Source organism: Streptomyces sp. NPDC015032, from assembly GCF_043080425.1.
GTDB lineage: Bacteria > Actinomycetota > Actinomycetes > Streptomycetales > Streptomycetaceae > Streptomyces.
In genome coordinates, this window is the sequence record NZ_JBIBVN010000013.1 from 1 (window position 1) to 57,671 (window position 57,671).

Annotated in this window: 35 protein-coding genes, 3 pseudogenes and 1 riboswitch (1 of these 39 running past the window's edge); of the genes and pseudogenes, 28 read left to right on the top strand and 10 right to left on the bottom strand. The window is 69.8% G+C overall.

Features of this window, described 5'->3' with window-relative positions; translation table 11 throughout:
- The 5 genes from ACF08M_RS19850 to ACF08M_RS19870 form a co-directional block, all read left to right on the top strand.
- Positions 1–251 (top strand): ATP-binding cassette domain-containing protein (locus ACF08M_RS19850; RefSeq protein ID WP_392186563.1); only part of this gene is annotated, 251 nt, incomplete at its 5' end.
- A 508-nt stretch (positions 252–759) separates the two neighbouring features.
- Positions 760–1,419 carry a histidine phosphatase family protein gene (locus ACF08M_RS19855; protein WP_392186564.1) on the top strand — a complete coding sequence of 220 codons (660 nt, stop codon included), beginning with the start codon at positions 760–762 and terminating at the stop codon, positions 1,417–1,419.
- A 12-nt stretch (positions 1,420–1,431) separates the two neighbouring features.
- Positions 1,432–2,334 carry an ADP-ribosylglycohydrolase family protein gene (locus ACF08M_RS19860; protein ID WP_392186565.1) on the top strand — a complete coding sequence of 301 codons (903 nt, stop codon included), beginning with the start codon at positions 1,432–1,434 and terminating at the stop codon, positions 2,332–2,334.
- A 1,057-nt stretch (positions 2,335–3,391) separates the two neighbouring features.
- Positions 3,392–4,102 (top strand): ribonuclease HII, encoded by a 711-nt coding sequence (locus tag ACF08M_RS19865; protein ID WP_392186566.1) that lies wholly within the window; start codon positions 3,392–3,394, stop codon positions 4,100–4,102.
- Positions 4,103–4,162: 60 nt separating this feature from the next.
- The gene (locus ACF08M_RS19870) at positions 4,163–4,783 is read left to right on the top strand and encodes a hypothetical protein (protein WP_392186567.1); all 621 of its coding nucleotides are present in this window, start codon (positions 4,163–4,165) and stop codon (positions 4,781–4,783) included.
- Positions 4,784–4,855: 72 nt separating this feature from the next.
- On the opposite strand, the gene ACF08M_RS19875 is transcribed toward ACF08M_RS19870, so the two are convergent.
- On the bottom strand, positions 4,856–5,494 hold the full coding sequence (locus tag ACF08M_RS19875; RefSeq protein ID WP_392186568.1) for a hypothetical protein: 639 nt from the start codon (positions 5,492–5,494) through the stop codon (positions 4,856–4,858).
- 217 nt (positions 5,495–5,711) lie between these two features.
- Positions 5,712–7,883 carry a RecQ family ATP-dependent DNA helicase gene (locus ACF08M_RS19880; RefSeq protein WP_392186569.1) on the bottom strand — a complete coding sequence of 724 codons (2,172 nt, stop codon included), beginning with the start codon at positions 7,881–7,883 and terminating at the stop codon, positions 5,712–5,714.
- A 110-nt stretch (positions 7,884–7,993) separates the two neighbouring features.
- Between ACF08M_RS19880 and ACF08M_RS19885 the strand changes: the two genes are divergently transcribed.
- The 6 genes from ACF08M_RS19885 (at position 7,994) to ACF08M_RS19910 (ending at position 16,321) form a co-directional block, all read left to right on the top strand.
- Positions 7,994–9,292: a DUF4192 domain-containing protein gene (locus ACF08M_RS19885; protein ID WP_392186570.1), complete on the top strand. Its 1,299-nt coding sequence runs from the start codon at positions 7,994–7,996 to the stop codon at positions 9,290–9,292.
- Positions 9,293–9,806: 514 nt separating this feature from the next.
- Complete coding sequence (locus tag ACF08M_RS19890) at positions 9,807–10,571, top strand: NUDIX domain-containing protein (RefSeq protein WP_392186571.1); 765 nt, start codon at positions 9,807–9,809, stop codon at positions 10,569–10,571.
- A gap of 112 nt (positions 10,572–10,683) precedes the next feature.
- On the top strand, positions 10,684–12,438 hold the full coding sequence (locus tag ACF08M_RS19895) for an ATP-binding cassette domain-containing protein (protein WP_392186698.1): 1,755 nt from the start codon (positions 10,684–10,686) through the stop codon (positions 12,436–12,438).
- A 160-nt stretch (positions 12,439–12,598) separates the two neighbouring features.
- On the top strand, positions 12,599–13,486 hold the full coding sequence (locus tag ACF08M_RS19900) for a FadR/GntR family transcriptional regulator (protein WP_392186572.1): 888 nt from the start codon (positions 12,599–12,601) through the stop codon (positions 13,484–13,486).
- Between the two features lie 324 nt (positions 13,487–13,810).
- Positions 13,811–15,358 carry an RNA polymerase sigma factor gene (locus ACF08M_RS19905; protein ID WP_392186573.1) on the top strand — a complete coding sequence of 516 codons (1,548 nt, stop codon included), beginning with the start codon at positions 13,811–13,813 and terminating at the stop codon, positions 15,356–15,358.
- A 132-nt stretch (positions 15,359–15,490) separates the two neighbouring features.
- Complete coding sequence (locus tag ACF08M_RS19910) at positions 15,491–16,321, top strand: S1 family peptidase (RefSeq protein ID WP_392186574.1); 831 nt, start codon at positions 15,491–15,493, stop codon at positions 16,319–16,321.
- Positions 16,322–16,430: 109 nt separating this feature from the next.
- Here ACF08M_RS19910 and ACF08M_RS19915 read toward each other — a convergent pair whose 3' ends face one another.
- Positions 16,431–16,664 carry a hypothetical protein gene (locus ACF08M_RS19915; RefSeq protein WP_024489001.1) on the bottom strand — a complete coding sequence of 78 codons (234 nt, stop codon included), beginning with the start codon at positions 16,662–16,664 and terminating at the stop codon, positions 16,431–16,433.
- A gap of 435 nt (positions 16,665–17,099) precedes the next feature.
- Between ACF08M_RS19915 and ACF08M_RS19920 the strand changes: the two genes are divergently transcribed.
- From ACF08M_RS19920 to ACF08M_RS19945, 6 genes are all read left to right on the top strand, one after another.
- A complete protein-coding gene (locus tag ACF08M_RS19920; RefSeq protein WP_392186575.1) occupies positions 17,100–19,220 on the top strand; it encodes a type IIA DNA topoisomerase subunit B in 2,121 nt (706 codons plus the stop codon).
- A 131-nt stretch (positions 19,221–19,351) separates the two neighbouring features.
- Positions 19,352–19,870: a DUF1453 domain-containing protein gene (locus tag ACF08M_RS19925; protein WP_392186576.1), complete on the top strand. Its 519-nt coding sequence runs from the start codon at positions 19,352–19,354 to the stop codon at positions 19,868–19,870.
- Positions 19,867–21,030 carry a sensor histidine kinase gene (locus ACF08M_RS19930; protein WP_392186577.1) on the top strand — a complete coding sequence of 388 codons (1,164 nt, stop codon included), beginning with the start codon at positions 19,867–19,869 and terminating at the stop codon, positions 21,028–21,030. Before ACF08M_RS19925 ends, ACF08M_RS19930 begins: the two co-directional genes overlap by 4 nt.
- Positions 21,027–21,701 carry a response regulator gene (locus ACF08M_RS19935; RefSeq protein WP_392186578.1) on the top strand — a complete coding sequence of 225 codons (675 nt, stop codon included), beginning with the start codon at positions 21,027–21,029 and terminating at the stop codon, positions 21,699–21,701. Before ACF08M_RS19930 ends, ACF08M_RS19935 begins: the two co-directional genes overlap by 4 nt.
- Positions 21,702–21,832: 131 nt before the next feature.
- Positions 21,833–22,276 carry a DUF485 domain-containing protein gene (locus ACF08M_RS19940; protein ID WP_392186699.1) on the top strand — a complete coding sequence of 148 codons (444 nt, stop codon included), beginning with the start codon at positions 21,833–21,835 and terminating at the stop codon, positions 22,274–22,276.
- Complete coding sequence (locus tag ACF08M_RS19945; protein WP_392186579.1) at positions 22,273–23,865, top strand: cation acetate symporter; 1,593 nt, start codon at positions 22,273–22,275, stop codon at positions 23,863–23,865. Before ACF08M_RS19940 ends, ACF08M_RS19945 begins: the two co-directional genes overlap by 4 nt.
- A 150-nt stretch (positions 23,866–24,015) precedes the next feature.
- Here ACF08M_RS19945 and ACF08M_RS19950 read toward each other — a convergent pair.
- Together ACF08M_RS19950 and ACF08M_RS19955 are read right to left on the bottom strand one after the other, a co-directional pair.
- Positions 24,016–24,180 (bottom strand): annotated as a pseudogene (locus tag ACF08M_RS19950) (response regulator); the annotation flags it as partial.
- Positions 24,174–24,415 (bottom strand): annotated as a pseudogene (locus tag ACF08M_RS19955) (histidine kinase); the annotation flags it as partial. The pseudogenes ACF08M_RS19950 and ACF08M_RS19955, both read right to left, overlap by 7 nt.
- A 204-nt stretch (positions 24,416–24,619) precedes the next feature.
- Between ACF08M_RS19955 and ACF08M_RS19960 the strand changes: the two are divergent.
- Entirely contained in the window at positions 24,620–25,639 is a 1,020-nt protein-coding gene (locus ACF08M_RS19960; RefSeq protein ID WP_392186580.1) for a LacI family DNA-binding transcriptional regulator, read from the top strand.
- 29 nt (positions 25,640–25,668) lie between these two features.
- Here ACF08M_RS19960 and ACF08M_RS19965 read toward each other — a convergent pair whose 3' ends face one another.
- On the bottom strand, positions 25,669–26,985 hold the full coding sequence (locus ACF08M_RS19965) for a citrate/2-methylcitrate synthase (RefSeq protein ID WP_392186581.1): 1,317 nt from the start codon (positions 26,983–26,985) through the stop codon (positions 25,669–25,671).
- Between the two features lie 110 nt (positions 26,986–27,095).
- Here ACF08M_RS19965 and ACF08M_RS19970 point away from each other — a divergent pair, with 110 nt between their 5' ends.
- Both ACF08M_RS19970 and ACF08M_RS19975 read left to right on the top strand, forming a co-directional pair.
- Positions 27,096–28,262: a citrate synthase/methylcitrate synthase gene (locus tag ACF08M_RS19970; RefSeq protein ID WP_392186582.1), complete on the top strand. Its 1,167-nt coding sequence runs from the start codon at positions 27,096–27,098 to the stop codon at positions 28,260–28,262.
- Positions 28,263–28,284: 22 nt separating this feature from the next.
- The gene (locus ACF08M_RS19975; RefSeq protein ID WP_392186583.1) at positions 28,285–29,412 is read left to right on the top strand and encodes a CobW family GTP-binding protein; all 1,128 of its coding nucleotides are present in this window, start codon (positions 28,285–28,287) and stop codon (positions 29,410–29,412) included.
- A gap of 72 nt (positions 29,413–29,484) precedes the next feature.
- Here ACF08M_RS19975 and ACF08M_RS19980 read toward each other — a convergent pair whose 3' ends face one another.
- The gene (locus ACF08M_RS19980) at positions 29,485–31,938 is read right to left on the bottom strand and encodes a DNA topoisomerase (ATP-hydrolyzing) subunit A (protein ID WP_392186584.1); all 2,454 of its coding nucleotides are present in this window, start codon (positions 31,936–31,938) and stop codon (positions 29,485–29,487) included.
- 280 nt (positions 31,939–32,218) lie between these two features.
- On the opposite strand from ACF08M_RS19980, the gene ACF08M_RS19985 reads away from it, so the two are divergent.
- The 4 genes and pseudogenes from ACF08M_RS19985 to ACF08M_RS20000 all read left to right on the top strand — a co-directional run.
- On the top strand, positions 32,219–33,592 hold the full coding sequence (locus ACF08M_RS19985) for a M16 family metallopeptidase (RefSeq protein ID WP_392186585.1): 1,374 nt from the start codon (positions 32,219–32,221) through the stop codon (positions 33,590–33,592).
- Positions 33,593–33,618: 26 nt separating this feature from the next.
- Complete coding sequence (locus ACF08M_RS19990; protein ID WP_392186700.1) at positions 33,619–35,001, top strand: M16 family metallopeptidase; 1,383 nt, start codon at positions 33,619–33,621, stop codon at positions 34,999–35,001.
- Positions 35,002–35,348: 347 nt separating this feature from the next.
- Positions 35,349–35,516, top strand: a riboswitch (cyclic di-AMP (ydaO/yuaA leader).
- A 12-nt stretch (positions 35,517–35,528) separates the two neighbouring features.
- Entirely contained in the window at positions 35,529–36,323 is a 795-nt protein-coding gene (locus ACF08M_RS19995) for a M23 family metallopeptidase (protein ID WP_392186586.1), read from the top strand.
- Positions 36,324–36,358: 35 nt separating this feature from the next.
- Positions 36,359–36,729 (top strand): annotated as a pseudogene (locus ACF08M_RS20000) (GntR family transcriptional regulator); the annotation flags it as partial.
- A 168-nt stretch (positions 36,730–36,897) separates the two neighbouring features.
- On the opposite strand, the gene ACF08M_RS20005 reads toward ACF08M_RS20000, so the two are convergent.
- Complete coding sequence (locus ACF08M_RS20005) at positions 36,898–37,179, bottom strand: HPr family phosphocarrier protein (protein ID WP_266749172.1); 282 nt, start codon at positions 37,177–37,179, stop codon at positions 36,898–36,900.
- 165 nt (positions 37,180–37,344) lie between these two features.
- On the opposite strand from ACF08M_RS20005, the gene ACF08M_RS20010 reads away from it, so the two are divergent.
- The 4 genes from ACF08M_RS20010 (at position 37,345) to ACF08M_RS20025 (ending at position 42,943) form a co-directional block, all read left to right on the top strand.
- Positions 37,345–40,302, top strand: coding sequence for a GNAT family N-acetyltransferase (locus ACF08M_RS20010; RefSeq protein WP_392186587.1), 2,958 nt, complete (start codon positions 37,345–37,347; stop codon positions 40,300–40,302).
- Between the two features lie 141 nt (positions 40,303–40,443).
- Positions 40,444–41,040 carry a DUF5998 family protein gene (locus ACF08M_RS20015; RefSeq protein WP_362203601.1) on the top strand — a complete coding sequence of 199 codons (597 nt, stop codon included), beginning with the start codon at positions 40,444–40,446 and terminating at the stop codon, positions 41,038–41,040.
- The gene (locus ACF08M_RS20020; RefSeq protein ID WP_392186588.1) at positions 41,040–42,227 is read left to right on the top strand and encodes an alkaline phosphatase family protein; all 1,188 of its coding nucleotides are present in this window, start codon (positions 41,040–41,042) and stop codon (positions 42,225–42,227) included. Before ACF08M_RS20015 ends, ACF08M_RS20020 begins: the two co-directional genes overlap by 1 nt.
- A 65-nt stretch (positions 42,228–42,292) precedes the next feature.
- Positions 42,293–42,943, top strand: a complete 651-nt coding sequence (locus ACF08M_RS20025) for a thymidine kinase (protein ID WP_392186589.1) — start codon at positions 42,293–42,295, stop codon at positions 42,941–42,943.
- A gap of 260 nt (positions 42,944–43,203) precedes the next feature.
- Here the strand turns inward: ACF08M_RS20025 and ACF08M_RS20030 are convergent, their stop codons facing one another.
- Together ACF08M_RS20030 and ACF08M_RS20035 are read right to left on the bottom strand one after the other, a co-directional pair.
- Positions 43,204–44,931, bottom strand: coding sequence for a hypothetical protein (locus ACF08M_RS20030; RefSeq protein ID WP_392186590.1), 1,728 nt, complete (start codon positions 44,929–44,931; stop codon positions 43,204–43,206).
- A 261-nt stretch (positions 44,932–45,192) separates the two neighbouring features.
- Positions 45,193–57,671 carry the 3' portion of a glycosyltransferase gene (locus tag ACF08M_RS20035; RefSeq protein WP_392186591.1) on the bottom strand. The gene runs 8,002 nt beyond the window's last position, so only the last 12,479 of its 20,481 coding nucleotides appear in the window; its start codon lies beyond the right edge, outside the window — the gene reads right to left on this strand; its stop codon occupies positions 45,193–45,195.

A 57,671-nucleotide genomic window follows, 5' to 3' on the forward strand; every position in this document is an offset into this window, starting at 1 on the left:
AGGGCCGACAGATCCCGTTGAGGACCCTGAGTCAGTCAGGCGGTGGGTCAGACCTCGCCGGGGAACGCTCACGTACATCCTCACTGTCAGGCGGCCTCGGTCTGGCGCGCATAGGGCCGGCCAGGCAGCTCGGCAGTCTCTCCGGCGGTGAGCAGGCGCGGCTCGGCATCGCCTGTCTGATCGCGGCGTCCCCCGAGGTGGTACTGCTCGACGAGCCCACCAATCAGCTGGACGGAGCTGCTCTCGACTGACTGGAGGGCGCCCTGCTGTCCCGTCCCGGCACGGTGATCGCCGTCTCCCATGACCGGATCTTCCTGGAGCGCGTGACCACAGCGGTGCTGGAGGTCGACTCCGGCCGCCGGACGGTCGGGCGCTACGGCGGCGGGTACGAAGGATTCCGGACCGAGCAGGCCGCCGCACGGCGACGCTGGGAGCACTCCTATGCGCAATGGTGCGAGGAGACGGCTCACCTGGAGGAGTACGCAGCGACCACCGCTCACGACGTCGCGGTCGGCCGCGCGATCAAGGACAACAACAAGATGGCGTACGGCCGGGCCGCAGGCCGGGTCCAGGCCTCGGTGTCCGGACGGATCCGCAATGTCCGCAAGCGCCTGAAGCGGCTGGCAGGGCGCGCTGGTGGTGGTCTCCCACGACCGGTCGCTGCGCCGCCGCTTCACGGGCGACATCCGGCGGATGGAGTCCGGGCAACTGCTCGAATGAGTCGCATTCGATCTACGGGACAGCCCTTAGGGTCGGTACATGGCACGACCGCAACGCATTGTCCTCGTCCGGCACGGGGAGTCCGAGGGCAACGCCGACGACACGGTGTACGAGCGTGAGCCCGACCACGCGCTGAGACTCACCGCGACAGGGCTGCGGCAGGCCAGGGAGACGGGCGTGCGGTTGCGCGAGCTGTTCGACGGTGAGCGGGTCAGTGTCTACGTCTCGCCCTACCGTCGCACGCACGAGACGTTCCGGTCCTTCGGGCTGGACCTTGAGCGCGTGCGAGTGAGGGAGGAGCCGCGGCTGCGGGAGCAGGACTGGGGGAACTGGCAGGACCGGGACGACGTGAGGCTGCAGAAGGCGTACCGGGACGCTTACGGACACTTCTTCTACCGCTTCGCACAGGGAGAGTCCGGGGCCGATGTGTACGACAGAGTCGGGGCCTTCCTGGAAAGTCTGTACCGGAGCTTCGAATCCCCCGACCACCCACCGAATGTTCTGCTGGTCACGCACGGACTGACCATGCGTTTGTTCTGCATGCGCTGGTTCCACTGGTCGGTGGCCGAGTTCGAATCGCTGTCCAATCCGGGCAATGGGGAGACCAGGACACTGATGCTCGGAGAGGACGGGCGCTACACCCTTGACCGGCCGTTCGAACGCTGGCGCACCCCTGAGTCGTACGGCATCACCGGATAGAGTGGAAGGGCGATGACAACCGCTGACTCTGCTTCCGACCAACGCTTCGAACGCGCCCGGGCCAGCCTCCGTGGACTGGCCGTGGGGGACGCACTGGGTTCCCAGTTCTTTGTGCCGGCCAACTATCCGTTGCTGAAGCGCCGCGGACTCCCGCCCGGCCCCTGGCAGTGGACGGACGACACCGAGATGGCCTCCTCGGTGCTGGCCGTGCTGGTGAGGCATGAGCGCATCGATCAGGACGCGCTCGCTCGTTCCTTCGCCGACCACCATGACTTCGACCGCGGATACGGCCCTGCCGTGAACCGGCTGCTCAGGCTCGTGCGGGAAGGTGGCGACTGGCGGGAGCTGGCATCCGCGCTCTTCAACGGGCAGGGCTCCTGGGGCAACGGCTCGGCGATGCGCATCGCGCCGCTCGGCGCCTGGTACGCGGACGACCCGGAGCAGGCCACGCACCAGGCCGAGATCTCCTCATATCCCACGCATCAGCACCGCGAGGCGGTCGTGGGCGCGATGGCCGTGGCGGCCGCTGCCTCACTGGCGGCGTCGCCCGCCGGGCCGCCCACCCCGGCAGAGCTTCTCGACGGTGTGATCGCGCTCGTACCGCGCAGCGCCGTCGGCGCGGGGCTGCGACGGGCACGAGACATGCTCGACTACGGCGATGCCGGGACGGTTGCCGCGGTCCTCGGCAACGGCCGGCGCACCAGTGCACATGACACCGTTCCGTTCGCCCTCTGGTCGGCGGCGCGAAGCCTGGGCGATTTCGAGCGGGCCTTCTGGGTCACGGCTCAGGCAGGCGGCGATGTCGACACGACCTGCGCGATCGTCGGTGGGATCGTAGCGGCGGGCAGGTCAGGCGCGCCGCCGGCGGACTGGTCGGCGCAGACGGAGGAACTGCCGGACTGGCTCCCGCGTTAGGGCGAAGACGCCGCCGCTGACGACGAGGCGACGCGTCGGCCGGATCGCGCGACTGTCACGGTACTGCCGCAGCCTTTCCTCGCCCGGCCGACCGGCGCAAGGGGAAGCTACTCTTTCGGCCACGCCGCCCTCGGTGATCATCCTGACTGGCGCGCACCGAAATGAGACGCCGGGCTGCCCTCGTGCCCCGTGCTGCCGGCGGCGGTGCGTGCGGACCTCGGTGGGGGAGGGGTCCCAAGTCCGATCACACGTCAGCAACACCCCGGCCGGAAGATGTCCCCGAGCGGGCCGCAGGGACCGAGAGGGCCGAGCCGTCGGGACGGGCCGGAGTGTCCGGGCAGACGGTGCTGTCGAAGGCGTCGGGGCCCGCCGCAACCGCCGACCCGTCGAAGGCTCCGTCCTCCGCGCAACAGGGCGGACAACACCACCCGCCCAACCCCTCAAGGACATCGAACGGTCGCTGCGGTCCTCGGACACCCCCTGGTACGCCACCAGCTGGGGCCAGGTGCGGGCCAGGGACATTCTGAGCCGGCGAAGCTCGAACGACCCGGCACAGAGCTGCGACGCTGCGCGTACGAGCGGCGGAGGCGGCGACCGCGACGGTGGCCAGGACGATCAGTACGGTCCCTACGACCCGTACTGATGTCGGCCGGGCCGGACGGGGCCGGGCAGGAACGGGCGGTGCCACCGTGCGGTAGTCGGTGCCACCTGGGTGCACGGAAGCTTTGAGCCGGCGCGACGACACCCGTACCACCGGAGGCAGACCCTTCACCGCTGCTGTTCCGCGTCGCCCCGCGTGCTTCACGAATGTGATGCGGACATCGCTGAGCACCTCCCGGCGCTGATCCTTAGCGGCGGTTTCCCGGCGTCGGAGCTTCCGCTCGTGAGTACCGCTTTCGTGCACAAGGGCGCGCCGTACACATGTACCGCAGCAAACTGAACACCGCGAGCCGCGACTGTGCTGCAACCCGTTCTGCGGTTCGGTGTACGGCCGAGGCGGCCGTCGGGCGCCCCGGGGTGTTGTCGGCGTACCCATCGGCGTACGCTGACAGGCGCCATGCCGTACGAACCACCCACGCACACTGTCGAGCGCTCACTGCGCGCGACCACTGGTGCCAAGACCGTCGCCGGTGTCGACGAAGTCGGACGCGGAGCGTGGGCGGGACCGGTCACTGTGTGCGCGGCCGTCACCGGCCTTCGCCGACCTCCCGCCGGACTCACCGATTCCAAGCTGATCAGTCCCAAGCGCCGAGCGGAGCTGGCCCCGTTGCTGGAGCACTGGGTCACCGCATTCGCTCTCGGAGATGCCTCTGCGCAGGAGATCGACGATCTGGGCATGACGGCCGCACTGCGCCTCGCCGCCGTGCGCGCCCTCGAAGCCCTGCCGGTGCGACCCGACGCGGTGATACTGGACGGCAAGCACAATTACCTGGGGGAGCCCTGGCAGGTCCGCACTGTGATCAAGGGCGACCAGTCCTGCATCGCGGTCGCGGCCGCCTCGGTGATCGCGAAGGTTCGACGGGACACGATGATGGCCGAACTGGGCGCGGATACCGGTGAGTACGCCGCCTTCGCCTTCGACGCCAACGCCGGCTACCCGTCGCCCGTGCACAGGGCCGCGCTGGAGGAGTGGGGGCCCACGCCCCATCACCGCCTCTCGTGGTCCTACCTCGATGCGTTGCCCAGGTGGCAGCACCTCAAGAAGATCCGCATCTCCGCCGAGGCGGCTGCACTGGAAAGCGGGGGCCAACTCGGCTTCGACTTCTGATCGCGCACATGTACCCACCCGCTGACGCCTTGCGCATCGGCGTTTGATAGACAACCACTCATGCCTCTCATCCCCGAGGAGCCTCAGATTCACGAGAGCGCCCAGGGTCCCCGCGCTACTCCGGCCACAGGCCGTACCGCGCCGACCCCCCGTCCTGTACCCGGTCCGCGTTCAGCGGCCATGCCGCGCCCGGGTCGCCCGGGACCCGGTCCTGCGAGGCCCGCGCCCCCGGCGCAGCGCCCGCACACCACCTCCGGCCAGCCGCAGACGGCCCGGTCGGAGAATCGTTCCGCACCGCAGATCCAGCTGATCCCCGCCTCGGCCACCGGCGCACTCGACGCCGCCGACGAAGCACTGGATCTGCTGCTCGACTCCGGACGCGCACCGGGCGACATCCTGGTGCTCACCACCGGCGAACAGCACCCGTGGGCCGCGCACGAACTCACCTTCGGCGAGGCCGCCTACTGGGCGCAGTACGAAGCGGGCGACGACGTCTTCTTCGCCGGTGCAGCTGCCACGGACCGGCTCAAGCCCCGTCCCGTGGTGATCGTCGCTGTCAACGGCGACGGCGGTGACGCCATCGCCGACGCGCTGTCCGGCGCACGTGGCCGAGCCGGTTCCCTGCTGATCGTGTGCGGGGATCCGGAGCGTATCAACGCAGTGCTCGGCGCCGGTGTCTGATCCGCAGCCGTACAGGTAAAGGATCGTGGTGACCCGGCTGCCCCGCAGGGCGGCCGGGTTCGCGACCACGGGTCAGCGCGCCGCGGTGTGCTGCAGTGCCTGAGCCGCACCGCCGCCGGTGCGCAGTGGGACAGGGTCGGGGGCCGGTGGCCTTTCGGCGAGAGCGGACGGCTGCGATGTGGAACTGGGCCGACGTCCACCCCGGTCCTCGCCCAGCACTTGCCAGCCGCCCCGGGTCAGCGTGATGTACGCACCGCACCGCAGGCCGTGCAGTGTGCATGCGTCCCGCAGGCCCCACATCCACGCCCCGTCCTCCTCCGTCCAACGCTCGTCGCCCTCACGGCAGTAGAGCAGGACCGCCGTACGCACAGGCGTGCGGCGCCGGAGGTCGTGCGGAATGACCCGGCGCAGATGCGCCAGCAGCGCATTGCGGAACTCCCAGCCGTCCGCGGCCGTCGGGCGACGGGCGAACGAGGCGCTGGCCGCGAGGCGTTCCTCGTGGTCGAGTACGGCGACGACAGCGGTTGCCGGTGCCGGCCGGTGCCGGGCGTGCAAGCCACTGACCACCCCGCGGGGGTTGCGCAGCAGTGGTATGCCCGCTTCTGCCCACTCGGCCGGTTCGAGCATCCTGGCAAGGCGGTTGGCGGAGTCGGCGGATGCCGAGGACGTCGGCATCGAGGTGGCTGTGGACGGAGCGAATCCGAAGGTCACGGTCCTCCCTTCGCATACGCGCCCACGGTGCGGGCAGGGTCGAGTGAGGGCGCACCGCGGCACAGTTCTTCCGGGCCGCGAAAGGACCGTGCGGGGAGCGAGTTCAATTCTTCCTGGCGTATCCGCGGGCGGCAACGAGCAATTGGCGCAGCTGATGGGTATCAGCCGGAATGACTCTGATATCCCTGCCCACGCGGAGCCCGGACGACGCCTCCTGTCACGCCTGAACGGCGAGGACCAGCGGAAACACCCCTTGTGCCCCTGCCCGGCGCAGCAGCCGCGCCGCCACGGCCAGTGTCCAGCCCGTGTCCGAGAGATCGTCCACCAGCAGCACGGGACCGCCCGCCGTTGCCAAGGCGTCGGCCAGCTCGGGCTCCACGACGAGCGCTTCGTGCAGGGCCCGGACCCGCTGTGCGCTGTTGGTCTGCGAGATGCGTACGCCGTCGGCCTGCGGTGCGTAGGCGACGCTGCCCAGCAGGGGCATCCGGCCGATCTCGGCGATGCGGCTGCCGAGCGACCGGACGAGCTGCGGCTTGCCACGGGAGGCGATGGTGACTACTCCGACGGGCCGGGGCGCGGCGTCCTCGGCCCCGGACGCCCAGCCACCGGGCGCCTTGGCCCAGTCGGCCAGCACACTCACGACCGCCTTCGTCACATCGTCCGGCACGGGTGCATCCGGTGTCTGCGCCGCCAGCATCGGACGCAGCCGGTTGCCCCAGCCGATGTCGGAGAGCCGACCCAGTGCACGGCCGGTGAACGACAACTCTCCTGCGGGAATACGGCCCTTGAGGTCGACACCCACAGCAGCGAGACCGGTCGGCCACATCTTGCGGGGCTCCACCTCCACGCCGGGCCTGGCGAGTTCGCCCCGGGCACCGTCCAGGGCTGCAGCGGACACGTGGTCGTCGAAGCGGGCTCCCGCGCAGTTGTCACAGCGTCCGCACGCGGTTGCCGCCTCGTCGTCCAACTGGCGGCGCAGGAACTCCATCCGGCAGCCGGTCGCCGTCGCGTAGTCGCGCATCGCCTGCTGCTCGGAGGCCCGCTGACGGGCCACCCAGGCATAGCGCTCGGAGTCGTATGCCCAGCGCTCACCCGTGGCGATCCAGCCGCCCTTCACCCGCTTGACCGCGCCGTCGACGTCCAGCACCTTGAGCATGGTTTCCAGCCGCGTGCGTCTCAGGTCGACCAACGGCTCCAGGGCAGGCAGCGAAAGCGGACGGCCCGCCTGGGCGAGAGCATCGATCGTCCGGCGTACCTGCTCCTCGGGAGGGAAGGCGACCGAGGCGAAGTACTGCCAGATCGCCTCGTCCTCCTTGCCCGGAAGCAGCAGCACCTCCGCGTGCTCGACACCGCGGCCCGCACGCCCCACCTGCTGGTAGTAGGCGATGGGGGAGGAGGGCGAGCCGAGATGAACGACGAACCCCAGGTCGGGCTTGTCGAATCCCATGCCCAGAGCGGACGTTGCCACCAGGGCCTTGACGCGATTGGCAAGGAGGTCTTCCTCCGCTTGTTGGCGGTCGGCATTTTCCGTGCGGCCGGTGTAGGACGCCACCGTGTGCCCGCACTGACGCAGATACGTGGTGACCTCCTCGGCTGCCGCAACCGTCAGCGTGTAGATGATTCCCGAGCCGGGGAGGTCCTTGAGGTGATCGCCCAGCCAGGCCAGCCGGTGTGCGGCATTGGGCAGTTGAAGGACGCCGAGGCTGAGGCTCTCCCTGTCCAGCGGGCCACGCAGGACGAGCGCATCCGTACCTGCACCGGTGCCCAGCTGATCCGCCACATCCGTGGTCACCCGTGCGTTCGCGGTGGCGGTGGTCGCCAGCACGGGTACGCCGGCGGGCAGATCGGCCAGCATGGTCCGCAGACGCCGGTAGTCGGGACGGAAGTCATGACCCCAGTCGGAAATGCAGTGCGCCTCGTCGACCACGAGGAGCCCGGTCGCGGCGGCAAGCCGGGGCAGGACCTGGTCCCGGAAATCCGGATTGTTGAGCCGCTCGGGGCTGACCAGCAGCACATCCACCTCCCCGGCCGCGACCTCGGCCTGGACGGTGTCCCACTCCTCGGTGTTGGACGAATTGATCGTGCGGGCGCTGATTCCGGCCCGGGCGGCCGCCGCGACCTGGTTGCGCATCAATGCCAGCAGCGGCGAGACGATCACGGTCGGTCCGCTGCCCCGCGCGCGGAGCAGCGATGTCGCGACGAAGTACACGGCGGACTTGCCCCAGCCGGTTCGCTGGACGACCAGGGCTCTGCGCTTGTCGGCGACGAGCGCCTCGATGGCCCGCCACTGGTCCTCCCGCAGCCGCGCAGCACCTGAGGTGTCCCCGACGAGTCGGGCCAGTACGGAATCGGCCGAAGCCCTGAGCTCTGCGCGGTCTGCGTTGGTCATGCCCCCATGCAACCTGATGGGTACGACAAACGGCGAACGGCACCGCAACCCTGTGGACAAAGTTATCCACAGGGGTCGCGGAACAGGGCCGCTCGCGGGACGGTCGTGCCATGAACCAGCACCACGAATCCACCGGTCCGGTCGACGAGCAGCAGATCACCCTGCGGGGGCCTGCCGAGCTCGCCGACGCCCTTCCGTATCTCATGGGGTTCCATCCGAACGACAGCGTGGTCATGGTCGCCCTGCACGGCGGCCGGGGACGCTTCGGCGGGCGGCTCAGGCTCGGCATCCCACAGGCGCCCCAAGAGTGGGCCTCCGTCGCCGAGCAGCTTGCCGAGTGTCTGATCAAGGGCAGCGAGCGACGCGGGGAGCGCCCCGACGCGATCGTCATCTTCCTCTGCCAGGATCCGGCCGAGGGGGAGAACGGCGGCCAGGTCATGGAGCGGCTGCGTCCCCTTGCCCAGCGTCTGCGTACGGCCTGTGGCGCCCTCGATGTACCCGTACTCGAAGCGCTCTGCATCTCTGACGGCCGGTACTGGTCGTACTGCTGCCCGGACAAGCGCTGCTGTCCGTCCGAAGGGAACCAGATGGCTCTGCCCGGCACCTCGGTGATGGCGGCTGCTGCCGCGTACGCGGGAATTCAAGTGCGTGGAACACTGCGGGAGATGGAGGCCAGGCTCGAACCGCTGAACACCGGGGCGGCGGCGGACCAGCTACGGGCACTTGACTCGGCAGGGGCCGAACTGGTGCCGAAAATCCTCGACGAGGCGGGACGCAAGGACGTGGCCCGGGAGACCTTGGTGCTCGCCCGAAGGCTCATGAAACGCCTCAGGGAGGCGTCGGTGGCGGGGCCCTCCGCGTCGGACATCAATGACGACCGGCTGATCAGCCATGACGAGGCGGCTGCGTTGATTCTCGGACTGCAGGACCGGGAAACCCGTGACAGGGCCGCGGAATGGATGGAAGGGGCCGAAGCCGATTCCGCGTTGCGGCTCTGGCGGGCGCTGGCCCGTCGCTGTGTCGCGCCGTACGAGGAACACGCCGCCGCGCCGCTGACCCTGGCCGGGTGGGTCTCCTGGTCGACGGGGGATGAACCGGGTGCACGGGTCGCGCTGGGTCTCGCCCTGCGGGTGGACCCCGGGTACACCTTTGCTCAGCTTCTCCATGAGGCGTGCAATCAAGGTCTCGATCCGGAGACACTGCGTCGTTGTCTTCGAGGCGAGCGCAGTGCCCGGACGGGCCGGCGCCTCCACCGTACGGACCAGAACACGCGGCCCCGCACCGTACGCCCGACTGCCACTCGGCGAAGGAGGGCCCCTTCCGGCTCCACCCGCCCCGAAACGGCTGCTGCCCGACGCCGGCCCGGGCAAGTCTCCCCCGGCCGTCGCGGGTCCAGGAGCGGTCGCTGACCCGGGCCCCTCGCTGTTCCGCGGCATCTCTTGCCACGGTCCGGCAGTGAGTGCCCCGATCGGCAACGCGCGGGGAGTGGAGGCCTGAGTTCTCCGGTGTGCGCAGCCTTCCGGCACGCTGCCGCCCCCGCCGACGCGGCAGACGGGGCGGTGGGCGGTACTTGGAAGCACGGGGGTGTACGGGGTCGTTGATCTCCGGAGCGTCGGTGGTCGGCGCCCCGGAGGCTCCCGGGCGATGAGCAGCCCGCGGAGGACGGCGAGCCGCTGCCATCGGCGTCGCGGTCGAGCTCGGCCCGGTGTCCTGCCGTCCGGGACGGACACGGGAGCGACAGCCGGAGCGAGCGAGGACTCCGGTGCCATAACGGACGAAGAGCGCAGAGAAGTGCATGTCGGAGTGACCAGGCCGAAGCGGCCATGCCGCAGGGGCCGTGCCGAAGCGTACGGCGAACGTAGTCATGCCCAGGAGCGCGACGAAAGGAGTGTTTATCGTCAGGCAGACGACTATGATCACCGCATGCCGCCCTACGACCCGTCGACCTTCCCGCCCTTCGCTGTCACCGTCGACCTGGTAGTGCTCACGGTGCGCCGTCACGCGCTCTGTGCGCTGGTGGTGCGCCGCGGTGAGCCACCATTCCAGGGGCGATGGGCGCTGCCGGGCGGGTTCGTCAAAGCCGATGAGGACCTCGGGGCCGCAGCAGCGCGCGAACTCGTCGAGGAGACCGGGCTGTGCGCCCAGGATCCTGCAGCCCCGGCGGTCGGCAACGGTGCCCATCTCGAACAGCTGGCCACTTACGGCGACCCCGCGCGCGACCCCCGGATGAGGGTTGTCAGCGTGGCTCACCTCGCTCTGGCCCCCGATCTGCCGGCGCCGCGGGCGGGCGGAGATGCGAACAGTGCGCGTTGGGCACCGGTCGAGGACCTGCTCGGGCCGGGGAGCGGGCTCGGCCATGAGGGCGAAAACCAGACCCCGCTGGCCTTCGATCATGCGCAGATCCTTGCCGACGGCGTCGAACGGGCGCGTTCCAAGATCGAGTATTCCTCGCTGGCCACCGCTTTCTGCCCGCCCGCGTTCACGGTCGGTGAGCTTCGGCGGGTGTACGAGGCGGTGTGGGGAGTGGTTCTCGACCCGCGGAATTTCCATCGCAAGGTGACGGGTACGCCAGGCTTCCTGGTGCCCGCCGGTGGAACGACCACTCGGCAGGGCGGTCGCCCCGCCCAGCTGTTCCGGGCCGGTGCGGCCACGGTGCTCAACCCGCCGATGCTGAGGCCGGAGGTCTGACCTCACGGAACGCCCGCAAGGTCGATGCTGCACCAAATGTCGGATATGTCGCGTTATCTTGCTGCGGTACCCACTCTGCCGCCGAGCGGTCTTACCTTCCGTGAGAGAAGCGATGCTCCAGGCCATCGGACTTACCAGCGCCCCCCGCCGCGGCCTTCCGGCCGACGTGCACGACCTCACCTTCGAAGCTCGGCCCGGCCGCGTCACTGCCCTTCTCGGGGCCCCCGGCTCCGGCAAGACCGCCGCCCTCCGTCTGATGCTCGAACTCGACCCGGGGCGGGGAGTCACCTACTTCCGGGGCAGGCCGCTGCACCGTATCCCGTACCCGGCGCGGGAGGTGGGTGTGCTTCTCGGGGACGTACGGGGCCACCCCGCCCGCACCGCCCGCGGTCAACTCCGCATGCTCTGCGCCGCCGCAGGCGTACCGGCGTGCCGGGCCGACGAACTGCTCGAGGCTGTCGGCCTCGCCGCGCTCCGGGATCAGCCCGTGGGCACACTCTCGGTCGGCATGGAACGCCTGCTCGCCGTCGCTTCGGCGCTGCTCGGCGATCCGCACACGCTCCTCCTCGACGATCCCGCAGAAGGCCTCTCCTCACGCGAGGAGGGCTGGTTGCACGGCCTGCTCCGGGCTCACGCCGCCCAGGGCGGGACTGTTCTCTACACCACGGCCGACCCCGGGAAGGCGGCGTGGGCTGCCGACCATGTGGTCACCATCGACGGCGGACGCCTCGTCGCGGACCAGAGCGCCGACGACTTCTCCCGGACCCGGCTCCGCCCCCGCGTCGCGGTCCGGACCCCGCATGCGGCCCGCCTTGCCGCCGTCGTCGCCCGCGAGGCCCGGGCGGCCAGGCGCTCGGTCGAGGTGGTGACCGAAGCGAGCAGCCGTCTCTCCGTCTACGGCTCCACCTGCGCGGAAATCGGCGACGCAGCATTCCGGCACGGGCTCCCGGTGCACCAACTCGCCGACGAAGTGGCCGACGCCGGGCCCGCTCGGGCTGCGGTTTCCGCAGACCCCGGCGAAGGGGAAGCCGAGCCGCGACCGGCCGCACAGGCATCCGTCCCGGAAATCCTCCCGCCGATTCGCCGCCGGCCGGCCCGCGGCCCGATCCACCCGCTGCGATACGAACTGCGCCGCCTCTTCGGTGTCCGAACGACGGCCTTGGTCATGGCCGCCGTTCTTGCCGCCTCGGTCGGGCTCTCCGTCCTCCTCGCCCGCTCCGGCCATGCTCAGCTGCCGAACGCGCTGGCGGGCTGGCCGTCCCTGCTGCCGCTGCCACCTGCGGCGGTAGGGGCCGGGCTGATCGGTGCCCTCTCCTTCGGCGACGAATTCCGTTACCCCGCGCTCGCGGCAGGCCGGGGTGCCGTTCCTCGACGCCTGGGCCTGCTTCTCGCCAAGCTGGTCGTGTCAGCAGGTGTCGCGCTGGTGCTCGCCGTGGTGGTCGTGCTGGCCTCCGCCGAAGCTGTTCGCCTGGCGTATGGCGCTGATTTGATCAAAGTGCCGTCCAATTCGGCATTCCTGGCTGTGAGTTGGGCGGGACTGGTTGTCGGCTGCGCCTGGGCGGGCCTCCTGGCCGCCGGGGTCTTCAGGGCGGCGACGGCGGGTGTCGCCGCGGTGCTTGCCGTTCCCGCACTCATTGTGCCGCTCGTCCAGCATGTGCTGACGGGGCCGGGCTCCCATCCGGTGGCCGGACTTCCGGGCGGGCTTCGCGAGCTGATGTGGCCGCGCTGGCCGTACGTGGCGGATCGATGGGTGGTCGCTGCCCTGCGTGTGGTGGCACATCCCGTGGGCACCGCGCTGTCAATGTCGCTGTCGGCCCTGATCTGCGCGCATCTGTTCATCATCCTTCGCAGTAGGGTTCGTTGGTGATCGCGGGGAGCTGTCGGACCGCTCCACGGCCCACAACTTCCTTGCAGATGACCGATTTCCACCAATAAGGCGTCAATTGGGGGGTGGGTGCCGATCACCCTTTCGTGTGCTTTTCACCAAAGACCTCAAGGGTCGGGTGGGCCGCGCCGACAAAGGATGCGTGAGTACCCTTGCGCACACCATGATGACCGCCGCCCGCTCCGCCGATTCCGGCCTCGCCGGCCCGGGTGAACTCGACCGCTACCCGTATGCGGAGGCGCCGGCCGGCGAGCGTGCCGCTCTTCGCTCCTGGGAAGGTCCCGATGCCGACCTCGGCCGGGCGGGCCGACGGGGCTCGGCCAGTCGGGGCCGCGGCCTCCACGGCCAACTCGTTCAGCAGCTGGGCCAGATGATCGTTTCCGGCGACCTGGGGGCCGACCGCCCCCTCGTGCCGGAAGAGATCGGTCAGCGTTTCGAGGTCTCCCGCACCGTCGTGCGCGAATCGCTGCGTGTCCTTGAGGCCAAGGGCCTGGTCAGCGCCCGGCCCAACGTGGGCACCCGGGTTCGCCCCGTCAGCGACTGGAATCTGCTGGACCCCGACATCATCGAATGGCGCGCTTTCGGGCCTCAGCGCGAGGACCAGCGCCGAGAGCTGGGCGAGCTCCGGTGGACGATCGAGCCGCTCGCTGCCCGTCTCGCCGCGGGCCATGGCCGCGAGGACATTCAGCAGCGCCTCGGCGACATGGTCGAGATCATGGGGCATGCGCTCGGCCAGGGTGACGGGATCACCTGCTCCCGGGCCGACGCGGAGTTCCACTCCCTGCTGATCCAGGCGGCGGGCAATCGCATGCTCGAGCACCTCTCCGGCATCGTCTCCGCGGCACTGCAGGTCTCGGGTGGCCCCGTCACGGGCTGCGACCGCCCCACCGAGGCGTCCCTCGGTCACCACACCCGCATCGTCGACGCCCTCGCGTCCGGCGACTCGGCAGGCGCCGAGGCGGCCATGCGCCAACTGCTTGTCGTCCACCCCGAGGTGGAGCGGGTGGTGCCCGCCCCCCGCGAGCACTGAGCGCAGCACGGCCGGGGTGTACGAACCACGTGTCGCCGGGCCCCCATGGTCCGGCGGCACAATTGTGGGGAGATGTCACCCATGGTCACGTTCGTCGCAAATGAGGTGTGACTCGGGCCACGCGGATTGGGCGTAACACTCCTCGAAACAGTGCGATGACTTAAGAGGTGACCGCCGCGGAAGGAATACAGCAGCCATTCAGTGCGCTGTGCAGTTCTGAGGCCAAACCCGCGCCGTCGGTACATTCCCAGCCCGGCGGTCGTCGGTTCCAGCCCTCTCCAGGGCCGGACCGGAAGCCGTTTCCATCGTTCCGAGAGGTTGTTCGTGTCGGCCAGCACATCCCGTACGCTCCCGCCGGAGATCGCCGAGTCCGAGTCTGTGATGGCGCTCATCGAGCGGGGAAAGGCTGATGGGCAGATCGCCGGCGATGACGTGCGTCGGGCCTTCGAGGCTGACCAGATTCCGCCAACCCAGTGGAAGAATGTTCTGCGCAGCCTCAACCAGATCCTCGAGGAAGAGGGTGTGACGCTGATGGTCAGTGCCGCGGAGCCGTCCAAACGTGCCCGCAAGAGCGTCGCAGCAAAGAGCCCGGTCAAGCGCACCGCCACCAAGACTGTCGCGGCCAAGACGACCGTGACCAGGACGGTCGCGGCCACTGCCGCCGCGTCGGCAGAGACCGTGGACGTGGTGGCCGACGACGCTGCCGCGGCCGGCCCTGCGAAGAAGGCAGCAGCCAAGAAGACGGCTGCCAAGAAGACCGCCGTGAAGAAGACGACGGCCAAGAAGGCAACAGCGAAGAAGTCCGGAAAGCAGGACGACGAGCTCCTCGACGGCGATGAGGCGGCCGAGGAAGTAAAGGTCGGCAAGGGCGAGGAAGAGGAGGGCGAGGGCGAGAACAAGGGCTTCGTCCTCTCCGACGACGACGAGGACGACGCACCTGCGCAGCAGGTCGCCGTCGCCGGCGCCACCGCCGACCCGGTCAAGGACTATCTGAAGCAGATCGGCAAGGTTCCCCTCCTCAACGCCGAACAGGAGGTCGAGCTCGCCAAGCGCATCGAGGCCGGTCTGTTCGCCGAGGACAAGCTGGCGAACTCCGACAAGCTCGCGCCGAAGCTGAAGCGCGAACTGGAGATCATCGCCGAGGACGGCCGCCGCGCCAAGAACCACCTGCTGGAGGCCAACCTCCGTCTCGTGGTTTCGCTGGCCAAGCGCTACACGGGTCGCGGCATGCTCTTCCTGGACCTGATCCAGGAGGGCAACCTCGGTCTGATCCGCGCCGTCGAGAAGTTCGACTACACCAAGGGCTACAAGTTCTCCACGTACGCCACCTGGTGGATCCGTCAGGCGATCACCCGCGCCATGGCCGACCAGGCCCGCACCATCCGCATCCCGGTGCACATGGTCGAGGTCATCAACAAGCTCGCCCGTGTGCAGCGTCAGATGCTTCAGGACCTGGGCCGCGAGCCCACGCCGGAGGAACTGGCCAAGGAACTCGACATGACCCCTGAGAAGGTCATCGAGGTCCAGAAGTACGGTCGCGAGCCGATCTCCCTCCATACCCCGCTGGGTGAGGACGGGGACAGTGAGTTCGGTGACCTGATCGAGGACTCCGAAGCAGTCGTCCCGGCCGACGCGGTCAGTTTCACGCTCCTCCAGGAGCAGCTGCACTCGGTGCTCGACACGCTCTCCGAGCGTGAGGCCGGTGTGGTCTCCATGCGCTTCGGTCTCACCGACGGTCAGCCGAAGACGCTGGACGAGATCGGCAAGGTCTACGGCGTGACGCGCGAGCGCATCCGGCAGATCGAGTCGAAGACCATGTCGAAGCTGCGCCACCCGTCACGTTCGCAGGTGCTGCGCGACTACCTCGACTAGGTCGTACGAGTACACAGGCCGAGGGCCCGGATCCCGCAGGGGAGCCGGGCCCTCGGCCTATCTGAGAATGCGGTCCCCGGCAGGCCGGATGACTCTGGGTGGGAATGGTTCACCACAGAGTCAGGAGTGCGCATGTCCCGTACCGTCTTCCGCGCCATGTCCGGGGTGCTCGCCCTGGCGGCCGCCGTGGCCGCGACACCGCTCGGATCCTCCGCACCGGCTGTTGCGGACAGCATTGTCATCGGTGGGCAGCCCGCGCATGTCAAGGACAGCCCCTGGGTGGTTGCCCTGTCCAGCCGGGACCGGTTCGGAGAGACGCGCGCCGGCCAGTTCTGCGGCGGCGTCCTGGTCGCGCCCAAGAAGGTGCTGACCGCGGCGCACTGTCTGAGCCGGGAGGCGCTCGGGACCGATGTCGGCCAGGTGCGCGATCTGCGGGTCATCTCGGGCCGGGATGCCCTGCTCGGGACCGGGGGGAGGGAAGTGCCGGTGCGTGCGACATGGAGCAATCCGGGCTTCGACCCTCTCACGAACGCGGGAGACGTGGCGGTGCTCACCCTGGCCGATGCGCTGCCTGCGAAGAGTGTGATCCCGATGGCCGAATCCGGTGACGCGGCGTACGAGCCGGGTACGGGTGCGGTCGTCTACGGGTGGGGTGATACGACCGGTGCCGGCGACTACGCGTCGTCACTCCGTTCCGCCCAGGTGAGCGTCCTGCCGGACCGTTTGTGCGAGCAGGCGTACCCGGGCGGCAGGGATGGCACGTACGACGCCTCGGCGATGGTCTGTGCGGGCGAACTCCAGGGTGGGCACGACGCATGCCAGGGCGACAGCGGAGGGCCGCTGGTGGCCCGTGGGCGGCTCATCGGGCTGGTGTCCTGGGGGAACGGCTGCGGGGGGCCGGGAAGCCCTGGCGTGTACACGCGGATTTCCGCTGCCATTGGCTGGATGCGCGGCGGTAGCTGAACGGCGTCACCGCGTAGGCGTGCAGGTACGAGAACGGGCGGCTTCCTCCTGGGAAGCCGCCCGTCGGCCGGTCCGGAACCTGGCCCTGGCTCGTCGTGGATGCGAGGTGTCAGTGTTGTTCCTCTTCGGCAGCTTGGGCCTGCACGGCCGTCAGCCGGTCCGTCTCATCCTGTATTTCCGCGGCGATCTTCTTGAGTTCCGGCTCGAACTTGCGACCGTGGTGGGCACAGAAGAGCAGTTCACCGCCGCTGATCAGGACGACGCGCAGATATGCCTGGGCGCCGCAACGGTCACAGCGGTCTGCTGCGGTCAGCGGGCTCGCGGGGGTCAGAACAGTAGTCACGTCGCCTCTTCTCTAGCTCGACGAGCTGTCGTACCAGGGTCAACATCCAACCAGGCCCAAAACGTTCCCGCTCGTGGCTTTTCTTCGAAACTTCTTCTCGAGATGGCTGTCTGTTGCCGGTTGGCGGCGAATGTGCCGTATTGCGTAGCGCTACGGTTTCGCGTTGCTTGTCTTGTGTGGATCCTCCCGGCTGGCTTGCCGGTTTGTTCATGAGGACGTGCCCGGAGCCTAAATGGTTCATGCCTGGAAGGGAACGTGATGTGTACGTCACTCCCACGAGGGATCGAACGTGTATGCGAGGCTGGACTAGTGTGAGGGTTCTCGGAGGGTGGCGTTACAGCCGCTCTACCAGGCCTCGGTACCCTCTCAGCGGTGACCGAAGCCGAGCCCTTACCCACTTGGGCCTCAAATGAAATTCAGCGAGGAGCGAACCGCGTGACCGCCGATACGTCCGTGCCGTCCACTGCGCTGCTGACCGGAGCAGACCGAGACGGTTCCAACTACACCGCGCGGCACCTGCTCGTACTCGAGGGGCTCGAAGCGGTTCGCAAGCGTCCCGGGATGTACATCGGGTCCACCGACAGCCGCGGTCTCATGCACTGCCTCTGGGAGATCATCGACAACTCCGTCGACGAGGCCCTCGGCGGCTACTGCGATCACATCGAGGTCGTCCTCCACGACGACAATTCCGTGGAGGTCCGGGACAACGGGCGCGGCATCCCGGTCGACGTCGAGCCCAAGACGGGCCTGTCCGGGGTCGAGGTCGTGATGACCAAGCTGCATGCCGGCGGAAAGTTCGGCGGCGGCTCGTACGCCGCGTCCGGCGGTCTGCACGGCGTGGGTGCCTCCGTGGTGAACGCGCTCTCCGCACGGCTCGATGTCGAGGTCGACCGCAGCAGCGCGACCCATTCGATCAGCTTCCGCCGCGGAGTCCCGGGAATCTTCACCGAACAGGGGCCGGACAGCCCCTTCGACCCGGCCAACGGCCTGCTCAAGGGCAAGCGGGTACCGAAGGCGCGTACCGGAACCAGGGTGCGGTACTGGGCGGACCGGCAGATCTTCCTCAAGGACGCCAAGCTCAACCTGGAGACGCTCCACCAGCGGGCGCGGCAGACAGCCTTCCTCGTCCCCGGCCTCACGATCGTCGTCCGCGACGAACGCGGTCTCGACGGCGGGGGCAAGGTCGAGGAGACCTTCTGCTTCGATGGCGGAATCAGCGAGTTCTGCGAGTACCTCGCCCAGGACAAGGCGGTCTGTGACGTCCTGCGTCTGACCGGTCAGGGCACATTCAAGGAAACCGTGCCGGTTCTGGACGAACGTGGTCACATGACGGCGACAGAGGTCACCCGTGAGCTCGGCGTCGACATCGCCCTGCGCTGGGGCACCGGGTACGACACCAACCTCAAGTCCTTCGTCAACATCATCGCCACCCCCAAGGGCGGCACCCATGTGACCGGATTTGAACGCTCCGTGACCAAGACGGTGAACGAGGTGCTGCGTTCCGCCAAGCTGCTCCGTGTCGCCGAGGACGACATCGTCAAGGACGACGCGCTGGAGGGTCTCACCGCGGTCGTCACCGTACGGCTGGCGGAGCCGCAGTTCGAGGGGCAGACCAAGGAGGTGCTCGGCACCTCGGCGGCCAACCGGATCGTCGCCAACGTCGTGTCCAAGGAGCTCAAGGCGTTTCTGACCTCGACGAAGCGGGATCAAAAGGCCCAGGCCAGGGCGGTCCTGGACAAGGCTGTGGCAGCCGCGCGCACCCGCATCGCGGCCCGCCAGCACAAGGACGCACAGCGTCGCAAGACGGCGTTGGAGACCTCTTCGCTGCCTGCGAAGCTCGCCGACTGCCGGAGCGACGACGTGGAGCGCAGCGAGCTCTTCATCGTCGAGGGGGACTCCGCGCTCGGTACGGCCAAGCTCGCCCGGAACAGTGAGTTCCAGGCACTGCTGCCGATCCGGGGCAAGATCCTCAACGTCCAGAAGTCGTCCGTCTCGGACATGCTGAAGAACGCCGAGTGCGGTGCGATCATCCAGGTCATAGGAGCCGGCTCGGGGCGGACCTTCGACATCGACGCCGCCCGCTACGGGAAGATCGTCCTGCTGGTGGACGCAGATGTCGACGGTGCGCACATCCGCTGTCTGCTGCTGACCCTGTTCCAGCGCTACATGCGACCCATGGTCGAGGCGGGCCGGGTCTTCGCGGCCGTACCCCCGTTGCACCGGATCGAGCTCGTCCAGCCCAAGAAGGGCCAGGACAAGTACGTCTACACCTACTCCGACAACGAGCTGCGCCAGCGGCTGCTGGCGCTGCAGCGCAAGAACGTCCGGTACAAGGACTCGATCCAGCGCTACAAGGGTCTGGGCGAGATGGACGCCGACCAGCTGGCGGAGACCACGATGGACCCCCGGCACCGCACCCTGCGCCGGATCAACATCGGGGATCTGGAATCGTCCGAGCGCGTCTTCGATCTGCTGATGGGCAACGAGGTGGCACCGCGCAAGGAGTTCATCGCCAGCGCGGCCGCCACGCTGGACCGCTCGCGCATCGACGCCTGAGCGACGCCACCTCCACCCACGGGTGGAGGTGGCGTCTCCACCCACGATCAACCCCTGAGCCGATCCCCTGACCAGGTCGTTTCCGTAGCGTCGAAGGCGTCAACGAACCTTCCCGCATCTCGGAGGCACCCATGTCCGGGCTCGTCGATGTCCTGGTGATCGTCGCTGTCGTCGCTGTTGTGGTGGTCCGCCAGTGCTCGGCGCGGCGAATCTCCGACGACAGGCGCTGGTGGATCCTGCCGGGCATTCTTCTCGTCGTGTCGCTCCGCGACGGCGGCCTGGTGGACCCGCATCACGAAGCGCTGTCCGTGGCCGTCCTGGGCGCGGAGCTGGCTGTGGGGCTGGTGACCGGCGCCGGCTGGGGCTGGACCTCACGGCTGTGGCGTGAGGCGGACGGTTCGATGTGGAGCAAGGGGACGAAGGCCACCGTCTTCGTCTGGACAGGGGGCCTGGCACTGCGTGCGGCTCTCTACGGGGCCGCCTCGCTGATGGGGATACACCAGGGCAGTGCCGCACTGATGTCCGCCCTCGCGGTGACATTGGCGGTGCGCAGTGGTGTGCTCATGTGGCGGGCCGGGCAGATGCGTCCGGCGTACGGTGGCTCTGCCGACGGGATGTCGTCGCAGTCGGCGTGGAAGGACCGTGTGTGACTCGCGAGATCTGGACGAGCTGGCCGTCCCGGGAAGCCCTCTCCCCGGGGAATCGCACCCGCCCGCGGGCGTTGATCGCCTGGTTCGTCCGGGTGGGTCTGCTCACGGCCATGCTCTGGGGCACCTTCACCGGGGGACGGTTCGGGCCCTGGGAGGTGGTGCTCGGTCTGGCGGGTGTTGTGGCCTGTGCGATTGCCGCGCGGGCGTTCTTCCGGACCAGCCTGGAACACCGGCTGTGGCCGTCACTGGCACTTCTCGTGCTGCTGATGGTGGCGGCACTCGGGGCACAGCAGGCCGGTGCCGGAGTTCCGGCGGTGATCCTTTGGTGCGGCTGTGCTGTCGCTGCCCTGGAGCGGATGCCGTTTGTGGCGGGCCTCCCCGCCACGGCCGTCGCGCTCGGTGCTTACGCAGCCGTCAACACCGACGGCTGGCTGAATACAGCCATGACCACAGGGGGCCTCTGTCTGGCGGGCTACGTTCTGCGACTGGACGCGGAGGCCCGGGGCAATGCCCGGAGACTCCTCGCGCAGGAGCGGGCGGCCCGTGCGGCGGAGGCCGAGACGGCTGCCCTGGACGAGCGGGCCAGGATCGCCCGCGAAATCCACGATGTACTCGCCCACAGCCTCTCGGCGCAGCTGGTGCATCTGGAGGCGGCGCGGCTCCTGATCGAGCGGGAACCTCCGGGGGAGTTCAGGGACCGGGTACTGGAGCGGGTGGTGGCGGCACGTTCCATGGCACGCGAGGGCCTTGCGGAGACCCGCCAGGCGCTCTCGGCGCTGCGTGGAGAGGTTTCGCCGGTGGAGGATTTCCTGCGGCAGCTGGTGGCTGCCGAGCCCGCCGAGGTCAGTGTGGAGGGGGAGCAGCGGACGCTGACCGCGGAGGCGTCGCAGACGGTCCGCAGAGTGGCGCAGGAAGCCCTGACCAATGTGCGCAAGCACGCGCCCGGGGCCCGGGTCCTTGTCCGGCTGGAGTACCTGCCGGATGAAGTCGCTCTGGAGGTCAAGGACTCGGGTGGACGCAGACCCGAGAACGAACTCGCTGTCAGCGGCTCCGGATACGGTCTGCTGGGGATGAGGGAGCGGGCCGAGCTGATGGGCGGGACGCTGGAGGCAGGTCCCGGCGAGGAGGGTTTCGTGGTGAGTCTGCGGGTGCCCGCGTGAACGCGCGGGTCGTGGTCGCCGACGATCAGTCGGTGGTCCGCGAAGGAATCGTGATGCTGTTGGGGCTGCTGCCCGGAATCGAGGTGGTCGGATCGGCGAAGGACGGCGAGGAGGCCATCGCGCTCGTGGCCGAACTGGCCCCCGACGTGGTCCTGATGGATCTGCGGATGCCCCGTTGCGACGGGGCGGAGGCGACACGGCGGATCCGCAAGGATTATCCGGGGACCCAGGTGGTGGTGCTCACGACCTTCGCGGACGACGACTCGCTCTTCCCCGCGCTGCAGGCGGGGGCCAGGGGCTATCTCACCAAGGACGCCGGGGGCGACGAGATCGTGCGGGCCATTCAGGCCGTGCTGTCGGGCGAGGCCGGACTCTCGCCTTCCGTACAACGCCGCCTGCTGGAGCGCGTCACCACACAACCCCCGTTGGGTCCGGCCCCGGAGCCGCAGTTGCCCGACGGTCTGACACCACGTGAGCTGGAAGTGCTGGTCCTGATCGCGGAGGGGCTGTCCAACCTGGAGATCGCCCGCCGACTGCACATCTCGCAGGCCACCGTGAAAAGCCACATCAACAACCTCTTCGCCAAGGCCGGCGTACGCGACCGGGCACAGGCCGTTCGGTATGCGTACGTTCGGGGCCTTGCGCAGCCGCCCGGGCCGACCTTCACCTGAAGAGGTGAAGACCGGCGAATGAAGTGCCCGAGATCTTCCCGATCTGCCCATTCTTGGGTACGCGGCCGAAGTGGTCCGTGGACAAGGGGAGTTGTTCGGTGGAGAAGGAAGCAGGGCGTGAGGCCGCAGCGTTGCGGCTCGACGACCCGTGGTGCGACACGCTGGCCTCCGGACGGGGCGAGCCGGACGGTGCGGGGAGCTTCGCTCCCGCCGGGCGACCGGGGCCCGGAGAGCAGCAGTGCGGTCCCGGTGCGGCCGAGATCTATCTGGAGGTGCAGCGCAGCGGGGCCTTCCAGGAAGTGCGCCGTCGGTACCGGCGGTTCGTCATTCCGGCCACCCTTGCCTTCCTCGTCTGGTATCTCGCGTACGTCGTCGTCGCGATCACCGCACCCGGGCTGATGGCCCGTCCGGTGGCCGGCGCGGTCAATGTCGCGATGGTCGCGGGGCTCGGGCAGTTCCTCACGACGTTCCTTCTCACCGGGGCGTACGCGCGGCACGCACGGCTCCGCAGGGACCGGGCCGCGCTCGATCTGCGGTGGGAAACACAGGAGATGACGCGGGGGATCGGGCGTTGAACGGGAACCACCAGACGCTGGCGCTCCTGCTGTTCAGCGTCTTCATCGCAGTGACGCTCGCCATCACCACCTGGGTGAGCCGTAACCGGCACGGCTCGGCCGAGGAGTTCTATGCGGGCGGCCGGCTGTTCTCTCCCATGGAGAACGGTTTCGCCATCGCCGGCGACTACATGTCGGCCGCGTCCTTCCTCGGCATCTCGGGGCTGATCGCCCTCTTCGGCTACGACGGCATGCTCTACTCGGTCGGATTCCTCGTCGCGTGGCTCATCGTCCTGCTGCTGGTCGCCGAACTGGTCCGCAACTGCGGCCGGTTCACACTCGCCGACGTGGTGGCGGCGCGGATGGCGGAGCGCCCGGTCCGGATCGCCGCAGGCACCTCGTCCGTCACCGTTTCCGTGCTCTATCTGGTGGCGCAGATGGTCGGCGCGGGCAGCCTGGTCGCGCTGCTCCTCGGCGGTACGAGCGATGCCGCCCGTTCGTGGACCGTCATCGGTGTCGGGGCACTCATGGTGATCTATGTGTCGCTCGGCGGGATGCGTGCCACGACCTGGATCCAGATCGTCAAGGCCGTTCTGCTGATGGCGGGAACGGTTGTGCTCACCGTGCTCGTCCTGGTCCACTTCCGCGGCGACTTCAACGCCCTGCTCACCTCCGCGGCAGAACGGAGCGGGCACGGAAGCCGTTTCCTCTCGCCCGGTCTCAGGTACGGCGGAACCTGGGCGGCGCGCATCGACTTCATCAGCCTGGGCCTCGCCCTGGTACTCGGTACGGCGGGGCTGCCGCACATTCTGTCGCGGTTCTACACCGTGCCCACCGCCCGTGCGGCCCGCCGTTCGGTCGTCTGGTCCGTCGGGCTCATCGGCAGCTTCTACCTGATGACGATCGCGCTCGGATTCGGGGCGGCGGCCCTGGTCGGCTCGGCCGAGGTGCGGGCGTCGAATCCCGCGGGGAACACCGCGGTTCCGCTGCTGGCTCTGGTGCTCGGCGGCGGCGAAGGATCCACCGGGGGGACGATTCTGTTCGCCGTGGTCGCCGCCGTCGCCTTCGCGACCATCCTCGCCGTCGTCGCGGGGATCACCCTCGCCTCGTCCGCCTCCGTGGCCCATGATCTGTACGCCTCGCTCAGGCGTCCGGGCTCCAAGCAGTACAGCGAGGTCGCCGTGGCCCGGGTCGCCGCAGCCGGGATCGGGCTGACCGCCATCGGGCTCGGCCTGGTCGCCCAGGACCTGAATGTGGCATTCCTGGTGGGGCTCGCCTTCGCAGTCGCCGCTTCGGCCAACCTTCCGGTGCTGCTGTACTCCCTGTTCTGGCGGAACTTCACCACCCGCGGAGCAGTCTGGTCCGTCTACGGCGGGCTGATTCCCGCCGTGCTGTTCGTGCTGCTCTCGCCGGTTGTCTCCGGCAGCCCGACCTCGTTCTTCCCCACCGTCGACTTCCAGCTCTTCCCGCTGGAGAACCCTGGCCTGGTCTCGATTCCACTGGGCTTTCTGGCCGGCTGGATCGGCACGGTCACCTCCACCGAGCCGCCCGACGCCGCCAAGCATGCGGAGACCGAGGTCCGTGCGCTGACCGGGGCAGGGGCGGTGTGACCGGTACCGCACGCGCGGGCCGGGTCTCACCGTACGGATCCGATCCGAACCGCGAAAAGACCGGGGTTCGGGTCAGTGCGCCGGTGGACCAGGTGTACCGGTGTTCCGGGCGGCACCTCTCGCCGTACCGCAGCGTCAGTCCCACCTGGCCCGTCTTCGCAGCCCGGCGTAGGTGAAGGGCTTCACCGGGTACTGCAGCGCGCCGTGTCGCACGGCCTCCTGGACGGTGGCGACGTCGCGCGCCGCCGTCACCATGATCACGTCGGTGTGGTGGCCGAGCCAGTGCAGTTCCCGCACCATCGTCAGACCATGACGACGACGTACTCGGCACCGGTGGCGCGTCTGATCCGTTCCGCCGCGGACTGCGCACGGCCGGCGGGCTCCGGGGCCGTGGCGAGCAGCGCCTCGGTGATCTGCGGCTGGGCCGCCGCCATGCTCTGCGCGATGGCGGTGCGCGACGCATCGCCCGGTCGTCGAGTTGCGGTCCGAGGGGTGCCAGGAAGAAACCGGTGGCGAGCACGGTGACGCCGGTCGCCGTGGCCGGCTGCATCAGCAGGACCTGGGAGAAGGCCCGCTGCGGTCAGCCGAGCAGGCGCGCTCTTCCGGCGGCGGGCGGTGGGGCGCTCACGTATGAACGGTGAAGGGCATTTCGCTGCTCTCCGGAATTCCCTCTGCAATGCTCCCTCGCCTTCGAGGGCTCCTCGTCCAAAGATGTACGCAATCTCCTTGCGCTGCCTGCAACGTTCTTGCGCCCATGACGCGACGACTTGCTCAGGTGGCGCAGAAGGTGGGGGTCAGCGAGGCCACGGTCAGCCGGGTGCTCAACGGAAAGCCCGGTGTCTCCGACGCGACCCGGAAGGCCGTCCTCTCCGCGCTCGACGTCCTCGGATACGAGCGCCCCACCCAACTGCGCGGCGAGCGGGCCCGGTTGGTCGGCCTGGTCCTGCCCGAGCTGCCGAACCCGATCTTCCCCGCCTTCGCCGAGGTCGTCGGCGGCGCGCTGGCCCAGCAGGGCCTGACCCCTGTGCTGTGCACCCAGACCAAGGGCGGCGTCTCCGAGCCCGACTACGTCGAACTGCTCCTGCAGCAGCAGGTGTCGGGCGTGGTCTTCGCCGGTGGGCTCTACCACCAGGACGACGCCCCGCACGATCACTACGCATTGCTCGCGGACCGCAGGATCCCCGTCGTCCTCATCAACGCGGCCACAGCCCACCTCGGGTTCCCCGGGGTCTCCTGCGATGACTTCGTCGCCATGGAACATGCCTGGCGCCATCTCGCGTCGCTCGGCCATGAACGCATCGGCCTGGTGCTCGGCCCCTCCGGTCATGTCCCCTCGCAGCGCAAACTGGCCGCCGCCCATGCGATCGCCGAGATGACGGGCGCCACCGTGCCGGACGAGTGGGTGGCCAGGACCATGCTCTCGCTGGAGGGCGGGCAGGCCCCCGCCACACGCCTGCTCGACCGGGGAGTCACGGGTATCGTCTGCGCCGGCGACCCGCTCGCGCTCGGAGCGGTGCGCGCCGTACGCCGTCGCGGCCTCTCGGTCCCTGCCGATGTCTCGGTCGTCGGTTACGACGACTCGGCCTTCATGAACTGCACCGATCCTCCGCTGACCACGGTCCGGCAGCCGATCGAAGCCATGGGACGCGCCGCCGTCGAGCTGCTCTGCGCACAGATCGGGGGCCGCGCGGTGCCCTCCGACGAACTGCTCTTCGAACCGGAACTGGTGGTGCGGGGCTCCACCGCCCGGCCGCCGCGCACGGCCTCCCGATGAATGCCGCGATTTTGCGCTGTGCGGACTGTCTATTGCAGTGCCTCACCCGTGGCACTCGGTAGCGGCTGAGGGGGGCGGGGGCCTCCGTACTGGCCGGTGGGACGCATGCGCAGCGGTCTTTCCCCGTACTCCTCCAGAGCGTGCGCGATCCAGCCGGCCGTGCGCGACACCGCGAACACCGTCTCACCCGCCTCCGCGGCCATGCCGGAGGAGACCGAGAGCACGGCGAGCGCCAGATCGACATTGGCGTGCAGGGGCGCGTGGCGGGCGGTCGTGGTGACCACGTCGCGTGCCGCGGCGAGCGCCGGAGCCGCCTGCGGGACGTCCGCGAGAAGGGCGAACAGGGTCCGCGCCCGCGGGTCCTCCGAAGCGTAGAGGCGATGGCCGAGCCCCGGCACCCTGCGTCCGGTACGGAGATGGTCCGCGACCACCGGGACCGCGCTGCCCCGCTCCAGGACCTCGGTCAGCATCCGGTGCGCCAGACCGCTCGCCGCCCCGTGCAAGGGGCCCTCAAGGACTCCCAGGCCCGCGGAGACCACCGCGTACGGATGGGCATGGGCGGACGCGGCGACCCTGGCGGCCAGCGTCGACGCCGCGAGATCGTGGTCGATCAGCAGGGCGAGGGCGGTGTCCAGCGTGGCGATCGAAGGCTCGTCGGCCGGTCGGGCGGTGAGTTTCGGCCACAGCCGCCGGGCCAGGCCGGCCCGGCGCCCATTCGCCGTCCCTGCGGTCGCGTCGCCCGTCGGCGATGCGCCCGCTGCCGGCGGAAGCGCTTCGACCAGGGTCGGGATCAGGTTCCGCGCACTGGCGAGCACCGCCTCGCGCGAGAGGTCGAAGCGGAGCGGATCGACGGTCGCCGCAGCGATCACGGCCACCCGCAGCCGGTCCGTCGAACCGCTGTGGGCGGGCAGCGCGTCGACCGCCCGGCGCGCCGCGGCCAGCGCCTCGTCAGGCGCGGTGAAGCGGATGCCGGGCCGCAGATCACCGGTCCAGAGCCACTCGGCGACCTCCTCGTAGGCGTACCGCCCGGCCAGCTCGGTCGCGTCGACGCCACGGAAGTAGTAGCGGTCGCTCTCGATGAGCGTGATGCCGGTACGGAAGCCCGGATCGCCGGTGGCGGGGGAGGGGTCCCGGCGGCCCGTGCGCCGGGCCAGCGCATCGACCTCCGCCGCGTCGAACGTGCTGCCGCGCCCGCCGGGAGCGCGCCTGCTGCTCAGCTGGCCCCGGCTGACGTACGCGTACACCGTCTCCGGTTTCACGCCGAGACGCGCGGCCGTCTCCCGGGTGCTGAGCCGGGGCGAGGCGCTGGCGCCGCGGTCGTCGCCGGATGCTGCCTGATCCTTCATGTCGCCAACCGTATCCATATTGATTCAATCAACATTGACAGCTCGAAGTCAATCATGGATGGTCCAATCAATATCAGCGGGACCCGTCGAGAGGGTCACGGAGGAAAGAGATGCCGACCATGACCAGCGGAACCCGAACCCCGTTCGACGTACCCCGAGGACTCGCGGGTGTCGTCGTCACCGACACGGCCCTCGGCGATGTCCGTGGGCGCGAGGGCTTCTACCACTACCGGCAGTACTCGGCGATCGACCTCGCGCAGACCCGCAGCTTCGAGGACGTCTGGCACCTGATGACCGAGGGCACGCTGCCCGATGCCCCGGCCCGTGCCGAATTCACCGCCCGCACCGCCGCGCTGCGCCATCTGCCCGCCGAGGTCCGTGCGGCCCTGCCCGCCATAGCCCGCGCGGGAGCCGTCTCAGGGCCCCTGGCCGGTCTGCGCACCGCCCTCTCGCTCCTCGGAGCCTCGGCCGGATTCCGGCCGGTGTACGACATCGACGCCGGCCGGCGCCGGAGCGACGCCCTGGCCGCCTGCGCCGCCGTCCCCACCGTGCTCACCGCCCTGCACCGGCTCGGCCAGGGCCTCGAACCGGTCGAGCCGCGCGACGATCTGCCCCACGCGGCCAACTACCTGTACATGCTGACCGGGTCCGTACCGGAGGCCGCACGGGTCAGGGCCGTGGAGCAGTACCTGATCTCCACCATCGACCACGGCTTCAACGCCTCGACCTTCACCGGCCGGGTCGTCGCCTCCACCGGAGCCGATGTGGCGGCCTGTCTGGTGGCGGCCGTCGGTGCGCTCTCCGGACCGCTGCACGGGGGAGCGCCCAGCCGCGCCCTCGACACCCTGGACGCCATCGGCACCCCCGACCGCATCGATGGCTGGATCCGCGAGCAGGTGCTCGCGGGCGGGCGCATCATGGGCTTCGGCCACCCCGTCTACCGCACCGAGGACCCCCGCTCGCGCATGCTGCGGGGCATCGCCCAGGGCTTCGGCGGCCCGCTCGTCGACTTCGCCGTCGAGGTCGAGCGGCAGGTCGAGGCGATCCTCGCCGAGCTCAAGCCCGGCCGCGAGCTGCACACCAACGTGGAGTTCTATGCCGGAGTCGTCATGGAGCTGTGCGGGCTGCCGCGCGAGATGTTCACGCCGACGTTCTGCGCGGCGCGGGTGGTCGGATGGAGCGCCAATATCCTGGAGCAGGCGGCGGACTCGAAGATCATCCGTCCGGCGGCCCGCTATGTCGGTACGCCCCCGCCGCAGCCGGTCCCGGCACCCTGACGTCCCCTGAGGAAGGTCCCTGTTGAACCCGTCGTCCCCGCCCCGCAAGCAGCAGATCCCGGTCATCGTCCTTGCGGGGTTCCTGGGATCCGGCAAGACGACGCTGCTCAACCACCTCCTCCGCAACCGGGCGGGAAACCGGATCGGCGTGATCGTCAACGATTTCGGTTCCATCGAGATCGATGCCATGACGGTCTCGGGGCAGGTCGGCTCGACGGTCTCGCTGGGCAACGGATGTCTGTGCTGCGCGGTCGACGCGAGCGAGCTCGACGCCTTCCTGGAGACGCTGACCCGGCCCGCCGCCCGCCTCGATGTGATCGTCGTCGAGGCCAGCGGGCTGGCGGAGCCGCAGGAGCTGGTGCGCATGCTCCTGGCCAGCGACAACCCGCACATCGTGTACGGGGGGCTGGTGGAGGTCGTGGACGCCGCCGAGTTCGATGCCACCCGGGAGCGTCATCCGGAGATCGAACGCCATCTCGCCGTCGCCGATCTCGTCGTGCTGAACAAGACCGACCGGGTCGGGAGCGAGGAACAGGCCCGCATCAGGGACGTCGTCGCCGCGACGGGCGCACCGGCCGGGGGCGGGGCGAAGGGCGGCGGGGCCGCCGTCATCTGCGCCACGTACGGACGCATCGACCCCGAGCTGCTCTTCGACCCGGCGCTGCGGCCGGACGGCGAGGAGAAGGCCCGCCAGCTCACCTTCGAGGATCTGCTCCTGGCGGAGCGGGCCGGGGAAGAGGCCGCCGGGCACGAGCACCATCTGCACGCCGCGTACGAGAGTGTCTCCTTCACCTCGGACGTACCGATGAACCCCCGCCGTCTGATGGAATTCCTCGACTCCAGACCGGACGGCCTCTACCGGATCAAGGGGTTCGTCGACTTCGGCGGGGGCGACCGGGGCAACAAGTACGTCCTGCACGCGGTCGGCAGGTTCCTGAGGTTCGCCCCGCAGCCGTGGGCGCGCGACGAACCGCGCCTCACCCAGCTGGTGCTGATCGGTTCGGGGATCGACCCGGACCGGTTGCACAAGGAGCTGGCCGGCTGCCGGGAGAGCGCTGCCCCGGCACCGGACACGGCGCAGGACGCCGCACATGAGCGAAGCATGTGGGGCGTCCTGCGGTACGTACAACGGCCGGGCGACGACGCGTAGCGGCGGATCGCTGCCGCTACGCGTCGTCTGCCCGCGCCGCTCCCTGATCCGGCCTGATCCAAACGAAAGGCCCTAGACGGGGCCGGCCACTACCGCGACCGGTTTGACCAGCGGTGTCCCCGAACCGTCACGCCGCGGATCCGGCTCGGGCAGCTGGGCCGGCGTGCCGTTCTTCTGCGCGGCCCGGGCCGGCGTCGCACCTGCCCAGCCGAACACCAGCACGTCCTCGCCCTTGAGGAACCGCTGACAACGCACCCCACCGGTGGCCCGGCCCTTGCGCGGATACTGATCGAACGGCGTGAGCTTGGACGTCAGCTCCGAGTCGTCCAGCGTGCCGTGCGAGCCCGCCACCGTGAACACCACGGCGTCCACCGCCGGATCCACCGCTGTGAACGAGATCACCTCGGCGCCCGCCGCGAGCTTGACCCCCGCCATGCCTCCCGCAGGCCTTCCCTGCGGCCGCACCTGCGCCGCCGGGTAGCGCAGCAACTGCGCGTCGGACGTGATGAAGACCACGTCCTCCTCGCCCGTGCGCAGTTCGGCCGCGCCGACGATCCGGTCACCGTCCTTGAGGGCGATGACCTCCAGCTCGTCCTTGTTGGCCGGATAGTCCGGCACCACCCGCTTGACGACCCCCTGCAGGGTGCCGATCGCCAGGCCGGGAGAGGCCTCGTCCAGCGTGGTGAGGCAGACGACCTCCTCGTCGCCCTCCAGCGTGAGGAACTCCGAAACCGTCGCCCCACCGGACAGACTGGGCGCCGCGTGGGTGTCCGGCAGCTGCGGCAGATCGATCACCGCGAGCCGCAGCAACCGCCCTGTCGACGTCACCACACCCACATCGCCACGGGCCGTCGCCGGCACGGCCGACACGATCACATCGTGCTTGGCACGCTTGGCGTCCTCGGCGAAGACGATCGGATCGTCATGGGCGGTACGGGCCAGCAGGCCGGTCGACGACAGCAGCACCCGGCACGGGTCGTCCGCGACCTCCAGCGGCACCGAGGCGACCTGCGCGCCGGCCGACTCCAGCAGCACGGTTCGCCGGTCGGTGCCGAACTTCTTCGCCACCGCGGCCAGTTCGGAGGAGACGAGCTTGCGCAGCTCGGTGTCCGATTCGAGGATGGCGGTCAGCTCGTCGATCTCGGCGTTGAGCCGGTCCCGCTCGCTCTCCAGCTCGATCCGGTCGAACCGGGTCAGCCGACGCAGCGGGGTGTCCAGGATGTACTGCGTCTGGGTCTCGCTCAGCGAGAAGTGCTCGATGAGCCGCTCCTTCGCCTGCGCCGAATTGTCGCTGGACCGGATGAGCCGGATGACCTCGTCGATGTCGACCAGCGCGACGAGGAGCCCCTCGACCAGGTGCAGCCGGTCGCGGCGCTTGGTCCGGCGGAACTCACTGCGCCGGCGCACCACCTCGAAGCGGTGGTCGAGATAGACCTCCAGGAGCTCCTTGAGGCCCAGGGTGAGCGGCTGGCCGTCGACCAGCGCCACGTTGTTGATGCCGAAGGATTCCTCCATCGGCGTCAGCTTGTAGAGCTGCTCCAGCACGGCCTCCGGTACGAAGCCGTTCTTGACCTCGATGACCAGACGCAGCCCGTGCGCGCGGTCGGTGAGGTCCTTGACGTCCGCGATGCCCTGGAGCTTCTTAGCCGAGACCAGGTCCTTGATCTTGGCGATCACCTTCTCCGGGCCGACGCTGAAGGGCAGTTCGGTGACGACCAGGCCCTTGCGGCGCGCCGTGACGTTCTCCACGGCGACGGTGGCGCGGATCCTGAACGTCCCGCGGCCGGCCGCGTAGGCGTCCTTGATGCCGCCGAGGCCCACGATCCGGCCACCGGTCGGCAGGTCGGGACCGGGGACGAACCGCATCAGGGTCTCCAGGTCCGCACCCGGATGCTTGATGAGATGGCGGGCGGCGGCGATGACCTCGCCCAGGTTGTGCGGCGGCATATTGGTCGCCATGCCGACCGCGATCCCGGTCGTGCCGTTGACCAGGAGGTTCGGATAGGCGGCCGGGAGGACGACCGGCTCCTGTTCCTGGCCGTCGTAGTTCGACTGGAAGGCGACGGTGTCCTCGTCGATCGACTCCGTCATCAGTGACGTCGCGTCGGCCATCCGGCACTCGGTGTACCGCATGGCGGCCGGCGGGTCGTCGTTGCCGAGCGAGCCGAAGTTCCCGTGTCCGTCGACGAGGGGGAGCCGCATGGAGAACGGCTGCGCCATCCGCACCAGCGCGTCGTAGATCGACGCGTCACCGTGCGGGTGCAGCTTACCCATGACCTCGCCGATCACGCGGGCGCACTTCACATAGCCGCGCTCCGGGCGCAGGCCCATCTCGTTCATCTGGTACACGATGCGGCGGTGCACCGGCTTCATGCCGTCGCGGGCGTCCGGCAGGGCCCGTGAGTAGATCACCGAGTACGCGTACTCGAGGTAGGAGCCCTGCATTTCGTCGACGACGTCGATGTCGAGGATCTTCTCCTCGAAATCGTCCGGCGGCGGCGGGGTCTTCGTGCTGCGGCGGGCCATCGCTGCTGCGACTCCTTCACGGATTCTGACGGATTCTGTCCGGGCAACCTGAGGTTCTGACGCGGACCATTGTGGACCGCCGCACTGACATCGCCGACCTCGACCCGTCCCAAGAGGCGTTCCCGACCTCCGTCGAGAGGGGTTTGACGGCCGTCCGCGGGGGGATGCGCCCCTCTTTCACGCGAACTTCCGCGGTATGGGAACTTCGCCAGGTGTCTGTGCGCTTGCTTACAGTGGCAGGTCTTGCAGGAAATCCATTATCGCGATCGAAGGGACGTACATGCCCATGGGTCACACGGCCACAGCCCAGGCCGGCTCCGGCGGCTTGACAGCGACCGAGCACCGTCTGGCCAACGGCCTGCGCGTGGTGCTCTCGGAGGACCATCTGACCCCGGTCGCCGCGGTCTGCCTCTGGTACGACGTCGGTTCGCGCCACGAGGTCGAGGGACGCACCGGTCTGGCTCACCTCTTCGAGCACCTGATGTTCCAGGGCTCCGGCCAGGTGAAGGGGAACGGACACTTCGAGCTGGTGCAGGGAGCCGGCGGTTCGCTCAACGGGACCACCAGCTTCGAGCGCACCAACTACTTCGAGACGATGCCCACGCACCAGCTGGAGCTGGCCCTCTGGCTCGAGGCCGACCGGATGGGCTCACTGCTCGACGCGCTCGACGAGGAGTCGATGGAGAACCAGCGCGACGTCGTGAAGAACGAGCGCCGACAGCGATACGACAACGTCCCCTACGGCACCGCGTTCGAAAAGCTGACGGCTCTGGCCTACCCCGAGGGCCATCCCTACCACCACACGCCGATCGGCTCGATGGCGGACCTGGACGCCGCGACCCTCGAGGACGCGCGCGCCTTCTTCCGTACGTACTACGCGCCCAACAACGCGGTGCTCTCGGTCGTTGGCGACATCGACCCCGAGCAGACGCTCGCCTGGATCGAGAAGTACTTCGGCTCCATCCCGTCCCACGACGGCAAGCAGCCGCCTCGCGACGGCACGCTCCCCGAGATCATCGGCGAGCAGCTGCGCGAGGAGGTGCGCGAGGAGGTCCCGGCGCGGGCGTTGATGGCCGCCTACCGGCTGCCGCACGACAGCACCCGCGAGTGCGACGCGGCAGACCTCGCGCTGACCGTGCTCGGCGGTGGCGAGTCGTCGCGGCTGCACAACCGCCTGGTCCGCCGCGACCGTACGGCGGTGGCGGCCGGGTTCGGGCTGCTGCGGCTGGCCGGTGCGCCCTCCCTCGGATGGCTGGACGTCAAGACGTCCGGCGGCGTCGAGGTGCCGCAGATCGAGGCCGCGGTCGACGAGGAGCTCGCCCGGTTCGCCGCCGAGGGCCCCACGCCCGAGGAAATGGAACGTGCGCAGGCCCAGTTGGAACGCGAGTGGCTGGACCGGCTCGGTACGGTCGCGGGCCGCGCCGATGAACTCTGCCGGTTCGCCGTGCTGTTCGGCGATCCACAGCTCGCCCTGACCGCCGTGCAGCGGGTGCTCACCGTCACCGCGGAAGAGGTCCAGGCGGTCGCCAAGTCCCGGCTGCGCCCCGACAACCGGGCGGTGCTGGTCTACGAGCCGGTCGAGCCCGCAGAATCGGCGGACACCGACGAGACCGCCGCCGACGACACCGACGCGCACGAAGGAGCGGGCAAGTGACCGACGCTGCCGCGACTGGAGTATCGATGCAGTTCCACCCGCAGCCCGCCCCCGGCGTCGCCCGCCCCTGGGCCTTCCCCGCGCCGGAGCGCGGCGCTCTGCCCAACGGCCTCACGGTGCTGCGCTGCCACCGCCCCGGCCAGCAGGTCGTGGCGGTGGAGATCTTCCTCGACGCCCCGCTGGACGCGGAGCCCGAGGGCCTCGACGGTGTGGCCACGATCATGTCGCGGGCACTCTCCGAGGGCACCGACAAGCACACCGCCGAGGAGTTCGCCGCCGAGCTGGAGCGCTGCGGCGCCACCCTCGACGCGCACGCGGACCACCCCGGCATCCGGGTTTCCCTGGAGGTTCCGGCCTCCCGGCTGGCCAAGGCACTCGCGCTCGTCGCCGAGGCACTGCGGGCGCCCGCCTTCGCCGACAGCGAGGTCGAGCGGCTCGTGCGCAACCGGCTCGACGAGATCCCGCACGAGCAGGCCAACCCGGCCCGGCGCGCCGCCAAGCAGCTCTCCAAGGAGCTCTTCCCGGCCACGGCGCGGATGTCGCGCCCGCGCCAGGGCACCGAGGAAACGGTCGAGCGCATCGACTCGGCAGCCGTGCGCGCCTTCTTCGACGCCCATGTCAGGCCGTCCACGGCGACCGTCGTGGTCGTCGGTGATCTCACCGGCATCGACCTGGACACCCTGCTGGCCGACACCCTCGGCGACTGGTCGGGCGACACCGCAGAGCCCCGTCCGGCCCCGCCGATCACCGCGGACGACACCGGCCGGGTGGTGATCGTCGACCGTCCGGGTGCGGTGCAGACGCAGCTGCTGATCGGCCGGATCGGCGCCGACCGGCACGACAGCGTGTGGCCGGCCCAGGTGCTCGGCACGTACTGCCTGGGCGGCACGCTCACCTCCCGGCTGGACCGGGTGCTGCGTGAGGAGAAGGGCTACACCTACGGCGTGCGGGCCTTCGCCCAGGTGCTGCGGTCGTCGGCCCCGGATTCCGCCGCGGGACCGACCGGGGCCGCGATGCTCGCCATCAGCGGATCGGTGGACACGGAGTCCACGGGACCGGCGCTGAAGGACCTGTGGACGGTACTGCGGACCCTGGCGGCCGAAGGGCTGACCGACGAGGAGCGCGAGACGGCCGTGCAGAACCTCGTGGGTGTCGCACCGCTGAAGTTCGAGACCGCGGCCTCGGTCGCGGGCACCCTCGCCGACCAGGTCGAGCAGCACCTCCCGGACGACTACCAGGCGCACCTGTACGCCCGGCTCGCGGAGACCGGCACGGTCGAGGCGACCGCAGCGGTGGTCAGCGCCTTCCCGGGCGACCGGCTGGTCACGATCCTCGTCGGGGACGCGGCGCAGATCGAGGGGCCGGTCCGGGCGCTGGGCATCGGAGAGGTGTCGGTGGTCACCGGCTGACCGGTCCGGCCCGTTGCTCGTGGCGGTCCGCTCGTGGCGGTTCGCCTGTGACGGCCTGCCGGCCGACTTCCCTGCCCGGCCGAGGGCCGACCGGACGGACCGGGCGCCGGTTTTGCACCAGCCGATTTGCCAACCGGCACCATAGGTCCATATATCAGGACAAGGGGAAGGTCCTTGTGAGCGAGATCTCGCAGGGGCCTTCCTTTTTGTCCGTTCTGGTGGGGGAGGTTGCCCGTCTGTTCTGTGGGATGCGCTACAAAGTGGCCTGTTCGTTTGGTGAATGAAAGCGACCCCGCTTAGCGTCGGCTGGGCTGTCCGTCACTCGTATGCCGCATCCGCGACATACCGGGCAGTCATCGCCGAGTCCCCGTCAGGCGCGAGCCCGGGGAGCCGGGGACCCACGCAGTCCCTGGGGTGAATCGGATGTCCGGGCCTCGATGGGGCCGGTATGTCCGTAGGAGACCTTCCTGCTCCGAACCCGTCAGCTAACCCGGTAGGCGAGAAGGAAGGAAAGGACCAGCCACTTCATGGCGTTCACCCGTGCCTCCGGGAAGCATCGTGCCCCGAGCCGACTGACGCGCAGGAGCGCGAAGATTGCCGGGGTCGCGGCCATGGCCGCCACCGGCGTCGTCGGCGGCACGGCCGCGCCGGCCCTCGCCGCGGACACCTCCGTCGGTGAGACCGGTCTGAATCAGGTCATCGCCATCGACGGCACCGTCGCCGACCAGATCGACGCCCAGGCCGACGCGCAGCAGCACCAGGCCGATGCCGCGGCGAAGGCGGAGGCGGAGGCTCAACGGAAGGCGGAGGCCAAGAAGCGGGCCGAGGTCAAGAAGAAGGCCGAGGCGAAGCGCGCAGCCGAAGCGCGCGCGGAGAAGGTGCGCGCCGCCCGCTCCGCCGAGCGCACCCGCCTGGGTGCCTTCCAGCTCCCGGTCGCCGGTTCGTACGTCACCACCGGCTACAAGTCCAGCGGCTCGCTCTGGTCGTCCGGCAGCCACTCGGGCATCGACTTCCACGCCGCATCCGGCAGCTCCGTCGTCGCCGTCGGTGCCGGGACGGTCGTCGAGGCCGGCTGGGGCGGCGCGTACGGCAACAACATCGTGCTCCGGATGACGGACGGCACGTACACGCAGTACGGCCACCTCTCCTCGATCGGCGTCTCCGTCGGTCAGAGCGTCGGTGCGGGCCAGCGGATCGGCCTCTCCGGCTCGACCGGTAACTCCACCGGACCGCACCTCCACTTCGAGGCCCGGACCACGCCGTCGTACGGCTCCGACATGGACCCCGTCGCCTACCTGCGCGCCCACGGCGTCAACGTCTGACCGACGCCCCGAAGGGCCGTCCCGAAGCGGCAGCCCTCGGCCAGGAGCAGGCCGGGCGGGGTGAGGATCTGCGCTTGCTGGGCGGCTGGTTCCACGAGACGTTGGTGCAGACCTCCGGCAGCCCCGGCCTGATCGCGCTGCTCACCCAGCTCCGGCACAAGACCGCCTGGATGTACGCGGCCGAGCAGTCGGCCCGCCCGGCGGACTCCTGGGCCGAGCGCGGAGCCATCGTGGACGCGGTGGCGACGCGGAACGGGCCGGGATGATGGCCTCCCGGCACGCCGAACGGGCCGCGGCCGCGCACCGGCTGCGCCGCATCGACCGGCCGGAACGCCGGCCCGCCGCCTCCCGTACCGGCCCGGTGAGGGCTTCGCGGCATTCCGTAAACGCTCCAGGCATCCGGCATCAACAATTGTGCCGTATGCAAGGAGTCCTCATTCCGCGGGAATTTCTTCGGGCCGTCCGAATCGATTTCGCTCTGGAATTCCTTTGCGTATCCCGGACCGGGAATGCGAAAGAGCCGCGGACCCGGTCGAGGGTGCCGCGGCTCTTCGAGGGGAGGGCGGGAAGCGGGTCAGACCGTCTCCGGCAGCTCGTCGAGCCCTTCGGCGACCAGCTTCGCCAGGCGGTCCAGGGCGGCTTCGGAGTCGTCGGCCTCGGACGCGAGCACGATCTCCTCGCCGCCGTGCGCGCCGAGGCCGAGCACCGCGAGCATGGAGGCGGCGTTCACCGGGTTGCCGTCGGCCTTGGCGATCGTCACGGGGACGCCGGAAGCCGTGGCGGCACGGACGAAGATGGAAGCGGGGCGGGCGTGCAGGCCCTCGGCCCAACCGACGTTGACGCGGCGCTCAGCCATGGTTCTGCCCTTCACGAATCAATAGTTGTCTAGACCAGTCTCTCATGCAGTGCGCGATGCTCCGGCCGATCCGCGGCAGGCCCGTGCTGCACCGCCGCTCGGCCCCCTCAGACTGCCCCGGCCCCAGGGCCGACGCGACCGCTGACGGAGCCGTAGTCTTTGCGCATGCAGCCCTCGCCGGAGCAGAGTCCGCATCACGTGTACCCCGACCATTGGGAAGCAGACGTGGTCCTCCGCGACGGAGGAACGGCGCGGATCCGGCCCATCACCACGGACGACGCCGAACGGCTGGTCAGCTTCTACGAGCAGGTCTCCGACGAGTCGAAGTACTACCGCTTCTTCGCTCCGTACCCCCGCCTGTCCGACCGGGACGTGCACCGCTTCACCCATCACGATTACGTCGACCGGGTGGGGCTCGCGGTCACGGTCGGCGGCGAGTTCATCGCGACCGTCCGCTACGACCGGATCGACGAGCGGGGCAGGCCCGCCTCCGCGCCCGCCGACGAGGCCGAGGTCGCCTTTCTCGTCCAGGACGCGCACCAGGGCCGGGGCGTGGCCTCGGCGCTCCTGGAGCACATCGCGGCCGTCGCCCGTGAGCGCGGTATCCGCCGCTTCGCGGCCGAGGTGCTGCCCGCCAACATCAAGATGATCAAGGTGTTCCGGGACGCCGGGTACACCCAGCAACGCAGTTTCGAGGACGGCTCCGTCCACCTCACCCTGGATCTCGAGCCCACCGCCGAGTCCCTCGCCGTCCAGCGCGGCCGCGAGCAGCGGGCCGAAGCGCGCTCCGTGCAACGGCTGCTGGCCCCCGGTTCCGTCGCCGTCATCGGCACCGGCCGCACACCCGGCGGAGTCGGCCGCACAGTCCTGCGCAATCTCCTCGGGGCCGGTTTCACCGGTCGTACGTACGCCGTGAACCGTGCCTTCGCCGCCGACCAGGGCACGATCGACGGGGTTCCGGCCCACCGTTCGATGGGCGAGATCGCCGAGCCGGTCGACCTCGCGGTCGTCGCCGTCCCCGCCGACCGGGTTCCCGAGGCCGTCGCCGACTGCGGTGAGCACGGTGTCCAGGGCCTGGTCGTTCTCTCCGCCGGATATGCCGAATGGGGAGCCGAGGGCAGGGAGCGGCAGCGGGAGCTGGTCCGCCATGCCCGCTCGTACGGAATGCGGATCATCGGGCCGAACGCCTTCGGCGTGATCAACAACGCCGAGGCCGTCCGGCTGAACGCCTCCCTCGCCCCCGAGCCGCCCGCTCCTGGACGCATCGGCCTCTTCACCCAGTCCGGAGCGATCGGCATCGCACTGCTCTCCGGGCTCTACCGGCGCGGCGCCGGGCTCTCCACCTTCATCTCCGCGGGCAACCGGGCCGACATCTCGGGCAACGACTTCCTGCAGTACTGGTACGAGGACCCGGACACGGACGTCGCCCTGCTGTATCTCGAATCGCTCGGCAACCCCCGCAAGTTCACCCGTCTCGCCCGGCGCACCGCGGCCGTGAAGCCCGTGGTCGTGGTGAAGGGCGCCCGGCACAGCGGCTCCACCCCGCCCGGCCACGCGGTGCCGGTCAGCCGGATCCCGGACGCGACGGTCTCCGCGCTGATGCGGCAGGCGGGCGTGATCCGGGTCGACACGGTGACGGAGATGGTCGACGCGGGCCTGCTCCTCGCCGACCAGCCGCTCCCGTCCGGCCCGCGGGTCGCGATCCTCGGCAACTCCGAATCGCTCGGCCTGCTCACCTACGACGCCTGCCTGGCCGAGGGCCTCCGCCCGCGCCGGCCCCTCGACCTCACCACCGCCGCGACCCCACAGGACTTCCGGAACGCCCTGGCCGAGGCCCTCGCCGACGAGGGCTGCGACTCGGTGGTCGTCACGGCGATCCCGTGGGTGGGGGAGGACGGCGAGGCCGAACCGGGCGACGGAGAGGTACTGGCGACCGCCCTGCACGCGGCCGCGGCGGCCGGCCCCGCCAAGCCGGTGGCCGTCGTCCACGTGGAGATCGGCGGCCTGGCGGAGGCGCTCGCCGTGGCCACCAGCACGGTCGCGCAGCCGCGCCCTTCGGCGCAGCCCTCCTCGGTCACGCCTCCCTCGCGCGCCGGAGCATCGGCCCGGACCGGCCCCGCCCCGGCGCACACCGGTTCGGCCGCCGGCAACGGCACGGCCACCGCCACGGACGCCAGGGCAGACACGGACGGCCAGGACGGCCAGGACGGCCAGGACGGTCAGGGGGCTGGCCCCCGCACCCGTATCGGCCGGATCCCGGCCTACCCCGCCGCCGAGCGCGCCGTGCGCGCCCTGGCCGAAGCGGTGAGGTACGCACAGTGGCGACGGCAGGCAGCCGTGCCCGGCAAGGTGCCCGAGTTCCTCGACGACACCATCGACGAACAAGGCGCCGCCGACCTGATCGAAGCCCTGCTCGGCCCGGACCCCGACCCGCGGGGCAGGCCGCTCGCGCACGACGAGGCGGGCGAACTCCTGGGCCACTACGGCATCACCGTACGGCCGACCCTGCCGGCCCCCGATCCGGAAGCCGCGGTCGCCGCGGCGTCGCGGCTCGGCTATCCCGTGGCGCTCAAAACCACCGCGCCCCATCTCCGCCACCGCGCCGATCTCGGCGGTGTCCGGCTGGACCTGGCCAACGAGACCGCGCTGCGCCGGGCGTACGGGGAACTGACCGCTCTGCTCGGCAAGCCCGCCGAACTCCGGCCGGTCGTCCAGGCCATGGCGCCGCGCGGTGTCGACACCGTCGTGCGGGCCACGATCGACCCGGCGGCGGGCGCCGTCCTCTCCTTCGGGCTGGCGGGCGCACCCTCCGAGCTCCTCGGCGACACCGCCCACCGTCTTGTTCCGGCCACCGACCGTGACGCCGCCGAGCTGATCCGGTCCATCCGGGCGGCCCCGGTGCTGTTCGGCTGGCGGGGTGCGGCCCCGGTGGACACCGCGGCGCTCGAAGAGCTGCTGCTGCGGGTGTCCCGGCTGGTCGACGACCATCCCGAGATCGTCTCCATCGCCCTGGAACCGGTCGTGGTCTCCCCTCAGGGGCTGACCGTTCTCGGCGCGAGCGTCCGGCTCTCGCCGCCCCCGGCCCGTACCGACCTCGGTCCCCGTCGCCTCCCCAACTACTGACTGGCCACCGACGGGAACGGCATCGCGCCGGTCCCGGCCGCCGCACGGCCACGAAGGCACCGGCCCTCTCACCCTCCGGGTCCCGGTCGCCCTGCCGGACAACGTCCCCGGCAGTCATCCGCCCCCCGTAGGATGGTCCTCATGGCTAAGACCGGTACGACGACCCAGGGGCTGCGCGCGGCGATCGAGCGCAGTGGCTACTACCCGGCCCTCGTGGCCGAGGCGGTGGAGGCCGCCGTGGGCGGTGAGCCGGTCGCTTCGTACCTGGTGCACCAGGAGACCACGTTCGACTCCAACGAGGTGCGCCGCCACGTCACGGTCCTGGTCCTGACGGACACCCGCTTCATCGTCAGTCACACCGACGAGCAGAACGCGGACACCAGCTCCCCGACGCCGTACGCCACCACCTCCACGGAGTCGGTCAAGCTCGACCGGATCTCGTCGGTCGTGGTCAGCCGCGTCGTGGCCAACCCGGAGAAGTACGTACCGGGCACGCTGCCCCGCGAAGTCGTCCTCACCATCGGCTGGGGCGCGGTCTCCCGCATCGACCTCGAACCAGCCGCCTGCGGCGACCCCAACTGCGAGGCCGACCACGGCTACACCGGCAGCTCCACGGCCGACGACCTGAGCCTGCGGGTCAGCGAGGCCGGTGACGGCCCGGACACCGTGCGCCAGACCCTCGCCTTCGCCCAGTCCCTCTCCGAAGCCACGGCCGCGACCGCGGCGACCGGCCGCTGATGGCCCAGCCGGCCTGGCAGGACCCTGTCCCGCTCCCCGTCGACACCGCCCCCGTCCCGGAGTACGGCAGCGGCTCGCTCGCCGATCTGCTGCCCACGCTCGCCGCGGGACAGGGCGTACCCGGCTTCACCACCGCGATCCCCGAACTCACCCCCGCCGACCGGAACTGCGTGTTCCTGATCGACGGCCTCGGCTGGGAGCAGATCAAGGCCCACCCGGACGAGGCACCGTTTCTGCACTCCCTGCTCCCGACCTCGCGCGGCGGCACCGGCCGTCCGATCACGGCGGGCTTCCCGGCCACCACCGCGACCTCACTGGCGTCGGTGGGTACCGGACTTCCACCGGGGGAGCACGGCCTGGCCGGCTACACCGCGCGCAATCCGGAGACCGGCGAGCTGATGAACCAGCTGCGCTGGCAGCCATGGACCCCGCCGAGGGTCTGGCAGCCGTACCCCACCGTCTTCGCGCTCGCCGACGCCGCGGGTGTGCGCACCGCCCAGGTCTCCGCCCCCGCCTTCGAGCAGACCCCGCTCACCAAGATCGCGCTCAGCGGGGGCTCGTTCCTCGGCCGGCTCTCCGGCGAGGAACGGATGGACGTCGCCGCTCAACGGCTCGCCGCGGGCGACCGGTCGCTCGTCTACACGTACTACAGCGAGGTCGACGGCAAGGGCCACCGCTTCGGTGTCGACTCCGACGCCTGGCGCGGACAGCTGATGTACGTGGACGGCCTGGCCCGGCGCCTGGCCGAACAGCTCCCGCCGCGTTCGGCGCTGTACATCACCGCCGACCACGGCATGATCGACATCCCCTTCGACGAGCAGTCCCGGATCGACTTCGACGAGGACTGGGAACTGAGCGCGGGCGTCGCCCTGCTCGGCGGCGAGGGCCGGGCCCGTCACGTGTACGCAGTCCCGGGGGCCGAGAACGACGTGCTGACCGTCTGGCGGGAAGTGCTCGGCGAGCAGTTCTGGGTGGCGAGCCGGGACGAGGCGATCGAGGCCGGCTGGTTCGGCCCGAAGATCGACGAACGGGTGCACGGCAGGATCGGCGATGTCGTGGCGGCGGCCCACGACGACGTGGTGATCACCGCCTCGGTCAACGAACCGCACGAGTCCGCGATGGTGGGCATGCACGGTTCGATGACCCCCGTCGAGCAGCTCGTCCCACTGCTCGAAGTACGCTCGTAACCGCTTTTTCCCCACCACCGTCCCCCTGGTCCGCTTCGCCCCGCCCGAAAGGTGCTCAACCCCTCATGCCCGAGCTTGTGTTCTTCTCCGGAACGATGGACTGCGGAAAGAGCACGCTGGCGCTGCAGATTGCGCACAACCGGTCGGCGAGGGGGCTGCAGGGTCTGAACTTCACTCGGGACGACCGTGCGGGGGAGGGGAAGCTCTCTTCACGGCTCGGGCTGGTGACCGAGGCGGTCGAGGCGGTGGCGGGCATGGATCTGTATGCCTATGTCGTCGACCGGGTGTCGCAGGGCGGCAAGGCCGACTACTTGATCGTGGACGAGGCGCAGTTCCTGGAGCCGGTGCAGATCGATCAATTGGCCCGGGTCGTGGACGACTTGGGGCTGGATGTCTTTTCCTTCGGGATCACCACTGACTTCCGCACGAAGCTCTTCCCCGGCTCGCGGCGGCTGATCGAGCTGGCGGACCGAGTGGAGACGCTTCAGGTGGAAGCGATGTGCTGGTGCGGGGCGCGTGCTACGCACAATGCCCGAACGGTGGGCGGCGAGATGGTGGTGGAAGGCGAGCAGGTTGTGGTCGGTGACGTGAGCAGCCCCGCTACGGAGGTCGGCTATGAGGTGTTGTGCCGACGTCACCATCGTCGCCGTATGACGAGCGGTTCTGTCCGCGCCGGCGCGCTCTCGCCGGATGTCCTGCCGGTGGCCTCCGACTGAGGGTGCCGGCCGAAAAGGCCGTGGTTCACTGTGCGGTGGTCTGCGGAGCGGGGTGCCGGTACCTCCCGGGAGCCGAACATGGCCGGGCGAGCCCGTGGCACCACAGCGGCACGGGTGCGGCAGGTGCCCTGATGCCCGGAGGTGAAGGCTTCCTGGGGATCGGGGCGCCTGCCGCGGTTCGTATGGTGCGCGGGGCGCGGGCGGACCGGTCCGCCGGCCGGTGACGCAGCCGGATTCTCAGTGGTGTCCGAGCCGGTTTCTCAGCCGGTGCAGGTCACCTTCAGCGCGGATATCGCGTGGTGCTCGTAGTTGTTGTCCTCGCCCCGGTCGTGCAGCTGCACGGAGAGCTTCTTGGCGTCGACGGAGAAGGTGCCCGGCACGTTGTACCAGGTGCCGCGGCGCTCCTGCTGACGGACGTAGTAGGAGCCGACCAGGTTGCTGGTCCTGGGCAGGAACCGGTCGTACACGGTGTAGTAGCTCGGGTTGCCACCGACCCGCGCGATGTCGGAACTCCCGGGCACGTGGACGGAGATGCTGCACTTCCTGGCGGTGGCGGGCAGGTCGAACAGCCAGGTCGCCGATCCGCCCGAGTCCTTGGAGGAACTGCCGGACATGGGCATGGAAAGGTACTTCCCCGCGCAGCCGTACCCGCCGAAGCCACCGCTGTGGGTGGCCCAGCCCTCCTTGCCGTCGCTGTAGTAACCCGACTTCTGGAAGCGCTGGGTGGGGCACTCCGGTCCGGACACGCCGCTGTACACCACGGCGTGTGCCGACTTGGGCGCCGAACCGGCCGAGGGGGCCTTGGTAGGAGTGTCCGAGCCCGCGCCGGCGGGGGCCTTGTCGCCGGAACCGCTCTTCTTCGTCTTGTCGGCCGTGCCCGTGGTGCTGCCCTTGCTGCCCTTGGCGCCTTTGGCGCCTTTGCTCTCTGCCTCGGCCGATCCGTCCGCGGGCTTCCGCCCGCCCCCCGTGTCCGCGCGTATGTCACCGACGGGGCCCCTGTCGCCCCGGGCCGGGGTGACACCCCGCTTGTCGCCACCGGCGGCCCGTTTGCCCTCGGGGCTGTCGGGGTCGGTGCCCGGTACGTAACCACCGGCCCGCCCGTCCCCCTTCCATGCCGCCGCCTCTTCGCGGCTCTCGGGCTTGGCCTCGTCCTTCTGGGTGCCCGCCACGACGAACGGGGTCGCGAGGAGCAGCGCACCGGCGAAGGCGGCCGCGACCACCATCGGGCGCGACACCCGGCCGGGGCGCTCCGGGGCACCGCCCTCCCCTGCCGTGGTGTCGCCGGGAGGGCCGGACGAAGCCGCGGCGGAGACGGCGGCCGTGGCGGCGGCCCGGCCGGCCGCGACGGCCGCGGCGGTGGAACCGGCCGTCGAGGCAGCGGCAGCCGGCTCCGACGTGGTCGCAGCGGTCTCCGTGGAAGCCGTCTCCCTGGGTGCGGAGGGCCCACCCGCGGGCGTCGATTCCTTGGCGGCCGTGGCGGACGACGATGTGCTCGCCCCGGCCGTCTTCCCGGCGGTGTCCTCCGCGACACCCGACGAGGCCGCGGAGGCAGTGCCCGTAGCCGTAGTGGTGGCGGTGCCCGCAGCCGTGGTGGTGGCGGTGGTGGCCACCACCGCGGTCTTTCCGGCCGTCGGTGCCGCCTCTTCCTGGGCAGCCGCCGAGTCCTCACCGCCCGGTTGCCCCTCGGGCCCGGACGTGGTCCTGCCGATGGAGACCCCGGCCGAGTGCACCACCGCCGGGGCCTGGGCCGCAGGTTCCCCGGCCTCCTCCGGGCCGGACTTCGACGAGGTCGGTGTCCGCGCGCCGCCGTCCTTGCCGCCGGTGACCGAGGTGTCCCCGCCCTCCGTCACCGTGCGGGACGAAGGTGCGGACGGGGCGCCTATGCTCCCCGGAACCGCGCCCTGCGAACTGTCCGGAACCGTTCCGCCCGAGGCCCCGCCCCGGCCGTTGCCGGACTCACTCTCCTCGCTGGACCGCTCTCGCTTCACAGGTCGCCCCTCTTTCCCGGTCATTGATTCTCTTCGTCCTCTTCGATTGCTGCTGGGAGGGCTCGGTTCCCGCCCCTACCAGGCGATGTGACGTCGCGTCACGTCTGCTCGTAACTCTGGTTCTCGTTTTCGGCCGTCAGCCAGTCCATGGCGTCGTGCAAGTGCCTTCCCTGGCGCTGGAACCGTGGGAGGCCTCCCGGGGCGCCCAGTCCTGCCGGGTGTGTGACGCGTAGCCCAGCATCCGGTCGTCGGTGTCACGCATCAGCTGGAGGCCTCCGTAGACCTGGCCGAAGGAGGCCTGACGTCCGTCCGTGGAGTGGGGGCGGGGCCCCCGAGCCCGTGGTACATCCGCATGACCTCGGGCGAGAACGGCTTCCCGTACACCAGCCCGGTGAAGACCTCCGCTACGAACTCGCGGGGGTTGCCGGCGGCGTAGGCGCTCACCCCAAGGGCGAGAGCCTGATGGGGTACGGCGTCGCCGTCCTGCCCGCTGCGGCCGGCGAACTGTGTGAAGGCCAGATCGTGGTACTGGGCACGGGCGTTGGTGTAGTGCAGGAAGTGGCCCAGTTCATGCACCATCGTGCCGACGCCGGAGGGGTCGAGCTCGGTCGAGAGGTAGCGGTACCGATTGCCGGCGAGCTTGTTGGTCAACGGATTGCCGACGACATCGGGCGAGGCGATCACCGCGTTGGGTGCGAGGTACTCGGCGCGCTGTAGCCGGCCCCCGCTCCGCTCGGCGACAACGTCGTTGTGGACTTCCAGGAACCGGCCGTACTTGGGCAGGTGCAGTTCGACATCGGGAACGTGGAAGCCGGCCTCCTGCACGGTGATCACGGCCTTGCGGAAGTTGTCGATCCGAGCGTCGCGGAGGCTGTCGGTGGGGTCCCCGTGGACGGTGACCTGCGTGCCGTGGACATCCTCGACCACCGGCGTCAGGTTCCCGAGGTGGGAGCCGGTGTCGAGTGCCTCGGCCTGGTTGGCCCGGTCGAGATAGGAGTTGAGTTCCGGGTAGAGCGTGGAGCGGGTCAGGTCGTTGCGGGCGCTGTCCATCAACTCCCGTACACGATCGGCGGACACACCCGCGTCTACGGTCACCCCACCAGCCGCCGCCTGGTCCCGCTTGGCCCCCAACTGCTGGCGCGAGAGCTCATCGGCAGCATTGAGCGCATCGTCCGACAAAGCGCCGTGGTGGGTGCGGTCGCCAGTGAAGATGTTGTGCGTGGTGTTGTTCGCCGGATCGACCTGATCCGGCAACCGTCGGCTCGCGAAGTCGCTCACATCAGGATGGATACGGGCGTACCGGTCGAGAAGTTGTGCCTGGTGCGCCCGCTCGGCGATGCGCTGGTGCAGATCGTCCTGCTCGGACCGGACGTGTGCGGTGAGGCGGTCGACCGCCCCGGCACGGTCGCTGGGGCTGTTCTTGCCTGACTTCCACGCTTCCACGGCATCGAGGATGGCCCCCAACTGACGCTGGTTGGTTTCATGGGCACCAGGCAGCTGCCGGCCGCCGTTCGCCCACTCGTGGACAGCCGTATCGATGCGCCGCAGAGCGTTGGAGCGCCGCGCCCGCGGCAGCGTCGACAGAGCCCGCCAACTGTCGATGATCTCGCTGTCCCCGACCCCGCGGCTATCGGTCGGGAGCGCGCCCGGCGTTGCTGTCGTCGGAGCGTCAGCGGGGGAACCGGGTGAGCGTGACGTGGGCCAGCGGTCAAGGGCCGGGTCGGTGGTGGGGCGGTTGCGCTGGACTGCGGGGTTCTCGCCCGGGGCGGTGAGGGGGTGGTCGTGGAAGACGGTGCTGAGGTCGACGGTGTCCTCGATGGCGGCCAGATAGCGCTCTGGCGGCGGCGCCAGGCGCGCGGTGTCGGCCATCAGGCCATCGGTGTGGACGGCCACGCTGTCCGCGTTCCGGCGGAAGAGAAAGTCCCGGTCCCGGTACTCGTCGGGCAGGCCCAGGTAGTGCAAGACCTCGTGGATCATCACCGGCAGGTACCTGTGGTCCTCGGTGGGAGGCCCGAGGTTCCAGTGCCGCTGGTCGGAACGACCGGGGTTGTCGGACCGGCTCACGATCACATGCTCGGGGTGATCGTCGTCATGGACCAGCCGCAGCTCGACATGGAACTGATCACCGGAGCGCGGAAGCGCGTAGCCGACTGCGTTGAAGTGCTCGTCCAGCGCGCCTTGGACGCCTGCCCGAAGGCCGGCCAGATCCTGCTCGGAAAAGCCACTGCCGGCCAGGCGGACGGGGAGTGTCACGACATGGTCGCGCACCCATGTGCCGTTGTGGGCCTCGATGCGGGAGACCTCGGCGCGCATCAGGGTCTGCGAGCCGGCCAGCGTGCCGGGAACACGGGGGCGGCTCATGGCGTCGATGGCCGGGTCGAACCTCTCGACATGCAGACGCCCGACATGCCCGTTCGGCACCTCCTTGCGACGCTCCACCCAGGTCGAGGGTTCGGCGGGGAAGGGCACCTGGTGAGCTGGACGACTCAGCACCTGCGCATTTGACGGGCTATCGGGAACATGAATCGGCGCCATGCTGACCGAAGTGCCTGCCGCCGGCTGCTCGACAACCGGTCCGTCCAGCCGGCGCTCACTTTCTGCAGTGACCCAGTGGATTCCCTGGAAAGCCTCCAGCGCACGGGGGGAGAACAGCGCTATCGCCTCCTTCCGCTGGAATGTCGGATAGGAGGAACCATCGAACTCGGCAACACCTTCCGCACCCGCCTTCATGGCGAACCGTTGAAGCGGAGGGAACTTTTCGCCACCGGGGATCCGGTCCTCGATCATGGCGGGGCCACTGATCTGCGGTGCCAGGTTCTTGAGCTCCTCGGGGAACTGCGACGGATCCACGGAGGACACCTCCATGTGCTTCCGCAGGGCGGCGAAGTTCTTGGGAATCGCGTCCAGGAGCGAGGTGATGAACTCCGATCCCGGTGGCGCGACGATGAGGTGGTTGCCGAGGACTCCCGCGTCCCACCGAAGCCGCGCCGCCAGATCCACTTGCTCGTTCCGGTCGGCGGGAGCGTCCACCCCTGCCGCGGCCAGCGCGTCGGCGACGCTGGCCATGTCTCGCACGCGTGGGGCGAGCAGGGGAAGATCCCCCGAACGCATGGTGATCTCTTCCATCGAGGACAGATCCACGGTTCCCGGATGCAGGTCCACGTCGGCGTAGACCCCGCCGATCCGCTCAAGGATCACGTAGCGCGCGATGTCGGAGGCCAGGTTGTAAGCCCCATTCGCCACAGCTGTCTCGTAGACCTCCAGCACTTGCGGCCGGTCCGCAATGCGCAGGGAATCAAGCGAATCCTGGTGGACGGTGACGATCTGCTCAAGACGCGTGCGCACCGGTCCGCTCCACTCGGCGTAGGTCGCATCGGTCCACAGGTGCTGTTGCCACCTGCCCCCGGCCGATCGTGCCCACGCCTCAAGGTTGTTCAACGCTCCCGCGCTGGGCTCCTGGCCCATCCAGAAGAAGTGAATGTCCTTGGGCACCGGGGTGAGCGTACCGGCGGGCGTTGCGATCTCGGCCACCCGCTCCGCGTAGCGCGCTTCGAGCTCACCGCGCAGTACGTGAAGGTTCTGAAGCTCCAATCGGCGCAGCAGGAGTCGGACTCGGGCATCCTGGCCACCCCTCACAGACTCGTCGACGTAGTCCATGAGCGCCTCGCGCCGGTCGGCGTCGAGTTGCGTCCGGTCGTGCGCCAGCAACCGCAGTACGCGTGCGGGCCCGTCGGCCACCGCCCAGATCCGGACCGTACGACGGGCCGCACGAGCCTCCGCGGCGGTCAGCGACTCCATGGGCGTCTCAGGAACCGGGGCGGCGGACTCGCCCTGGCCCCGGGACCGGGGAGCCTGGAGCAGGGAAGTGGCGGTCAGAGTATCCGGATCTCCGCTCCACAGCCGGGAGATTTCTTCGTTCAATTGGCTGCGCAGCACGTTCCACACCGCCTGAGCACGCTCCAACCCGGAGTCGGCTCTGCTCGGCATTCCGCGCAGCGACTGCCATTTGCTGCCGTTCCCGCCTCCTTCGACGTGAACCCGGAGCGGCTTCTCGTCGTGGGTGGCCCGGCGCACCGCTTCGGCGGCGACCGAAGCCGAGAAGTCCTCGATCTTGGTCAGTTGGTCTTCCCGGGGTCGCTTCGAACCTTCCCCGAAGGCGATCTCCGCGGTCGCATGGAAGGACTCCCCCGACGGGGGTGAAGCCGACGGCACCACGTCGCCGCCCTCCGGCGCGCGAGAGGCCGGCCAACGGTCGGCCTCGTGGGGCGCCGGCGGCGCGGGCTCTGTCCGCTCGGCCTCCGGGCCCCTCTGCGCCAGGTCGTCGTACATCACCTGCTCCGCACTGTTCTGCGAGGCGGAGTTGAGGGTTTCGAAGATCATGTCCGAGAACGTGGTGGTGGGCGGTACCGGTTCCGCCTGCGTGTCGGGGACGAAGGCCGGGCCGGTTTCGAGTGACTCTCCCGCCACGATCCACGCACCGCGGCGCTGTGCGACGGGGTCCGCGAGCAGACCCAGCACACCTCTGACGCCGTCGGAGTCGTTCGACGCTCTGACATGGCCGACCTCGGTGTCGGGCGCGTACCAGAGACGTCCGGGTATGGCCCGTGCCGCGTCCGTCGCCACGCTCCCGCCGTCGCCACTGCGGATCTTCGCCGTCTCGCACGCGACCAGTACGACCGGAGCCGGGGGCTGCGCCGGGTCCCTGAGCGTCTCCATGAAACGCGCGAACCGGGCACCGTCGACGACCAGCGGCTTTTCGCCCACCACATGGAGTTCGATGCCGTTCTCGGTGCCGTGCGCGTCGAAGAACAGCGGCCTGACCGGCTCCTTCGCATCCCGTGCCGGTGCGCCGGCCTGCCAGGGGACCTTGTTGGCCGGGGAGTCCGTGTCGCTGTCGGTGTCGAGTACGGCACCCCCTTCCTCCGTGGCCCGGTAGTGCGCGAACAGGACCTCGTCGGCGCGGTAGTTCGTGTAGAAGTCGTTGCGGGGGGCCCAGTCCCGGTCGTTGTGCGAGGCGTATCCGATGACTTCGCCCGTGGCGTCCCGGATCGTGCGGAGGTTCTGGCGTGCCTGCGTGAAGGAGACCTTCCGGCCGTCGTTGCCGACGAGTTCGTCCTTCGGTGTCCCGTTGCCTTGGTCCAGCTGTTGTGGTGCGGGGTCGAGGCCGCTCAGCAGTGTTCCGTTGTTCGGTAGCGGTGCTGTGTCCGAACCGGACCTGCCGCTGCCGAACCGTATTGAGCCCTTGATTGTCCTGACGGTGTTGCCGAGGCGTTTGGCCAGTGTTTCGCGCCGGGCGGGTGCGGAGGTGCTCTGGGGGGCTTCCTGGTTCTCGCTCTCGTCGGTCAGCCAGTCCAGACGTGTCCAGTCCGTCCACTCGGCTGCCCGGACACGGAACTCGGGGGGCGGCCCGAACCTGATGTTCGGGGCCTGTGTGGTGTCGAGGGACTTGATGTGCTCGTTGAACTGCCGCAGGAGGAATATCGGGCCGGTGCTGGCGCCTACGTTCTTCGACTTGATGGCCATCTCGAGGACACCTCTGGCGTAGGCGTCCTTGTTGTTGATGTCCGGCAGATTGTCCAGAACCTGCTTCATGAAGCGGCTTCGGGGGTGCGTGACGATGAACTGGTTCCCGAAGCGGCCTTCCTGGTAGGCGACTTCGGCGGCCTGGTGGATGTGGTCCGCGGTCACGGGTGCGTTTTCTTCGAGTCCGAGCAGTCTCCGTACGCTGTTGGGGTCGCGAAGCATGGGGCCGAACATCGGCAGGGTGTCGTCGCCCTTGGGCATCGTCACGCCCTCGGGACGCAGCACCACCTCTCCGGGGCCCAGGTCCACATCGAGATACACCCCGCCGTGTTTGTGGAGGAGGGCGTACCTGGCGATGTCGGAGGCCATCGCGAAGCTGTTTTCCTTGCGCGCGGCTTCGTACAGCTTGGATACCTTGGAGGGCAGTTTCTCCCCGCCGGGGGTCTTGTCCTTTTTGAACAGGTCCTCGACCCGGCCTTGATGAACGGTGCCGGAATCCACCAGGTCCTTGAGGAACTCCTTGTTGTTGCGCCGGCCGCCCTCGTCCGTCCAGATCGTCAGTTTCCACTGTGCTTCTTCTGCCTTGGCCGCCCATGTCCGGAGGTTGGCGCGGGCGCTGTCCGTCAGTTCGCCACCCAGCCAGACGAAGTTGAGGTCCTTGGGGACCATGGCCGACGGGCCGAGACCGGCGCCCACGTAGTGGACCGGACCGGCAGGAGATGTATCGCCGGCCGACGCGGTCGCGGTGCTCTGGGACAAAACCGTGTCGGCAGGCTGCTGCGTGATCTCCGAGTCGGCATTGAGCAGCAGGCCCGGACCTTGACTGTCCGGGAGTTTCGTTCCGTCGTCGGTGTCCTGGTGGGTCTGTTCTTTCTCCCGCGTGAGGAGGGTTTCGAGTTCGGTGGGCTCGCTCGCGGTCACCCACCGGCCCTGGCGCACGGTCGTCCGGTCCTGGAGGAGGGCCAGCACTCCGGTTGCCCCGCCCGCGGCGGCTCCGGCCGACGGTCCCACGTGGCCGACCGCGACATCGGGGGCGTACCAGCGGCGTCCGGGCACCGCCCGTGCCGCGTCCCGCACGACGCTTCCACCATCCGTGGAGCGGACGCTCGCCGTGTCACAGGCCACGAGCACCACCGGAGCCGGAGGCTGGTCGGGATCGCTCAGGGACTCCATGAAGCGCGCGAACTGCGCACCGTCCACCTCAAGCGGAAGGCCGTCGGCGATGTGGAGCTTGACGCCGTCCTGGGAGCCGTGCGCGTCGAAGAAGACCGGTTCGGGTGTCCGCTGCCCGGCCGGGGCGTTCGTGCCGGTGCGCCAGGGAACCGTGCGGGGCGACGCTTCGTCCTCGGCCACGGGGACGAACTTGCCGTCGTCCGTCGTCCGGTAGGCCTTGAAGGATGTCTCGTCGGCGCGGTAGTTCGCGTAGAAGTCCTTGCGCGGGGCCCAGTCCCGGTCGTTGTGCGAGGCGTATCCGATGACTTCGCCCGTGGCGTCCCGGATCGTGCGGAGGTTCTGGCGTGCCTGCTCGAAGGAGACCTTCCGGCCGTCCTTGCCGACGAGTTCGTCCTTCGGAGTCACGCTGTCCTGCGGGGGCCGCTGCGATACGGTGTCGAGGCCGCTCAGCAGTGTTCCGTTGTTCGGTAGCGGTGCTGTGTCCGAACCGGACCTGCCGCTGCCGAACCGTATTGAGCCCTTGATTGTCCTGACGGTGTTGCCGAGGCGTTTGGCCAGTGTTTCGCGCCGGGCGGGTGCGGAGGTGCTCTGGGGGGCTTCCTGGTTCTCGCTCTCGTCGGTCAGCCAGTCCAGACGTGTCCAGTCCGTCCACTCGGCTGCCCGGACACGGAACTCGGGGGGCGGCCCGAACCTGATGTTCGGGGCCTGTGTGGTGTCGAGGGACTTGATGTGCTCGTTGAACTGCCGCAGGAGGAATATCGGGCCGGTGCTGGCGCCTACGTTCTTCGACTTGATGGCCATCTCGAGGACACCTCTGGCGTAGGCGTCCTTGTTGTTGATGTCCGGCAGATTGTCCAGAACCTGCTTCATGAAGCGGCTTCGGGGGTGCGTGACGATGAACTGGTTCCCGAAGCGGCCTTCCTGGTAGGCGACTTCGGCGGCCTGGTGGATGTGGTCCGCGGTCACGGGTGCGTTTTCTTCGAGTCCGAGCAGTCTCCGTACGCTGTTGGGGTCGCGAAGCATGGGGCCGAACATCGGCAGGGTGTCGTCGCCCTTGGGCATCGTCACGCCCTCGGGACGCAGCACCACCTCTCCGGGGCCCAGGTCCACATCGAGATACACCCCGCCGTGTTTGTGGAGGAGGGCGTACCTGGCGATGTCGGAGGCCATCGCGAAGCTGTTTTCCTTGCGCGCGGCTTCGTACAGCTTGGATACCTTGGAGGGCAGTTTCTCCCCGCCGGGGGTCTTGTCCTTTTTGAACAGGTCCTCGACCCGGCCTTGATGAACGGTGCCGGAATCCACCAGGTCCTTGAGGAACTCCTTGTTGTTGCGCCGGCCGCCCTCGTCCGTCCAGATCGTCAGTTTCCACTGTGCTTCTTCTGCCTTGGCCGCCCATGTCCGGAGGTTGGCGCGGGCGCTGTCCGTCAGTTCGCCACCCAGCCAGACGAAGTTGAGGTCCTTGGGGACCATGGCCGACGGGCCGAGACCGGCGCCCACGTAGTGGACCGGACCGGCAGGAGATGTATCGCCGGCCGACGCGGTCGCGGTGCTCTGGGACAAAACCGTGTCGGCAGGCTGCTGCGTGATCTCCGACTCGGCATTGAGCAGCAGGTCGTCCGTCGCAAGAGGCACGGCGGGCCGGTACCGGTCGTCCGCCACGTGCAGCACCACGCCCGACCGCGTGTTCCCTCCCGCGTCCGTTCCAGGAACGCCGAATGTCAGATGGTTCAGGTCCGACAGGACCACGGTCACCGGGACCCCGAGCACGCGGGCCGCGAGCAGCGCCGCCAGGTCGCCCGCCGAGTGGTTCCAGCCGACGTCCTTGCGGTCGCCCATCTGCCCGTCGCCGGACCGCAGCAGTGCCGTACGGGCCAGCTCCAGACGCTGGTCGGGGGCCAGCCCGGCGGCCACTGTGTCCGGGAGGCGGCCGCGCGAGTCGACGTGTTCGGCGGCTTGCGCCGCGCTGAGCGCGATACCCGCGTCGGCCAGCTCCTGTGCGGTGAACCGCTCCTGCGGATCGATGGCGAGGAACTCCGCGAGTTCGTCGCGGTCCGCCATCAGACGGTCGGCGAGGCGTTGCCTCAAGTGCTCGACATCAGCGGCGGAAAGGCTTCTGCCCTGCGCGTGGAGCCCCAGCTCGGCGAGGAGCCCCGGATGGGCGCGCTCGACCGCGTCGAGGAGGGACCGGTGGAAACTCGTACCGAGGTCGAGGCGCGCGGGTCCGGTGGAGGGCGGCTCCACGAGGTGGAGGACGCGGCCGTCCGGCGCCTTCAGGGCGATGGGCCGGCCCTCGGTGTCCTCGCCCTGGGCGATGTACGGGTCGGGGACGGACGTCGCGTCGGCCGGGCGGACGTAGCCCTCGGGTTCCGGCGCGGGGTGCCAGGGGGTGACGACGCGGGGGGCGCTTCCTTCGGGCCGCGGCTGAAGAACCTGGCGCGTGGACGCGTCCACCGATTCGAAGTTCGTCTGCACCAGAGCGAGTTCGCGGTAGTCGGCCGTCAGCTGTGCGACTGCCCCGTCGTACGCCGACCGCGCGTTCCTCAGCTCGGCATCGACCGTGTCGAACCGCCCCGCGGCCCCCTCCCGGTCCGGTGTCTTCCGGGCTCGGGCCTCCTGCAGCTGGGCGGCCTCCATGGTGTGCCGGGCGGCCTGCACGGCCTCCAGCGAAGACCGGTAAGCGGCGTCCGCCGTCCGCAGGCGCTGCGCCCAGCCCGCTGCCTTGGTCTGTTCCCGGCGTACGGCGTCCGTGTCCGGCAGCGGTCCGGCGTCGCCGAGCCAGAACTCCGTACGGGCGAGGACGTCCTCCCGTGTGACCAGGTGCGGCGGTCCGGTGAGGCCGGCGGCCGGGCCCGCTTGGGGCACCGTGCCTTCGAGGCCTTCGGAGAGCGGGGGGTAGCCGGCGACCGTGACGGGAGCCTGTTCGGCGGCCGCGGCCGCGGCCGGCTCGCTCCAGGTGACCGGCGGCGTACCGGAGGGACGGGGGCCGGTGATCGTGTAGTACTCGACCGCCTTCCAGGCGGCCTCCGAGGCACCGGCGAGGTGCTGCTCGACGGTCGCGAGGTCGCGGCGATGGTTGACCAGGTCCTGCTGGGCTTCGGCGTACCGGGAACCGGCCGTGGCGAGCCGCTCCCGAGCCGCGGCCACGTCCGTGCCGGTGGGAGCCGGCGTCTCCAGGAGGCGCCGGAGCTCCGCCCGGAGGGAGGAGGCCTCGCTGTCGAGTGCGCGAAGGCGCCGCTCGGCCGTCTCCGCCTTCTTGGCGGTCTCGGTGTACTTCTTGGTCTGCTCCTTGACCGTGTCCGCAGCGGTCTCGACCTCGGGCGGCAGCAGTCCGTGCTCCCGGGCGACGTCGAACGACACCCACATCGTCACCCCGTCCTGCACCGTGTGCTCGACGGTGACCGGCGGCCGGGACCCGGGCCTGAGCACCGACGGGACGACCGGAAGGTCCGCGATACGGTGCGACGCCTTCGCCGTCTGGAGTACGCGCAGGGGAGCCTGGACGAGTACGGCGCCGCCGGCGAAGGGCTTGAGCGTGGTCAGCGCGGAGGTCCGGCGGTCGGCGGCACTGCCCGCCGCGTCGGAGTCCGCCCAGCCAGGTACGGCGGCCGTGGTCTGGACCAGGGGCTGCGTCTGGAAGCCCGGTCCCGCGGTCATCGCCGGCGTGTGCGCTTCGGTGGTGTCACCCGTGTAGGTGTCGTTGTCCATGGTCCGCCGGCTGCCGCCGAGCCCCGCTTGCGGGTCCACCGCCAGCAGACGGGCCCGGGACATATCGATGTCCGCGGAGATCTTCAGGGTCGCGTCCGAGCCGCCGATCGTCGACGTGGTGTCGTGCAGCGTGACGGTCAGGCTGTCGCGGATCATCTGCGGCAGGTAGGCGCTCAGCACGTCGGTGCTGATGCCCCCCTTGAGGGCTTCACCGGCTGCGGTGCCGGGCCGCGTCAGCACCGTCTTGCACACATATCGGCCATTGCCGTCCGTGGGCATGGCCGTCGCGGCGTTGCTCGTGGCGCCGCGTCCCTTGACGGCGAGGTCGACGGCGTACGCTGCGGCATCCCGGAGGACGGTGATGCCGCCGACAGTGGTGACGACGACGCTCTCCGGGCCGGTGGCGAACAGCTCCCTGCCTGCCGCGTTGCGCTCCCGCAGCGTCACGGCCTGCTGCTGGTCCGGGGGAAGCAGTACCGGGCGGGCGGCTTCCCGGGGGGTGCGTGCCACCGACGGTTCGGTGGTCCGCGGTTGGGTGGTCTGCGGTTCGGTGGTCCGCGGTTCGGTGGTCCGCGGTTCGGTCGTCTGCGGTTCGGTGGTCCGCGGTTCGGTGGTCCGCGGTTCGGTCGTCTGTGGTTCGGTCGTCCGCGGTTGGGGGGTCCGCGGTTCGGTCGTCTGTGGCCGGGCGAGGCTCAGGGGCAGTACCACCTCGGCGTCGCCGACGGGGTACGTGTGACTCACCACGGTCCCGTCGGGCAGCTCAAGGGTGAAGGTGACGTCGAACCTCGTCCGACCGGTCACCACCGGTCCCTCGAAGGAAACTTGGGCGCTGACGGCGTCGGTGACCGCGTGTGCCAGGGAGGACGAATGGGTGGACCCGACCCGGTCGTCGAGGGTGAAGCCGCCGCTCCGGAGACCCGGTTGGCCCAGGACGGTGGGCATCTCGCCGAGCCGGTAACCGGCCTCGTACCCGCGCGCCAGCTTCTCCGTGACGGTCTCCGCCGTGGACGTGGGCCGGGTGATCGTGGGCTTCACGTCGTGGCGCAGCGCACCGGCGGTGAAGCCGGACCGTTCCAGGGTCACTGTGAGACTGGCGTCCTTCGCCGGCCCGATCTTGTTCCGGGCCAGACGCAGGGAGGTGCCGCCGTTCTCCATGCCCGTCTGGAGAGCGCGTATACCGGACGGCGACAAAGTGGTCATCTGCCGTGCCAGGCCGCCGAGCTGGTCGGCCAGCAGACTCCTGGGTCCGAGCCAGCTCTTGTGCTGGGGCAGGGTTTCCAGCAGGCGGCTCGTGAAAGCGCTGATCGCCGGGCCCATATCGATGCGGCCGACCGTGAGCGTGGCATGAGCGGCCGCACCGACGGCGGAGTACTGCTGCGGGGGCGGCGGAGCGGTGAGACCGTCGTCGAAGAGACCGGCCTTCCTTGCCTCGGCGAGCGGCATCCATACGAGCAGGCCGTCGGGGATCTCCACGATCCGGCCCTGGGGCGGCCGTCCACGCACCAGCTCCATGGGTGCCTGGAGCAGACCGGACGGCTGGGAGCGGGCCGCGAGGTGCCAGGCCACATCGGCGCCGACCAGGACCATCGGTCCGGTGTACTGAACCGTGTGGGCCGGGTTCGCCGAGAAGGTCTCGGCCGTGGTCGCGGTGCTGGTGCGCTGGTACGGCGACGCGGTGAGACCGTAGGTGCCGGCGGTCTGGAACGCGTCGGTGTGCTTGGCCCGGAAGGCGAGCAGGGACGAGATGGTGTGACTGCGGACGTGGGCGACCGAGTGTCCCGCCCCACTGGTTCCCGAGCCGATGTTGGAGAGGGCCAGATCGCTGGAGTCGACGACGGCGAGCACGCGCGTCCCGCGCACCTGGGGCCAGGCGCTGACCGACGCGGTGATGTCGGTGACGGCCGTCCGCCCGAACAGGTCGCTGACGTGCTTGCCCGTCTGTGCCGCGTCGCTGAAGTCCGCTTCGTTGCGGCCGACTGCGAACGCTTCGGCCAGGGCGCCGGAGGCGGGGGTCCCGTCGGTTCCGTAGATCCAGGAGTTGCCGGAGACGGAGGCGAGCAGTTCCTTGAGGTGGTGCAGCACGACCTCGGGCGAGGTGACGCTCTGCACGGAGTGCAGGCCGCCGAAGAGTGCGTGGGGCGTCCAGTCATCCGTGGAGACGGGTTTCCCGGAGGAGAGCAGTTCGGCCATGGCCCGGTCCATCGGCACGGGCACGGGTGCCGGGACGGTCTCCGGCCGGTTGACCGGCAGGGTGGAGGGGACGGACAGCGACGCGGGTACGGCGAGGGTGACACGGCCGGTGACGGGGGCCTGGTCGGCCTGTCCGTCGACCTGCCCGG

Bases quoted from the DNA above. Each gene is read 5' to 3' on its own strand.
- ACF08M_RS19995 (WP_392186586.1), top strand. From the start codon at position 35,529: ATGGCGTTCACCCGTGCCTCCGGGAAGCATCGTGCCCCGAGCCGACTG.
- ACF08M_RS19990 (WP_392186700.1), top strand. From the start codon at position 33,619: ATGCAGTTCCACCCGCAGCCCGCCCCCGGCGTCGCCCGCCCCTGGGCC.
- ACF08M_RS19890 (WP_392186571.1), top strand. From the start codon at position 9,807: ATGCCGCCCTACGACCCGTCGACCTTCCCGCCCTTCGCTGTCACCGTC.
- ACF08M_RS19865 (WP_392186566.1), top strand. From the start codon at position 3,392: ATGCCGTACGAACCACCCACGCACACTGTCGAGCGCTCACTGCGCGCG.
- ACF08M_RS19985 (WP_392186585.1), top strand. From the start codon at position 32,219: ATGCCCATGGGTCACACGGCCACAGCCCAGGCCGGCTCCGGCGGCTTG.
- ACF08M_RS19860 (WP_392186565.1), top strand. From the start codon at position 1,432: ATGACAACCGCTGACTCTGCTTCCGACCAACGCTTCGAACGCGCCCGG.
- ACF08M_RS20010 (WP_392186587.1), top strand. From the start codon at position 37,345: ATGCAGCCCTCGCCGGAGCAGAGTCCGCATCACGTGTACCCCGACCAT.
- ACF08M_RS19910 (WP_392186574.1), top strand. From the start codon at position 15,491: ATGTCCCGTACCGTCTTCCGCGCCATGTCCGGGGTGCTCGCCCTGGCG.
- ACF08M_RS20025 (WP_392186589.1), top strand. From the start codon at position 42,293: ATGCCCGAGCTTGTGTTCTTCTCCGGAACGATGGACTGCGGAAAGAGC.
- ACF08M_RS20020 (WP_392186588.1), top strand. From the start codon at position 41,040: ATGGCCCAGCCGGCCTGGCAGGACCCTGTCCCGCTCCCCGTCGACACC.
- ACF08M_RS19885 (WP_392186570.1), top strand. From the start codon at position 7,994: ATGAACCAGCACCACGAATCCACCGGTCCGGTCGACGAGCAGCAGATC.
- ACF08M_RS19895 (WP_392186698.1), top strand. From the start codon at position 10,684: ATGCTCCAGGCCATCGGACTTACCAGCGCCCCCCGCCGCGGCCTTCCG.
- ACF08M_RS20015 (WP_362203601.1), top strand. From the start codon at position 40,444: ATGGCTAAGACCGGTACGACGACCCAGGGGCTGCGCGCGGCGATCGAG.
- ACF08M_RS19855 (WP_392186564.1), top strand. From the start codon at position 760: ATGGCACGACCGCAACGCATTGTCCTCGTCCGGCACGGGGAGTCCGAG.
- ACF08M_RS19970 (WP_392186582.1), top strand. From the start codon at position 27,096: ATGCCGACCATGACCAGCGGAACCCGAACCCCGTTCGACGTACCCCGA.
- ACF08M_RS20005 (WP_266749172.1), bottom strand. From the start codon at position 37,179: ATGGCTGAGCGCCGCGTCAACGTCGGTTGGGCCGAGGGCCTGCACGCC.
- ACF08M_RS19880 (WP_392186569.1), bottom strand. From the start codon at position 7,883: ATGACCAACGCAGACCGCGCAGAGCTCAGGGCTTCGGCCGATTCCGTA.
- ACF08M_RS19870 (WP_392186567.1), top strand. From the start codon at position 4,163: ATGCCTCTCATCCCCGAGGAGCCTCAGATTCACGAGAGCGCCCAGGGT.
- ACF08M_RS19925 (WP_392186576.1), top strand. From the start codon at position 19,352: ATGTCCGGGCTCGTCGATGTCCTGGTGATCGTCGCTGTCGTCGCTGTT.
- ACF08M_RS19980 (WP_392186584.1), bottom strand. From the start codon at position 31,938: ATGGCCCGCCGCAGCACGAAGACCCCGCCGCCGCCGGACGATTTCGAG.
- ACF08M_RS19960 (WP_392186580.1), top strand. From the start codon at position 24,620: ATGACGCGACGACTTGCTCAGGTGGCGCAGAAGGTGGGGGTCAGCGAG.
- ACF08M_RS19965 (WP_392186581.1), bottom strand. From the start codon at position 26,985: ATGAAGGATCAGGCAGCATCCGGCGACGACCGCGGCGCCAGCGCCTCG.